General features: G+C 71.5%; 59 protein-coding genes (2 of these 59 cut by a window edge). 37 read left to right on the top strand and 22 right to left on the bottom strand.

From position 1 onward, the window contains the following. The 8 genes from pdhA to J2W20_RS10675 form a co-directional block, all read left to right on the top strand. On the top strand, window positions 1-889 hold the 3' portion of the coding sequence (gene pdhA / locus J2W20_RS10710; protein WP_373457999.1) for a pyruvate dehydrogenase (acetyl-transferring) E1 component subunit alpha. It extends 338 nt beyond the left edge of the window; only the last 889 of its 1,227 coding nucleotides appear in the window; the start codon falls outside the window, past its left edge; its stop codon occupies window positions 887-889. Further along, complete coding sequence (locus J2W20_RS10705) at window positions 889-1,869, top strand: alpha-ketoacid dehydrogenase subunit beta (RefSeq protein WP_307006563.1); 981 nt, start codon at window positions 889-891, stop codon at window positions 1,867-1,869. Before pdhA ends, J2W20_RS10705 begins: the two co-directional genes overlap by 1 nt. Before the next feature lie 10 nt (window positions 1,870-1,879). After that, complete coding sequence (locus J2W20_RS10700; protein WP_307006562.1) at window positions 1,880-3,292, top strand: dihydrolipoamide acetyltransferase family protein; 1,413 nt, start codon at window positions 1,880-1,882, stop codon at window positions 3,290-3,292. Window positions 3,293-3,302: 10 nt separating this feature from the next. Then, complete coding sequence (locus J2W20_RS10695) at window positions 3,303-3,653, top strand: hypothetical protein (protein ID WP_307006561.1); 351 nt, start codon at window positions 3,303-3,305, stop codon at window positions 3,651-3,653. 170 nt (window positions 3,654-3,823) lie between these two features. Then, window positions 3,824-5,266, top strand: a complete 1,443-nt coding sequence (locus J2W20_RS10690; RefSeq protein ID WP_307006560.1) for an MFS transporter — start codon at window positions 3,824-3,826, stop codon at window positions 5,264-5,266. Between the two features lie 57 nt (window positions 5,267-5,323). After that, window positions 5,324-5,956 (top strand): phosphatase PAP2 family protein, encoded by a 633-nt coding sequence (locus J2W20_RS10685; protein ID WP_307006559.1) that lies wholly within the window; start codon window positions 5,324-5,326, stop codon window positions 5,954-5,956. 227 nt (window positions 5,957-6,183) lie between these two features. Further along, window positions 6,184-6,681 carry a LacI family DNA-binding transcriptional regulator gene (locus tag J2W20_RS10680; RefSeq protein WP_307006558.1) on the top strand — a complete coding sequence of 166 codons (498 nt, stop codon included), beginning with the start codon at window positions 6,184-6,186 and terminating at the stop codon, window positions 6,679-6,681. Window positions 6,682-6,764: 83 nt separating this feature from the next. Next, entirely contained in the window at window positions 6,765-8,195 is a 1,431-nt protein-coding gene (locus J2W20_RS10675; protein WP_307006557.1) for a GntP family permease, read from the top strand. 106 nt (window positions 8,196-8,301) lie between these two features. Here J2W20_RS10675 and J2W20_RS10670 read toward each other — a convergent pair whose 3' ends face one another. Next, the gene (locus J2W20_RS10670; RefSeq protein WP_307006556.1) at window positions 8,302-8,736 is read right to left on the bottom strand and encodes a hypothetical protein; all 435 of its coding nucleotides are present in this window, start codon (window positions 8,734-8,736) and stop codon (window positions 8,302-8,304) included. Between the two features lie 107 nt (window positions 8,737-8,843). Beyond that, a complete protein-coding gene (locus J2W20_RS10665) occupies window positions 8,844-9,980 on the bottom strand; it encodes an AI-2E family transporter (RefSeq protein ID WP_307006555.1) in 1,137 nt (378 codons plus the stop codon). Window positions 9,981-10,188: 208 nt separating this feature from the next. Between J2W20_RS10665 and J2W20_RS10660 the strand changes: the two genes are divergently transcribed. The 3 genes from J2W20_RS10660 (at window position 10,189) to J2W20_RS10650 (ending at window position 13,583) form a co-directional block, all read left to right on the top strand. Then, window positions 10,189-11,244, top strand: coding sequence for a helix-turn-helix transcriptional regulator (locus J2W20_RS10660; RefSeq protein ID WP_307006554.1), 1,056 nt, complete (start codon window positions 10,189-10,191; stop codon window positions 11,242-11,244). Between the two features lie 103 nt (window positions 11,245-11,347). Then, window positions 11,348-11,908: a flavin reductase family protein gene (locus tag J2W20_RS10655; RefSeq protein ID WP_307006553.1), complete on the top strand. Its 561-nt coding sequence runs from the start codon at window positions 11,348-11,350 to the stop codon at window positions 11,906-11,908. Between the two features lie 82 nt (window positions 11,909-11,990). Beyond that, window positions 11,991-13,583, top strand: coding sequence for a 4-hydroxyphenylacetate 3-hydroxylase family protein (locus J2W20_RS10650; RefSeq protein ID WP_307006551.1), 1,593 nt, complete (start codon window positions 11,991-11,993; stop codon window positions 13,581-13,583). A gap of 256 nt (window positions 13,584-13,839) precedes the next feature. Here the strand turns inward: J2W20_RS10650 and J2W20_RS10645 are convergent, their stop codons facing one another. Next, window positions 13,840-14,457 (bottom strand): TetR/AcrR family transcriptional regulator C-terminal domain-containing protein, encoded by a 618-nt coding sequence (locus J2W20_RS10645; protein WP_307006550.1) that lies wholly within the window; start codon window positions 14,455-14,457, stop codon window positions 13,840-13,842. Between the two features lie 85 nt (window positions 14,458-14,542). Here J2W20_RS10645 and J2W20_RS10640 point away from each other — a divergent pair, with 85 nt between their 5' ends. Beyond that, complete coding sequence (locus tag J2W20_RS10640; protein WP_307006549.1) at window positions 14,543-15,757, top strand: beta-ketoacyl-[acyl-carrier-protein] synthase family protein; 1,215 nt, start codon at window positions 14,543-14,545, stop codon at window positions 15,755-15,757. Between the two features lie 27 nt (window positions 15,758-15,784). Here J2W20_RS10640 and J2W20_RS10635 read toward each other — a convergent pair whose 3' ends face one another. Further along, window positions 15,785-16,033 carry a hypothetical protein gene (locus J2W20_RS10635; RefSeq protein ID WP_307006547.1) on the bottom strand — a complete coding sequence of 83 codons (249 nt, stop codon included), beginning with the start codon at window positions 16,031-16,033 and terminating at the stop codon, window positions 15,785-15,787. Window positions 16,034-16,199: 166 nt separating this feature from the next. On the opposite strand from J2W20_RS10635, the gene J2W20_RS10630 reads away from it, so the two are divergent. Further along, complete coding sequence (locus tag J2W20_RS10630) at window positions 16,200-17,144, top strand: helix-turn-helix transcriptional regulator (protein WP_307006546.1); 945 nt, start codon at window positions 16,200-16,202, stop codon at window positions 17,142-17,144. Between the two features lie 45 nt (window positions 17,145-17,189). Here J2W20_RS10630 and J2W20_RS10625 read toward each other — a convergent pair whose 3' ends face one another. Both J2W20_RS10625 and J2W20_RS10620 read right to left on the bottom strand, forming a co-directional pair. Beyond that, window positions 17,190-18,374 carry a type II toxin-antitoxin system HipA family toxin gene (locus tag J2W20_RS10625; RefSeq protein WP_307006545.1) on the bottom strand — a complete coding sequence of 395 codons (1,185 nt, stop codon included), beginning with the start codon at window positions 18,372-18,374 and terminating at the stop codon, window positions 17,190-17,192. Further along, entirely contained in the window at window positions 18,374-18,586 is a 213-nt protein-coding gene (locus tag J2W20_RS10620) for a helix-turn-helix domain-containing protein (protein ID WP_307006544.1), read from the bottom strand. The genes J2W20_RS10625 and J2W20_RS10620 overlap by 1 nt, the downstream gene beginning before the upstream one ends. Window positions 18,587-18,863: 277 nt before the next feature. Here J2W20_RS10620 and J2W20_RS10615 point away from each other — a divergent pair, with 277 nt between their 5' ends. After that, on the top strand, window positions 18,864-20,477 hold the full coding sequence (locus J2W20_RS10615) for an AMP-binding protein (protein ID WP_307006543.1): 1,614 nt from the start codon (window positions 18,864-18,866) through the stop codon (window positions 20,475-20,477). A 21-nt stretch (window positions 20,478-20,498) separates the two neighbouring features. Here the strand turns inward: J2W20_RS10615 and J2W20_RS10610 are convergent, their stop codons facing one another. Then, window positions 20,499-21,053 (bottom strand): TetR/AcrR family transcriptional regulator, encoded by a 555-nt coding sequence (locus J2W20_RS10610; RefSeq protein ID WP_307006541.1) that lies wholly within the window; start codon window positions 21,051-21,053, stop codon window positions 20,499-20,501. Between the two features lie 145 nt (window positions 21,054-21,198). Here J2W20_RS10610 and J2W20_RS10605 point away from each other — a divergent pair, with 145 nt between their 5' ends. Next, window positions 21,199-21,534 carry a cupin domain-containing protein gene (locus tag J2W20_RS10605; RefSeq protein ID WP_307006540.1) on the top strand — a complete coding sequence of 112 codons (336 nt, stop codon included), beginning with the start codon at window positions 21,199-21,201 and terminating at the stop codon, window positions 21,532-21,534. A 14-nt stretch (window positions 21,535-21,548) separates the two neighbouring features. Beyond that, window positions 21,549-22,886 (top strand): flavin monoamine oxidase family protein, encoded by a 1,338-nt coding sequence (locus tag J2W20_RS10600; RefSeq protein WP_307006539.1) that lies wholly within the window; start codon window positions 21,549-21,551, stop codon window positions 22,884-22,886. Here J2W20_RS10600 and J2W20_RS10595 read toward each other — a convergent pair. Beyond that, the gene (locus tag J2W20_RS10595; RefSeq protein WP_307006538.1) at window positions 22,883-23,461 is read right to left on the bottom strand and encodes a TetR/AcrR family transcriptional regulator; all 579 of its coding nucleotides are present in this window, start codon (window positions 23,459-23,461) and stop codon (window positions 22,883-22,885) included. The two genes, J2W20_RS10600 and J2W20_RS10595, sit on opposite strands and share 4 nt — an antisense overlap. Window positions 23,462-23,679: 218 nt before the next feature. Between J2W20_RS10595 and J2W20_RS10590 the strand changes: the two genes are divergently transcribed. From J2W20_RS10590 to J2W20_RS10565, 6 genes are all read left to right on the top strand, one after another. After that, window positions 23,680-25,125: an APC family permease gene (locus J2W20_RS10590; protein ID WP_307006537.1), complete on the top strand. Its 1,446-nt coding sequence runs from the start codon at window positions 23,680-23,682 to the stop codon at window positions 25,123-25,125. Window positions 25,126-25,184: 59 nt separating this feature from the next. Further along, window positions 25,185-26,000: a MoaF C-terminal domain-containing protein gene (locus tag J2W20_RS10585; protein ID WP_307006536.1), complete on the top strand. Its 816-nt coding sequence runs from the start codon at window positions 25,185-25,187 to the stop codon at window positions 25,998-26,000. A gap of 41 nt (window positions 26,001-26,041) precedes the next feature. Then, on the top strand, window positions 26,042-27,454 hold the full coding sequence (locus J2W20_RS10580) for an aldehyde dehydrogenase family protein (protein WP_307006535.1): 1,413 nt from the start codon (window positions 26,042-26,044) through the stop codon (window positions 27,452-27,454). 106 nt (window positions 27,455-27,560) lie between these two features. Beyond that, window positions 27,561-28,373: an SDR family NAD(P)-dependent oxidoreductase gene (locus tag J2W20_RS10575; protein ID WP_307006534.1), complete on the top strand. Its 813-nt coding sequence runs from the start codon at window positions 27,561-27,563 to the stop codon at window positions 28,371-28,373. 18 nt (window positions 28,374-28,391) lie between these two features. Further along, window positions 28,392-29,168, top strand: a complete 777-nt coding sequence (locus tag J2W20_RS10570) for an SDR family NAD(P)-dependent oxidoreductase (protein WP_307006533.1) — start codon at window positions 28,392-28,394, stop codon at window positions 29,166-29,168. 119 nt (window positions 29,169-29,287) lie between these two features. Beyond that, window positions 29,288-30,418, top strand: a complete 1,131-nt coding sequence (locus J2W20_RS10565) for an FAD-dependent oxidoreductase (protein WP_307006532.1) — start codon at window positions 29,288-29,290, stop codon at window positions 30,416-30,418. 7 nt (window positions 30,419-30,425) lie between these two features. Here the strand turns inward: J2W20_RS10565 and J2W20_RS10560 are convergent, their stop codons facing one another. Further along, entirely contained in the window at window positions 30,426-31,205 is a 780-nt protein-coding gene (locus tag J2W20_RS10560; RefSeq protein WP_307006531.1) for an AraC family transcriptional regulator, read from the bottom strand. A gap of 68 nt (window positions 31,206-31,273) precedes the next feature. Here J2W20_RS10560 and J2W20_RS10555 point away from each other — a divergent pair, with 68 nt between their 5' ends. Then, entirely contained in the window at window positions 31,274-31,816 is a 543-nt protein-coding gene (locus tag J2W20_RS10555; RefSeq protein WP_307006530.1) for a VOC family protein, read from the top strand. Between the two features lie 24 nt (window positions 31,817-31,840). Here the strand turns inward: J2W20_RS10555 and J2W20_RS10550 are convergent, their stop codons facing one another. Continuing rightward, window positions 31,841-32,647, bottom strand: a complete 807-nt coding sequence (locus J2W20_RS10550; RefSeq protein ID WP_307006528.1) for a hypothetical protein — start codon at window positions 32,645-32,647, stop codon at window positions 31,841-31,843. A gap of 113 nt (window positions 32,648-32,760) precedes the next feature. Between J2W20_RS10550 and J2W20_RS10545 the strand changes: the two genes are divergently transcribed. Beyond that, window positions 32,761-33,801 carry an NAD(P)-dependent alcohol dehydrogenase gene (locus J2W20_RS10545; protein WP_307006527.1) on the top strand — a complete coding sequence of 347 codons (1,041 nt, stop codon included), beginning with the start codon at window positions 32,761-32,763 and terminating at the stop codon, window positions 33,799-33,801. Window positions 33,802-33,863: 62 nt separating this feature from the next. Here the strand turns inward: J2W20_RS10545 and J2W20_RS10540 are convergent, their stop codons facing one another. Then, window positions 33,864-34,142, bottom strand: coding sequence for a YciI family protein (locus J2W20_RS10540; protein WP_307006526.1), 279 nt, complete (start codon window positions 34,140-34,142; stop codon window positions 33,864-33,866). A 338-nt stretch (window positions 34,143-34,480) separates the two neighbouring features. Here J2W20_RS10540 and J2W20_RS10535 point away from each other — a divergent pair, with 338 nt between their 5' ends. Genes J2W20_RS10535 through J2W20_RS10525 form a run of 3 tightly spaced genes read left to right on the top strand, consistent with a single transcriptional unit; the run spans window position 34,481 to window position 35,971 of the window. Then, on the top strand, window positions 34,481-35,143 hold the full coding sequence (locus J2W20_RS10535; protein WP_307006525.1) for an NADPH-dependent F420 reductase: 663 nt from the start codon (window positions 34,481-34,483) through the stop codon (window positions 35,141-35,143). 57 nt (window positions 35,144-35,200) lie between these two features. After that, window positions 35,201-35,686 (top strand): hypothetical protein, encoded by a 486-nt coding sequence (locus tag J2W20_RS10530; RefSeq protein WP_307006524.1) that lies wholly within the window; start codon window positions 35,201-35,203, stop codon window positions 35,684-35,686. Between the two features lie 51 nt (window positions 35,687-35,737). Then, a complete protein-coding gene (locus J2W20_RS10525; protein ID WP_307006523.1) occupies window positions 35,738-35,971 on the top strand; it encodes a hypothetical protein in 234 nt (77 codons plus the stop codon). 30 nt (window positions 35,972-36,001) lie between these two features. On the opposite strand, the gene J2W20_RS10520 is transcribed toward J2W20_RS10525, so the two are convergent. From J2W20_RS10520 to J2W20_RS10510, 3 genes are all read right to left on the bottom strand, one after another. Next, window positions 36,002-36,124 (bottom strand): hypothetical protein, encoded by a 123-nt coding sequence (locus tag J2W20_RS10520; protein ID WP_307006522.1) that lies wholly within the window; start codon window positions 36,122-36,124, stop codon window positions 36,002-36,004. A gap of 107 nt (window positions 36,125-36,231) precedes the next feature. Further along, window positions 36,232-37,542: a C4-dicarboxylate transporter DctA gene (gene dctA / locus J2W20_RS10515; protein ID WP_307006521.1), complete on the bottom strand. Its 1,311-nt coding sequence runs from the start codon at window positions 37,540-37,542 to the stop codon at window positions 36,232-36,234. A gap of 55 nt (window positions 37,543-37,597) precedes the next feature. Further along, window positions 37,598-38,725: a PrpF domain-containing protein gene (locus tag J2W20_RS10510; protein WP_307006520.1), complete on the bottom strand. Its 1,128-nt coding sequence runs from the start codon at window positions 38,723-38,725 to the stop codon at window positions 37,598-37,600. A 123-nt stretch (window positions 38,726-38,848) separates the two neighbouring features. Between J2W20_RS10510 and J2W20_RS10505 the strand changes: the two genes are divergently transcribed. Next, complete coding sequence (locus tag J2W20_RS10505; RefSeq protein ID WP_307006519.1) at window positions 38,849-39,772, top strand: LysR family transcriptional regulator; 924 nt, start codon at window positions 38,849-38,851, stop codon at window positions 39,770-39,772. A gap of 16 nt (window positions 39,773-39,788) precedes the next feature. Here J2W20_RS10505 and J2W20_RS10500 read toward each other — a convergent pair whose 3' ends face one another. Continuing rightward, complete coding sequence (locus J2W20_RS10500) at window positions 39,789-40,280, bottom strand: 2'-5' RNA ligase family protein (protein WP_307006518.1); 492 nt, start codon at window positions 40,278-40,280, stop codon at window positions 39,789-39,791. Window positions 40,281-40,312: 32 nt separating this feature from the next. Between J2W20_RS10500 and J2W20_RS10495 the strand changes: the two genes are divergently transcribed. After that, on the top strand, window positions 40,313-41,251 hold the full coding sequence (locus J2W20_RS10495) for an NAD(P)-dependent oxidoreductase (protein WP_307006517.1): 939 nt from the start codon (window positions 40,313-40,315) through the stop codon (window positions 41,249-41,251). Window positions 41,252-41,349: 98 nt separating this feature from the next. Further along, window positions 41,350-41,841: a DUF3817 domain-containing protein gene (locus tag J2W20_RS10490; RefSeq protein WP_307006620.1), complete on the top strand. Its 492-nt coding sequence runs from the start codon at window positions 41,350-41,352 to the stop codon at window positions 41,839-41,841. 57 nt (window positions 41,842-41,898) lie between these two features. Here J2W20_RS10490 and J2W20_RS10485 read toward each other — a convergent pair whose 3' ends face one another. After that, the gene (locus J2W20_RS10485; protein ID WP_307006516.1) at window positions 41,899-42,867 is read right to left on the bottom strand and encodes an NAD-dependent epimerase/dehydratase family protein; all 969 of its coding nucleotides are present in this window, start codon (window positions 42,865-42,867) and stop codon (window positions 41,899-41,901) included. 163 nt (window positions 42,868-43,030) lie between these two features. Here J2W20_RS10485 and J2W20_RS10480 point away from each other — a divergent pair, with 163 nt between their 5' ends. Beyond that, entirely contained in the window at window positions 43,031-44,755 is a 1,725-nt protein-coding gene (locus J2W20_RS10480; RefSeq protein ID WP_307006515.1) for an APC family permease, read from the top strand. A gap of 17 nt (window positions 44,756-44,772) precedes the next feature. Here J2W20_RS10480 and J2W20_RS10475 read toward each other — a convergent pair whose 3' ends face one another. Continuing rightward, the gene (locus tag J2W20_RS10475; protein WP_307006514.1) at window positions 44,773-46,233 is read right to left on the bottom strand and encodes a multicopper oxidase family protein; all 1,461 of its coding nucleotides are present in this window, start codon (window positions 46,231-46,233) and stop codon (window positions 44,773-44,775) included. Window positions 46,234-46,262: 29 nt separating this feature from the next. On the opposite strand from J2W20_RS10475, the gene J2W20_RS10470 reads away from it, so the two are divergent. Then, entirely contained in the window at window positions 46,263-46,964 is a 702-nt protein-coding gene (locus tag J2W20_RS10470; RefSeq protein ID WP_307006513.1) for an NUDIX hydrolase, read from the top strand. Between the two features lie 139 nt (window positions 46,965-47,103). Beyond that, entirely contained in the window at window positions 47,104-48,669 is a 1,566-nt protein-coding gene (locus tag J2W20_RS10465; protein ID WP_307006512.1) for a S8 family serine peptidase, read from the top strand. A gap of 39 nt (window positions 48,670-48,708) precedes the next feature. Here the strand turns inward: J2W20_RS10465 and J2W20_RS10460 are convergent, their stop codons facing one another. From J2W20_RS10460 to J2W20_RS10450, 3 genes are all read right to left on the bottom strand, one after another. After that, window positions 48,709-49,989 carry an aminotransferase-like domain-containing protein gene (locus tag J2W20_RS10460; RefSeq protein ID WP_307006511.1) on the bottom strand — a complete coding sequence of 427 codons (1,281 nt, stop codon included), beginning with the start codon at window positions 49,987-49,989 and terminating at the stop codon, window positions 48,709-48,711. A gap of 136 nt (window positions 49,990-50,125) precedes the next feature. After that, window positions 50,126-50,386 (bottom strand): GlsB/YeaQ/YmgE family stress response membrane protein, encoded by a 261-nt coding sequence (locus J2W20_RS10455; RefSeq protein ID WP_307006510.1) that lies wholly within the window; start codon window positions 50,384-50,386, stop codon window positions 50,126-50,128. Between the two features lie 91 nt (window positions 50,387-50,477). Then, window positions 50,478-50,663 carry a CsbD family protein gene (locus J2W20_RS10450; protein ID WP_307006508.1) on the bottom strand — a complete coding sequence of 62 codons (186 nt, stop codon included), beginning with the start codon at window positions 50,661-50,663 and terminating at the stop codon, window positions 50,478-50,480. Between the two features lie 193 nt (window positions 50,664-50,856). Between J2W20_RS10450 and J2W20_RS10445 the strand changes: the two genes are divergently transcribed. Continuing rightward, window positions 50,857-51,171, top strand: coding sequence for a hypothetical protein (locus tag J2W20_RS10445; protein WP_307006507.1), 315 nt, complete (start codon window positions 50,857-50,859; stop codon window positions 51,169-51,171). Window positions 51,172-51,175: 4 nt separating this feature from the next. On the opposite strand, the gene J2W20_RS10440 is transcribed toward J2W20_RS10445, so the two are convergent. Beyond that, the gene (locus J2W20_RS10440; RefSeq protein ID WP_307006505.1) at window positions 51,176-51,910 is read right to left on the bottom strand and encodes a TetR/AcrR family transcriptional regulator; all 735 of its coding nucleotides are present in this window, start codon (window positions 51,908-51,910) and stop codon (window positions 51,176-51,178) included. A gap of 223 nt (window positions 51,911-52,133) precedes the next feature. Between J2W20_RS10440 and J2W20_RS10435 the strand changes: the two genes are divergently transcribed. From J2W20_RS10435 to J2W20_RS10425, 3 genes are all read left to right on the top strand, one after another. Further along, complete coding sequence (locus J2W20_RS10435) at window positions 52,134-52,886, top strand: sigma-70 family RNA polymerase sigma factor (protein WP_307006503.1); 753 nt, start codon at window positions 52,134-52,136, stop codon at window positions 52,884-52,886. Window positions 52,887-53,100: 214 nt separating this feature from the next. Next, window positions 53,101-53,262: a hypothetical protein gene (locus tag J2W20_RS10430; RefSeq protein WP_169803085.1), complete on the top strand. Its 162-nt coding sequence runs from the start codon at window positions 53,101-53,103 to the stop codon at window positions 53,260-53,262. Window positions 53,263-53,386: 124 nt separating this feature from the next. Next, window positions 53,387-53,851, top strand: coding sequence for an SRPBCC family protein (locus J2W20_RS10425; RefSeq protein WP_307006501.1), 465 nt, complete (start codon window positions 53,387-53,389; stop codon window positions 53,849-53,851). 6 nt (window positions 53,852-53,857) lie between these two features. Here J2W20_RS10425 and J2W20_RS10420 read toward each other — a convergent pair whose 3' ends face one another. Then, window positions 53,858-54,208, bottom strand: the 3' portion of a protein-coding gene (locus J2W20_RS10420) for an MOSC domain-containing protein (RefSeq protein ID WP_307006500.1). It continues 216 nt past the right edge of the window; only the last 351 of its 567 coding nucleotides appear in the window; the start codon falls outside the window, past its right edge — the gene reads right to left on this strand; it ends in the stop codon at window positions 53,858-53,860.

The raw sequence follows: 54,208 nt of genomic DNA, 5'->3' as shown, positions 1-54,208 counted from the left end.
CTACGTCTTCCCGACCTACCGCGAGCACGGGGTCGCCCTCACCCGCGGCGTGGACCTCGCCGAACTCCTGCGCCTCTTCCGTGGCCTCTCGAACGGCGGCTGGGACCCCCGCGCCACCGGCTTCCACCTGTACACGCTCGTCCTCGCCGCCCAGACGCCCCACGCAGTGGGCTACGCCATGGGCATGCAGCGCGACCAGGCCCGGGCCGCGGCCCGCGGCGAGCAGGGGGGCGACCCCGGGGCCGTCGTGGCCTACTTCGGCGACGGTGCGAGCTCCGAGGGGGACGTGCACGAGTCGATGGTCTTCGCCGCGAGCTTCAAGGCGCCCGTGGTCTTCTTCTGCCAGAACAACCAGTGGGCCATCTCCGTCCCCGCCGAGGTGCAGTCCCGGATCCCGCTCTTCAATCGAGCCAAGGGCTACGGCTTCCCGGGCGTGCGCGTGGACGGCAACGACGTGCTCGCCGTGTACGCGGTGACCCAATGGGCCCTCGAGCGGGCCCGCTCCGGCAAGGGGCCGGTGCTCATCGAGGCGTACACCTACCGCCAGGGCGCCCACACCACCGCGGACGACCCCACGAAGTACCGGCTCAGCGACGAGGAGCAGGCCTGGCTCGCCAAGGACCCGCTCGTCCGGTTCGAGAAGCACCTGCGCTCCGAGGGGATCGCCGACGAGGCGTTCTTCGAGCAGGTCGCCGCGGACGGCGACGCCCTCGCCACCAAGGCCCGGGCCGACATCCTCGGCTTCACCGCGCCCAACCTGGCGGACGCGTTCGCGAACGTCTATGCCGAGCCCCACCCGCTCGTGGAGCAGGAACTCGCGTGGCACCGCCAGTACGAGGCAGGCTTCGCGGACGCAGACGCCGAGGCGACGAGAGAAGGCGGCCGCTGATGCCCACCATGACCATCGCCAAGGCGATCAACGCGGGCCTGCGCGCCGCGCTCGAGCAGGACGAGAGCGTCCTGCTCATGGGCGAGGACATCGGCACCCTCGGCGGGGTGTACCGCGTGACCGAGGGCCTCAAGGCCGACTTCGGCCCCGACCGCGTGGTGGACAGCCCGCTGGCGGAGTCCGGCATCATCGGCACGAGCATCGGGCTGTCCCTGCGCGGCTACCGCCCCGTCGCCGAGATCCAGTTCGACGGGTTCGTGTTCCCCGGCTTCAACCAGATCACGACCCAGCTGGCCAAGATGCACGCCCGCAGCAACGGACAGCTCACGGTCCCGGTGACCATCCGCATCCCCTACGGCGGCGGCATCGGCTCGGTCGAGCACCACTCCGAGTCCCCCGAGGCGCTCTTCGCCCACACCGCCGGCCTGCGGATCGTCACCCCCTCCAACGCCCACGACGCCTACTGGATGACCCAGCAGGCCATCGCGTGCGAGGACCCGGTGATCGTGTTCGAGCCCAAGCGCCGCTACTGGCTCAAGGGCGAGGTGGACACCGAGGACCCCGGCGCGAGCGCGGACCCGTTCCGGGCCCACGTGGTCCGCGAGGGCACCGATGCGACCGTCGTCGCGTGGGGCCCGCTCGTCCCGGTGGCGCTCGCGGCGGCCGAGGCCTCCGCCGAGGACGGGCACAGCATCGAGGTCATCGACCTGCGCTCGATCTCGCCGATCGACTTCGATGCCATCCTCGCGTCCGTGACCAAGACCGGGCGGCTCATCGTCGCGCACGAGGCGCCGACGTTCGGCGGGATGGGCGGGGAGATCGCCTCGCGCGTGGCCGAGCTCGCCTTCCTCTCGCTCGAGGCCCCGGTCATCCGGGTCGGCGGCTTCCACATGCCCTACCCCGTGGCGAAGGTCGAGGAGCACTACCTCCCGGACATCGACCGCATCCTCGAAGCCCTCGACCGCGCCTTCGCGTACTAGGAGCAGCCCCGTGACGCAGCAGATCTTCTCCCTCCCCGACGTGGGCGAGGGCCTCACCGAGGCCGAGATCGTGTCCTGGAAGGTCCAGCCGGGCCAGACGGTCGCCATCAACGACGTCATCTGCGAGATCGAGACGGCGAAGAGCCTCGTCGAGCTCCCCAGCCCGTACGCCGGGACTGTGGTCCAGCTCCTCGCCCGCGAGCACGAGACCATCGAGGTGGGCACGCCGATCATCGCGATCGGCGACTCGGCCGCGCACGACGGCGGGACTGCACCGTCCGCGCCCGCGTCGCCGTCCGCTACGGTCCAGCCGGTCGAGTCCCCGGTACCGACCCTGCAGGAGCCCGGGGTGGAGAGCGGCCCGCTGGTCGGTTCCGGCCCGAAGGCGGACGCCGCCAAGCGCCGCCCCCGCCGCCAGACCCCTGCCGCCCAGCATGAGCCCACCACCCCCACGGTGGCGGCCCCCCGTTCCGCCGGAGCCGCAGAGGCGCCGTCGGCAGCGCAGGCGCCGAACGCCGTCGTCGGCCTCCTTTCCCGCGTCCTCGCCAAGCCGCCGGTCCGGCGGATCGCGAAGGAGCTCGGCATCAACCTCTCGGACGTGCCGGCCACCGGCGCGCGCGGCGAGGTGACCCGGGCCGACCTCGAGTCCTACCAGGCCCAGCGCGAGCGCGAGCAGGCCGCGGCGCCCACGTTCTGGGACCACACGAAGAGGCCGAGCGAGCGTCGGGTCGAGGTCGTCCCCGTCCGCGGCGTGCGCAAGGCGACGGCGAAGGCGATGGTCGACTCGGCCTTCAGCGCCCCGCACGTGAGCATCTTCGTCGACGTCGACGCGTCGCGGACCATGGAGTTCGTCCAGCGGCTCAAGAAGTCCCGTGACTTCGAGGGCGTCCGGGTCTCCCCGCTGCTCATCCTGGCCAAGGCGGTCATCTGGGCCGCGGCCCGCAACCCGAGCGTCAACTCGGAGTGGGTCACCGGCCCGGGCGGGGACGAGATCCACATCAAGCACTACATGAACCTCGGGATCGCGGCCGCGACGCCGCGGGGGCTGCTCGTGCCGAACATCAAGGACGCGCAGGACCTCTCGCTCCGCGAACTCGCGATCGCGCTCAATGAGCTCGCGACCACGGCCCGCGGCGGGAAGACCAAGCCCGCGGACATGCAGGGCGGCACGATGACCATCACGAACATCGGCGCCCTGGGGATCGACATCGGCACGCCGATCATCAATCCTGGCGAGGTGGCCATCGTGGCGTTCGGCACGATCCGGCAGAAGCCGTGGGTGGTCTCGGGCGAGGTCATCCCGCGCTGGATCACCACGCTCGGCGGCTCGTTCGACCACCGCGTGGTGGACGGCGACCTCTCGGCCCGGTTCATGGCCGACGTCGCGGCGATCATGGAGGAGCCGGCGCTCCTGCTCGACTGAGGGAGGCATCATGGCGCCAGCTGACCGCCCCGGGACCGGGCGCACGCTGAGGGTCGAGCTCGAGGACCCTCTGTCGGTGCCCTGGTGGGCGCGCGTCCTCTACACGCTCACGAGCCAGTACGGCCGTTCGCCGATGCGGTTCGTGGCGCGGGCCGACGACGGGCGGATCCTCTACCGCGGGGCGACCTTCGCCGGACCGGCGCTCGGCCGGACCGCGCCCCAGGAGGCCTGGACGCCGGGGCTGGAGGCGAGCCTGGCCGAGCTGCGGGCCGAGATCGTCCGGGACGGATGGGCCGAGTCCTCCCGCGGGCGGCGGCCGTGGGACCTCACCTACCGGCGGTCCGGCTCCGCGGAGGGCTGACAGCGGACCGCTGGCAGCGGGCGGCTCGCAGGGTGGCGCCCCCAGCCGGTCGATCGAGTGCTTGTGGCAACAGGCCGCCCGGCGCACCATGGAGGCGGCAGCCAGGGCAGTCTCTGGCGCAGCGAGCACCACCCCTGGGCTGCGGGAGGTTGATCCATGTGGCTGCATCCATGGACGCCGGATCCGTGAGCGCCGCCCCGACCGGACAGCAGATCATCGCCCGGCTCGAGCGGCTCGAGGTGTGGAGCCTCTCCTACCTCTTCATCGGGATCATCGGCCTCGGATTCCTGTTCACGTTCTACGACATCTTCGACATCAACGTCTCGTTCATCCAGACGTGCATCGAGCTCAACAAGGGCTGCACCCCGGAGACGGCGCTCGAGGCGCTGCCGCTGCCGGTGCTGCTCAACCTGGCCGGCTATGTGGTCGGCACGCTCGTGCTGAGCCCCATCGCCGACCGCATCGGCCGGCGGAACATGCTCATGATCACGATGCTCATCACGGGCCTGGGCTCGCTGTACAACGCGTTCGTGGGCGACTACGCCAACTTCAACATCGCCCGCACCGTCACCGGCATCGGGATCGGCGCGGACCTCGCGATCGTGAACACGTACATCAACGAGATGGCCCCGCGGCATGCGCGCGCCCGGTTCACCACGATCATCTTCATCATGTCCGCGCTCGGCGCCTTCGTGGGCATCTGGCTCGGCCTCATCCTTACGACGCCGGCCACCCCCTGGCCGCTCGGCCTCCCCTTCGCGGCGGCCGGCCCCGGGTTCGAGACCGGGTGGCGGTGGATGTACGGGGTCGGCGCGATCCTCGCCGCGGTCGCGGTGCTGCTGCGGTTCGAGCTCCCCGAATCGCCGCGCTGGCTCATCGGCCAGGGCCGCTTCGCCGAGGCCGATGCCGTGGTGAAGGACATGGAGGCGCGCGCCGCGAAGCACGGGCCCCTCGCCGAGCCCGTGGTGACGGACGTGCACGGGGCGACCAGGCCGCCGTCGCCCGTCCCGTACCGGGACCTCTTCACGAACCCGCTGTACGTGAAGCGGATGGTGCTGCTGTTCTTCGTCTGGTTCATCGGGTACATCACGGTCTACGCGTTCGCGGCCGGCTTCACCGTGGTCCTGGCTGCCCTGCACTACCCGCCGCCCGAGGCCGGGGTCATCGCCGCGGTCGGGACCCTCGGCTTCGTGGCCGAGGCTGCAGTCATGAGCGTGATCGTCGAGCGGCTCGAGCGTCGCTACTGGCTGCCCGTGGGCGCCGCGGTGACGGTCATCGGCTCGCTCGTCGTGGCCGCCGCGGGCACCAACGTGGGGATCGCGATGATCGGCGCCATCCTCATCTTCGCGGGCTTCAACCTGTGGGTCTCGCCGACCTACGCCCTCACCGCCGAGTCCTTCCCCACCCGGGCGCGGACCACGGGCTTCGCGGTGGTGGACGGCGCGGGGCACATCGGCGGCGGCATCGGCGTCATGGTCATCACCCCGATGCTGCCGATGCTGCCCGTGATCGGGGCGCTCGGGCTGATCTCGGTGTTCCTGGTGATCGCCGCCGTCCTGGTGCAGTTCGCCCCGCACACCCGCAACAGGCACCTCGACCACATCTCGCCCTGATCCGCGCGGCTGCCCGGGAGCAGCCGGGAGCGGAGCCGGGCATGGAAGACTGGAATCGTGCTAGCCAGCCATCGCCCGACGCCGCCGGCGCGGTCCCCGCGGGGGCCCGCAGCCGCCGTCGCGCGGGCGCTCAGCGAGGTCTTCCAGCCGCCGTTCACCGTCGCGGTCCAGCTCCTGCTGAGCCCGGCGGCGAGCCCCGGCTGGCCGGGGACGTGGTGGTACGGCGCGGTCGCGCTGGTGTTCACATCGGTGCTGCCCTTCGCGGTGCTCCTCGCGCTCGTGCGCGCGGGCAAGGTGGTCGACCACCACGTGAGCGAGAGGTCCCAGCGCGCGCCCGTGCTCGCCATGGCGATCGTCTGCGTGCTGCTCGGGCTCGGCGTCCTCATCTGGGCGGGCGCACCGGACTCCGTGGTCGCGATGGTCCTGGCGCTCATTGCTGGGATCGCCGTCCTCGCGATCGTGAGCATCTGGTGGAAGGTGAGCGGCCACGCCGCTGCTGTGTCCTCGGCCGCCGTCTCGGTGATCGTCCTGTTCGGGCCCGCATGGTGGCCGCTCCTCCTCGTGGTCCTCGCAGTCGGCTGGGCCCGCGTGGTGCTCCGCGCCCACACGCTCGCCCAGGTCGTCACCGGGACCCTGTTCGGGCCGGTCGTGATCGTGGGGCTGTGGCGGGCGTTCCTGGGGCTCGGCTGAGCGGGGGCGGCATCCACTGGGTCCTCCGCCTAGTCATCGGCGGTCCGGGCCCAACCCAAGGTCTGGGGTAGCCGTTCCAAGGACCGCCCGTTGCGAGATGAAGGAGCTCTCACCCACTCTTGATCGGCTCCCCTGCCAGCGCGGTCGCAGTGGCACGGGAATCCTGTGGAAGGATGGCGCTCAGATGCCCGACAGGAACGGTGGCGGGCGCGTCTCGAGGAGCTGGGATGGTCAAGCGGCGGACGTCGCTCACTGACGTCGCGCGAGCAGCAGGGGTCGGGCTGGCGACCGCGTCGCGGGCACTCACGGGCAGCGCCGAGGTCGGGGCCGCGACGCGTGCACGGATCCTGGAGACAGCCGCCGAACTCGGCTACAGGCCCAGCTCGACAGCCCAAGCCCTGCGGACGGGCCGCACGCGCCTGATCGAGCTCGTGGTCACCGGCCAACTCAGTCAGCCCGTGGTGACGGGCCTCTTCGAAGCCTGCGAGGACCGCGGATACCATCTGCTCCTCACTAGGCCGTCCGCGCCGGGGGAGGGCATGGTGGCACGGCCTGTCGTGGACGGGCGCATCCTGCTCGACCCCGGGGCCGGACAGGAGGAGCACCCATCGGAGGAGCCCTGTGCAGTGCTCCGCACCGGGGGACTGGACGAGGATGGCCTCGCGGCAACGGCTCGATCGATGGCCGACGCCCTCATCGACCGTGTGGAAGGCGTGCGCGTTTGACGTGACGGGAGTCTCGTGGGAAGCTTCCGGAAACGTTTCCGGAACGCTAAGGCAGCGTTCCGTCAGATACCCGGAGATGACCAATGACCGCTCACGCCTGGTTTCTCGTCGCTGTCCTCATAGCGGCCGTGGCCCTGCTGATCACCCTGATCAACAGCAGGCTCAAGCTCCACCCCTTCATCGCGCTCCTCGTCGTCTCGGTGCTCACCGGACTCGTGGCGGGTGAGAAGCTGACCGACATCCCCACCTCGATCATCAGCGGCGCCGGCGGCGTCCTGGGCAACGTCGGCATCACACTCGCCCTGGGCGCCATGCTCGGCCGTCTGCTCTCGGACGCGGGGGCGACGGACCGCCTCGCCGAGTTGATCGTCTCCCGGGGAACGGCCAGGTCCTTCCCCTGGATGATGACGCTGGCCGCCTTCGTGATCGGGATCCCGATGTTCTTCGAGGTCGGGCTCATCATCCTGCTCCCCTTCATCTTCGGAGTCGCCGAACGGATCAAGCGGACTCGTCCTGACAGCAAGCCCTACGTTCTCGTGGTGACCCCGGCCATCGCGGCCCTGGCCACCCTGCACGGCATGGTGCCCCCTCACCCCGGGCCCCTGACCTCGGTCAGCGGTCTGCACGCCGACCTGGGCAAGACGATCATCGTGGGCTTCGTCTGTGCCATCCCCACGGTGATCCTCTCGGGCCCGGTGTTCGCCCGCTGGCTCTCCCGCCGCATGACCGTCGAGCCGGATATGGCCCTCGTGGCCCAGTTCACCCATCCGGCCTCCGTCGAGGACTCCGCTGCGCCTGGGGCCGGCGTTGCCGTCTCCGGCTTCCATCGGGGCCCCGGCGCCACCGAACGCACCTCACCCATCGCCTGGGCCGTGGCCTGCATCCTCCTGCCGATCGTGCTGATGCTGGCCCAGTCCATCGGGCAGGTCTTCCTCGCGGCCAAGAGCCCGGCCCTGCAGGTGCTCGAGTTGCTGGGCAACCCCGTGGTGGCGATGATGTGCGGGGTGCTGCTCGCGCTCCTCACTCTGGCCCGCTTCAAGCCGGGCGAGCAGGTGCGCAGCGCGGTGGGCGAGAGCCTCAAGCCTGTGGTGGGCATCCTGCTGATCATCGGCGCCGGAGGAGCCTTCAACAAGATCCTCGTCGACTCCCACATCGGCGATGCGCTCTCCCAGGCTGCCCAGCACTGGCAGCTGAACGTGCTCATCCTCGGGTGGGTGCTTTCCCTCATCCTGTCCACCGCGACGGGGTCGGCGACCGTCGGCATCGTCTCCGCCACCGGCATGGTGGCCCAGATGCCCGCCGCAGGCGGGGACCCATGGCAGGTCGCGCTCCTGGTCATCGCCATCGGCGCCGGGTCGATCGGCCTGAATTACGTCAACCACGCGGGATTCTGGCTCGTGAAGGAGTCCTTCGGCATGACCCTCGGCCAAGCCACACGCCTCCACACCACCGTTCAGACGCTCGTCAGCGTCATCGCCCTCGGGATGGTGCTCCTGCTCTCCCTACTCGTCTAGGGGCCCTCGCCCCCGACAGGTGTCCCGGTGAAGAGGATTCACCGGGACACCCCTCTGAGCTGTAGAGGGCGAAGAACTTCGGCTGCCCGAGATTCCTCACGCTGTCCTAGAACGTCGCGTCCCTTCCGTACAGGTGATCTGCGACTACGCCGTCATGTACCAGCACATGGTCGACCAGCGCCCAGAACTCCGCGAGCATGGGGTGGGCGAGCGCTTCGTCGCGTGAGAGCTTGTGGCCGAACACTCGGGAGTTGCCCCAACCGCCCGCGGCTGGGACGAGCGAGGCCGCGGGTTCATCCTGGCCATCGACGCGGCCGACGCGGCAGCCGAACGTCAAGTGGTCGTCCGTGCCCTCGTCCCATGTCGGGGAGAAGACTGCGTCTATCCAGACCTCGTGTCCGGCGTGGTGATAGCAGGAGGCGTAGTAGACGGCGTAGGCGCACCCATCTCGATGCACGAAGCCGGTCACACGAGTCATGGGCTGCCCGCAGTGGTCGCAGGTTCCCTCGACGACTTTCGCCCCCGGCTCGATCTCCAGCATGCCCGAACCCTACGTCCTCGCGGCCAACCAGACCGTCAAGGTGGGCCCTGGATGCCAGTGCTGCTCCGGGTGCGGTGGCCGCTCGGCCTAGCGGTGCCGCTGGAGCCCTAGCCCTCGGGCTCGGGGCGGAGGTCTGCCCCGACCGGTCCGGTCGGCTCGGCCGGCTCGCTCGGCGCGCCGCGGCCGGTGAACGTCTTGATGATCGACCACGCCACGGCCGTGACCGGCACTGCGAGCAGGGCGCCGATGATGCCGGCCAGGATCGTCCCGGACGCGAGGGCGAGGATGATGGCCAGTCCGTGGATCGAGAGGACTCGGCCCATCAGGAGCGGCTGGAGGAGGTGGTGCTCGATCTGGTTGGCGGCCAGGACCACGATCAGGACGATGAGCGCGACGACGGGGCCGTTGGAGATGAGCGCGATCCCGACGGCCAGGAACCCCGCAAGGGTCGCGCCGAGGATCGGGATGAATCCGCCGATGAACACGAAGACGGCCAGGGGCAGGGCGAGCGGGACATGGAGGACCGCCAGCCCGGTGCCGACGATGACGGCGTCCGCGGCGGCGACCAGCACTGTGCCGCGCACGTAGCCCCCGAGGACGTGGGCACTGCGGTCGGCGGCGAGCCGGGCCTTGTCGCGGTGGGCCGGGGGCATGAACCACAGCACGAACTCGAGGATCTGGCGGCCGTCCTTGAGGAAGAAGAACAGGATGACGGCCATGAGGATGAGTGCCGTGAGGATTTCGCCCGCCGTGCGGGCGCCGGTGAGGGCCTCGGCGCCGATGCTGCCGGAGGTGAAGAACCGCTGGATCGAGTCGCGGGCCTGGGTGATCTGCTCGTCGCTGATCCGGGCAGGGCCGTTGTTGAGGAAGGCGTGGAGCTGCTCGAGGCCCGAGGTGAACCGGTCGGCGAGCTCGTGGGCCTGGGCCCGGATGAGGAAGACGATGCCTGTGATGATCCCGCCGAAGACGACGAGGATGGCCACGAACGAGGCGAGCACGGCCAGCGCACGGGGCCACCCGTGGGCGTAGAGCCAGCGGACGAGGGGCACGATCGCGCACGCGAGGATCGTCGCGATGATCACGGGGATGACCACGAGGGGGATCCTGAGCAGGATCCACACCACCGCCCAGAGGAGGGCGCCGACAGTGAGGGCCTGGACGGAGCGGATGCTGGCCCGGCCGAGCGTGTCGGACCAGAGGGCGGTGAGCTTCTTCCGGGCTGGGGGAGCGGGGGTCTCGGACATGCAGTCCTCATTCCGGTCGTTGGCGGGCCAGCTCAGGGTACCGCCGTCGGTCAGCGGCTCCCGGGAGCGCCGGGCGGTCGATTCAGCTCAGTGGAAGCCGATGGTTCACCTTCCCTGATGCCCAGTCCTAGCGTGGGGCAATCCGGACGTGATGCAGACCACAGACTCGGCCGCGCGGGCAACGGAGCCTCCGGCAGGAAGGCGCACGATGCCCCCTGATCAGCTGCTGCCCCCGGACGGCCGCAGCCGTCCCAGATCGCTGGCCTTCTCGACCCGCGGGATCCCTGCTGCGCAGCGCATGGAGCTCTGGTCCGTCCACAACGCGAGGGCCCTCATCGACCTGGACATCCGCACCATGGACGAGGCCCCGCTGGACGCGACGGAGGTCAACCTGCACTTCGGCTCGGTCAAGCTGGCGCAGGTGCGGGGGAGCGCCCAAGTGATCGAGCGGTCCGAGGCGTACATCCGCAAGCACCCCATGGAGGTCATCGGCGTGTTCTTCGCCCTGCGCGGGGAGGCCTTCTTCTACTACCCCGGGGGCTTCGAGGCCCTCCGGCCCGGGCAGGCGGTCATCTACGACGCCGACCGGCCCTTCATGCGGGGCTTCCACCGCGGAGTGGAGGAGATGGTCCTCACGATCCCGCGGGAGACCTACCTCGAGCTGTCCGGCGGCCGGCCGCTCCGCAGGCCCCTCGTGGTCGACTTCCAGGAGCCGGGTCCCGCGAACGGGCACATGCGCGCCCTTGCCCGGCTCGTCCGGGCCGCGCTCGCAGCCTGTCCGGGGGCCAGCGGTCCTCGCCAGGCTCCCGACCCGGGCCCCGCCCCGGACCCGGGCCCAGACCTGGGCGCGGTCGAGGGCTCGGCCCTGGAGCTCCTCCGCCTCCTCGTGGTGCGCACGGGCGAGGGCACCGCAGAGGGGTACCTCGCGGCTGCCCGCTGCTTCATCGACGAGCACCTCGGGGACCCTTGCCTCGGTCCCGCCCGGATTGCCGACGCCGTCGGCCTCAGCGAGCGCCACCTCACCCGCGTGTTCACCGAGGCAGGCGAGCCGCCGGGCGCCTATGTCCTCAGGCGCCGCCTCGAGCGCGCCGCCGGCCTCCTTGCCGACCCGCGCGAGGGCATGACGCCGATCTCCGCCATCGCCGCCCGCTGCGGCTTCTCCGCGCAGGCCTACTTCGCCCGGGCCTTCAAGGCGCGCTTCGGCCTCACGCCGCGCGAGGCCCGCCGGGACCGGCGGCCGGGGCGGCCCGACCCCCGAAGCTGACCGCGGCCCCGCCTTTTGCACTGCGGGGACGCGTTCTTGCACCTCACAGACAGGCGGGACGCGAAGGGCGCCGCCGCGGAGTGTGACTTGGAACACTCGGGCTATGACCACTGACTCAGTCCTCGACCCACGGGACCTGCGCCACGCCTTCGGGCGCTTCGGTACCGGCGTCACGGTCGTCACGACCCGCAATGATGCCGGCGAGGCCCACGGGGCCACGGTGAGCGCCTTCACCGCGGTCTCCCTCGATCCGCCGCTCGCCCAGGTCACGCTCATGCGCGACTCGAAGCTCGCGGCGTATGCCGCGGCCCGGCCGTTCGCGATCAACGTGCTCAGCCTCTCCCAGCAGGACACCTGCCTGCACTTCGCGGGCCGGCCCATGCGGGACGGACCAGCCTGGGGAACGAGCGCCACCGGAGTCCCGGTGCTCGCCGGCAACGCCGCCACCCTCGAGTGCCGCCCGTGGAACGTGTACGACGGCGGTGACCACCTGATCGTCATCGGTGAGGTCCTCGCGCTCGACATCACGCCCGTCCCGCCGCTGCTGTTCTTCGGCGGGAAGTTCCACCACCTCGGCGGCCTCGTCGGCGGGGCGCCGTGGGACTACTGCGGCGACGGCCACGCCGCCCAGCTCGCGTCCTTCCCGGCCCTCGCCCCCGCCTGAACCCGTTCGCCCCTCTCCCAGACCCGCCCACCGCAGTCCGCGGCAGCGCCGCCGTCGGCCGCCATGAAAGGAAACCCACGCCATGACCGAGATCCTCGACCAGCCCGCCACCCAGCTGCCGGACATGAGCACCCGCACCACCCCCGCCAACCCGCTCAAGCCGCAGACCGGCGACGAGTACATCGAGTCGCTGCGCGACGGGCGGGAGGTGTGGATCTACGGCGAACGCGTCAAGGACGTCACCACCCACCCGGCGTTCCGCAACTCGGTCCGGATGGTCGCCCGGCTCTACGACGGCTTCCACCGCGAGGAGACGGCCTCCAAGCTCCTGGTCCCCACTGACACCGGCTCCGGGGGACTCACCCACCCGTTCTTCAAGGCTGCCCGCGGAGTCGAGGACCTGAAGGCCTCGCGGACCGCGATTGAGACGTGGGCCCGGATGTCCTACGGCTGGCTCGGCCGCTCGCCGGACTACAAGGGCTCCTTCCTCGGCACGCTCGGCGGCATGCCCGAGTACTACGAGCCGTACCAGGACAACGCCGACCGCTGGTACAAGGAGTCGCAGGAGAAGGTCCTCTACTGGAACCACGCCATCGTGAACCCGCCGGTGGACCGCCACCTCCCGCCGGACCAGGCCGGGGATGTGTTCATGAAGGTCCAGAAGGAGACCGACGCCGGCCTCATCGTCTCGGGCGCCAAGGTGGTCGCGACCGGGTCCGCCATCACGCAGTACAACTTCATTGCGCACTACGGCCTGCCGATCAAGCGCAAGGAGTTCGCACTCATCTGCACGGTGCCCATGGATTCTCCGGGCGTGAAGCTCATCTCCCGGGCCTCGTACGCGCACCAGGCCGCCGTGATGGGCACGCCGTTCGACTACCCGCTCTCCTCCCGGCTGGACGAGAACGACGCCGTGTTCGTCTTCGACAACGTGCTCGTCCCCTGGGAGAACGTCTTCTCCTACGGCGACGTCGAGAAGATGAACAACTTCACCCCGGCCACCGGCTTCCTCAACCGCTTCTCCTTCCAGGGGGTGATCCGCCTGGCCGTGAAGCTCGACTTCATTGCCGGACTGCTGCTCAAGGCTCTCGAGATCACCGGCACCAAGGACTTCCGCGGGGTGCAGGCCCGCGCCGGCGAGGTGATCGCGTGGCGCAACATGTTCTACGGGCTGGCGGACGCCATGGCGCTCAACCCGGACGCTGGCCCCAACGGGACGGTGCTGCCGAAGGCGGACTACGCGATGTCCTACCGCGTGTTCATGTCGGTCGGCTACCCGCGGATCAAGGAGATCATCGAGCAGGACGTTGCCTCGGGCCTCATCTACCTCAACTCGAGCGCGCTCGACTTCAAGACGCCCGAGATCCGGCCCTACCTCGACAAGTACATCCGTGGCTCCGAGGGCGTGACGGCCGTGGAGCGGGTCAAGCTCATGAAGCTGCTCTGGGATGCGATCGGCACCGAGTTCGGCGGCCGGCACGAGCTCTACGAGCGCAACTACGCCGGCAACCACGAGGGCGTCCGGCTCGAGACGCTCATGGCGGCGCAGGCCAACGGCACCACCGCGGCGATGAAGGGCTTCGCGGACCAGTGCCTCGCCGAGTACGACCTCGACGGCTGGACGGCGCCGGACCTGATCGGCAACGAGGATGTCAGCGTCTTCCTCAACCGCTGACCCTCAGGACCTGACTCCCAGAAGGTGACCCTCAGGACCTGACTCCCAGAAGGTGACCCTTAGGACCTGACTCCCAGAAGGTGACTCTCAGACGGACGGGGACGGCTCCCCCTCCGTTTGGGGGTCACCTTCTGTCCGTCACGTTCTGGGGGTCACCTTCTGTCCGTCACGTTCTGGGGGTCACCTTCTGTCCGTCACGTTCTGGGGGTCACCTTCTGCGGGTGCGGCGGACGACGGCGGCCCGGCCCCTTTCCGCTCAGGGCTCCCGGATGGTCAGGGTGCCGGCCAGGTCGAGGTCGGCCTGGGTTCCCGGGTAGCCGGACTCGGCGATGAGGATCGCCCCGAACGCGGCGGACCAGAAGGTCTTGACCTCCTGCCGGGGGCTGCGGTCGATCACCCAGCCGCGCAGCGCCAGCATGGTCTCGAGGTACTGCTCGGAGATGCGGAACAGGAGGCTCAGGTGGCCCTTGACCACGGGGCTCAGCTTCGGCTTGGCCCGGGCGAGGGCGAGCGCGCTGATCACCACGGGCAGCGACGGGGTCACGAGGGCGGTCCGCGCCATGGCGCGCCGGAACGCCTCGGCCGACGAGAGCCGCGCGCCCACGCCCTCGAGCCGCCCGGCGTCCCGCAGCAGGAGCACGAAGGCGGCGTGGATGAAGAGGGAGTCCTTCGAGCCGAAGTGGTACGTGATCTGGTTCGGGAAGACCCGCGCCGCTGCGGCGATCTGGCTGACCGTCACGGAGTCCGCGGGGCGGGCGGCGAACAGCGCCGCCGCGGCGTCGACGATGCGCTGCCGCGTCTCCGCGCCCCGGCCCTTGCGCGGGGCGAGGAGGCGCCGTGCGGCGGCGGCAGCGCGTGTCTCGACGGGACCCATAGGTGAATTGTATGCTGTACAAACAACCTTCCCTCTTGTACGGCATACAACGCCTGTGCGGGGGCTCTTCCACACAGAGGACATCATGGGGACCGAGATCGTCATCACCGGAATGGGTGCCACGACGCCGCTGGGCGGCACCGTGCCCGAGCTCTGGGGGGGCGTCCTCTCCCTCCGGTCCGGCGTGCGCGCCCTCTCGGGGTTCGACCCCTCGCTGCCCGTCCACATCGCCGGCCGGCTCGCGGTCGAGCCGGAGCAGGCCATGCAGCCCGTCCAGGCGCGCCGCCTCGACCGCAGCCAGCAGGCCGCCGTCATCGCCGCGCGCGAGGCGTGGGCCGACGCCGGCGCCCCGGAGGTCGACGGCGACCGGCTCGCCGTTGTGATCGGCACCGGCATCGGCGGAGTCGAGACCCTCCTGGCCCAGGACGACGTCCTCGAGGCCGCCGGCTCCCGCAGGGTGTCCCCGCGCACGGTCCCCATGCTCATGGCCAACGCCGCCGCCGCGCAGCTGAGCATCGAGTACGGCGCCCGCGCCGCCGCCATGGCCCCGGCCTCCGCGTGCGCCTCGGGCGCCGAGGCGATCGTCCACGCGGCCCGGCTCATCGAGTGCGACGAGGCGGACATCGTCATCGCGGGCGGCGCCGAGGCCGCGATCACGCCGCTGACCATCGCCGGGTTCGCCCAGATCGGAGCCCTCTCGAAGGCCCAGGGCGACCCCGAGGCCGTCTCCCGCCCGTTCGACGCCGACCGCACCGGGTTCGTGCTCGGCGAGGGGGCCGGCGTCGTGGTCCTCGAGCGAGCTGAGCACGCCCGGGCGCGCCAAGCCCGCGTCCGCGCCGCACTCTCCGGCTACGGGGTCACGGCGGACGCGTTCCACATCACCGGCACCGACCCGGAGGGCGTCGGCCAGATCAAGGCGATCCGCAAGGCTCTGCGCCGTGCGGGCATCGACGGCGGCGACATCCAGCACGTCAACGCGCACGCCACCGGCACCCACGTCGGCGACATCAGCGAGGCCATCGCCGTGCGAAAGGCCCTCGGCGAGCAGGTGGCTGTGACCGCGCCGAAGGGGGCGCTCGGGCACCTCGTCGGCGCGGCCGGTGCGGTCGAGGCGATCCTCACGGCGCTCACCCTGGAATCCGGCATCATCCCGCCCACGCGCAACCTCGACCGCCTCGACCCGGCGATCGACCTCGACGTCGTCGCCGGCGCCCCGAGGGCGGCCCGCGTCGAGGCCGCCGTCTCGAACTCGTTCGGGTTCGGCGGCCACAACGTGAGTCTGCTGCTCACCCGCGCCTGAGCCCCGCCGTCCGGGAGGGCGGGGAGTTCACCACGGGCGCGGGCCGAGCATCGCCACGTCCCGGCGCACCTGCTCTCGCCGCTCGTCGAGCCCCTGCGTCCGCCGGTCCGCGCCCCGCCAAGCGCGGACCGCGCCTTCCCACCCGCGCGCCCACCCGCGGACGACGGCGCGCGCCACCTCGGGCACCCGGCCCGCCTCCCGCGCAGCCTCCTGCGCGTTCCCCCGCCCGGTCCACGCCGTACCGTGGAGCTGCTCGACGGTCCCCTGTGCAGCCATGACCACTCCTCTTCCCTGCCCGTTCCGGGGGCTTCCTGATGCCCCGGGACCAGTGTCGCGAGGGTGCAGGACAGGGTCGGTCCGCTGTCTGGCCCGCCAGCGAATCCGGCCGCGCCACCCCAGCTGAGGACAGCTCCTGTCCTCAGCAGGAGTCCATGATGGAGGCATGAACGACACGACGCAGCGCGTCCTGAGCCTGCTGAATCTGCTCCAGTCCCGCCCCGTGTGGACCGGCGCGGAGCTCGCCGAGCGGCTCGGGGTCACCACACGCAGCATCCGCCGCGACGTGGACCGCCTGCGCGAGCTCGGCTACCCCGTGCGCGCCGAGCACGGGACAGGGGGCGGCTACCAGCTCGGCGCAGGGAAGGCGCTGCCGCCGCTGCTGCTTGACGACGAGGAGGCCGTGGCGGTGGCCGTGAGCCTCCGGCTCGCCGCGGGTGGGACGGTCGCGGGGCTCGGCGAGGCCGCCGTCCGCTCCCTCGCCAAGCTCGACCAGGTGCTCCCGGCCAGGCTGCGCGCCGAGGTCAAGGGCGTCATCGAGGCGACCGTGAGCCTGGACAGCCCGGTGACGGCCGTGGACGCAGACATCCTCGTGGCCCTCGCGAGGGCCATCCGCACCCCGGAGCGGGCCACGTTCGACTACACGAAGTCCGGCGGCGAGCGGTCCGAGCGCCGGGTCGAGCCCTACCGCCTCGTGGCCGCCGCGCGCCGCTGGTACCTCATGGCGTGGGATCTGGACCGCGAGGACTGGAGGACCTTCCGGCTGGACCGGATGACGGCAGCGCGCGGCACCGGCTGGCGCTTCAGGCCCCGGGAGGCGCCGGACGCGGTCGAGTACGTCCAGTCCTCCATCACGCAGGCGCCGTACCAGTTCGTCGCCAAGGTCCGCATCCACGCCCCGGCCCACGAGGTCGCCGAGCGCGTCCCGTCCACCATGGCCGTGGTGGAGCCGGACGGCGAGGCCAGCATCCTCACCGCGGGCGCGGACGACCTCGACTACGTGGCCTACCATGTGGTCCGGCTCGGCTGGCCGGTCACCGTGATCGATCCGCCGGAGCTGCGCGACGCGATGCGGGAGCTCGCGGAGCGGCTCACCGCGGCCGGGTCCTGATCGGCGCCCTCCGGCCGCGGGAACCAGGGCAGGCCGGAGCGAGGGCTAGCTGAACTCGGCCCTGCGGTGCCGCAGCTCCCGGAGGGCCCGGTTGAGCGGCGAGCCCTCGAAGGGGAGCGCCGCGAGGTCCGCGCCGGCCGCGGCCCTGAGCGCGAGCGCGGTGGCGGACGCGGCGGCCCGCTCGGGCAGGCCGATCGCCGCTGCGAACTCGGCCCAGTGCCGGGCCCGCAGGCCCTTGGTCCTCCCGGCGATGGGCAGCGCCATGGTCATGTCGCCGTAGAGCACGGTGCTGGGAAGGTCGAAGGCCGGCGCGGGGGCCCGGTGCCCGGCCGGGCCGGTCAGGACCGCCACGTTCTTGGCGTGGAGGTCGCCGTTGCCGGTGAGCCAGGCGAACAGGAACTGCAGGTACAGGTTGCGGACGGCGACCGCCGGTGCCCGGCAGGCCGCTGCGACGGCGGCGACGAGGTCCTCGGCCGCCACCGAGTACTTCGCCGCGGGCAGCATGCCCAGGATCTGGGCTCCGTCCTCGAGCTCGAGCCGGCGCCAGCGGCCGTCGTCGTGCAGCCTGTCGAACCGGGAGACGAGGAGTCCCGGCACTCCTCCGGCGTCGCGCACCACGTGGGCGGAGGCAACGGGGATCCGCAGCGCGCGGGCGGCCGCGAGGTGCAGCGCCTCGTTGAGCACGAGGTGCGGGGTGCCGGGCGGGTCGAGCTTGAGGATCCACCGGTGGTGCGGGGAGGCCACGGGCGCGGAGAGCATCGAGGCGCTGACCTTGTCCTGGACGCCGGGCAGCCCGTGCAGGTCGAGGGCATCGGCGAGCCGCGAGAAGTCCGCGGGCGCCGCGTCGAGGTCGGCGAGCGGTTCCGGCTCGCCCGGCGCCGCGCCCGCGGGCACCACCTGCACATCGCCGGGAACGTCCGCCCCGACGGCGAGGAGCAGCGTGAGCTCGTCGTCGAGGCTCGTCTTCGCCGCGGACCGGAGCACGCTGAGCCGGTGGCCCTCGGGCAGGAGGCCGGCGAAGAACGCGGGGAGGCCATGCAGGGGGCCCACGGCCTCGGGCCCCAGCGGCAGGGTGCGGGCCACCGGCCGGCCCTGCGCCGCGATGTAGTCCTCCCGGTAGGCGAAGCTGATGCGCGCACGCTCGTCTCGCCAGAGCCTGCCGGCGAGGACGCCGGCCTTGTAGACGTCGGCCTCGTCGACGAACCTGAGCGCGGAGAGGTCCCGGGACATCAGCTCGCGCCGATCGTGAGGCCCACCGCCCGCGCGGCGGCGACGACGGCGCCGATGCTCGGGCTCGGCGAGCCGCGCTCGATGTCCCGCACCGTCCGCTCCGACGTCCCGGCGAGCTCGGCCAGGGTGGCCTGCGTGATGCCGGCGTCCTTGCGCGCGGCCCTGATGCTCGCGCCGAGCGCCGCCAGCGCCTCCCGCCCCGCCTCGTCCACCCCGCCTCCTCTCGGCAGGATCCTGCCGATTTCCTGAGCTCCAGTCCACAGTGTCTCCCGCGAGACGCAATCCGGCAAGATCCTGCCGCTCCTCTCGCCGAGGAGGCCCGTGGGCAGCCGCGCCGGCCCAGTCCGGCAGCATCCTGCCGTCCGCCGGGCACCCTTCCGGCCCCGAGCGCCGCTTCAGCCCTTGCTCCGGCCCCGGCGGCACCGCACGATGTCCACAGCGGCGAGTGCCGCCGTCGTGCGCCGATCCGTTGGATCCGAAGGAGAACCCATGTTCGCGAGCCCGTACCCGGACGTCGAGATCCCCGAGGTCCCCCTCCACGAGTACCTGTTCGGGGGCCTGACGGGGGAGGACCTGGAGCGGGTCGCGATGGTGGACGGCACGAGCGGGGCCGAGACCACCTATGGCGAGCTCGTGGCCCGCATCGACGCCCTCGCCGGCTGGCTTGCCGCCCACGGGGTGGGCCCGGGGACCACGCTCGGGATCATGTGCCCCAACATCCCCGCCTTCGCCGTGGTCTTCCACGGGATCCTGCGGACCGGGGCGGCGGTCACCACGGTCAACTCGCTCTACACCGCCGAGGAGACGGGGCGCCAGCTCGCCGACGCCGGCGCCGCATGGCTCTTCACAGTCTCCCCGTTCCTGGACCGCGCCGAGCCCGCCGCCGGGCAGGCCGGCATCCCGCCCGAGCGGATCGTGGTGCTCGACGGCGGCCCCTCGCCCTCCGGTGCGGCGCACCCCACGCTCGGGGAGGCGCTGTCTGGCGGGCTGCACGCGCCGGAGGTGGACGTGGACCCGCACGCGGTCGCGGTCCTGCCCTACTCCTCGGGCACCTCCGGCACGCCCAAGGGTGTGATGCTCAGCCACTACAACCTTGTGGCGAACGTGGCACAGGGCCGGCCGCTGCTGGGGGTGACGGCGGAGGACACGCTCCTGGCCGTCCTGCCGTTCTTCCACATCTACGGCCTCACGATGCTCGTCAACGCGGCCTTCCTGCAGCGGGCGCGGCTCGTGACGATGCCCAAGTTCGACCTCGCCGAGTTCCTGCGCATCACCCAGGACCACCGCTGCACGTACCTCTTCATCGCCCCGCCCATCGCCGTGGCGCTCGCCAAGCACCCGCTGGTGGGTCAGTACGACCTGACGAGCGTGCGGGTGGCGTTCTCCGGGGCCGCGCCGCTGGACGCCGGGCTCGGCGCCGCCGTCGCCGCGCGGCTCGGCTGCGCGATGCTGCAGGGCTACGGCATGACCGAGCTGAGCCCGGCTTCGCACATCATGCCGCTCTCGGAGGCCGGGCGGATGCCTCTGGACTCGGTCGGCGTGACGGTGCCCAACACGCAGTGCAGGCTGCTCGACCCCGCCACGGGCGAGGAGATCCCGCTGCCGCCCGCGGGCGAGGACCCGGAGGCGGTGAGCGCGCCCGGTCAGCTGCTGGTCCGCGGCCCGCAGGTGATGCTCGGCTACCTCAACCGCCCCGACGCGACCGCAGCGACCATCGACCCGGACGGGTTCCTGCGCACCGGGGACATCGCCACGGTCCGCGCGGACGGCGTAGTGACGATCGTGGACCGGCTCAAGGAGCTCATCAAGTACAAGGGCTACCAGATCGCCCCGGCGGAGCTCGAGGCGGTGCTGCTCACCCATCCGGAGATCGCGGACGCCGCGGTCATCGGCGTGCGGGCGGACGACGGCGAGGAGGTCCCCAAGGCGTTCGTCGTCCGCCAGCCAGGGGCCCAGCTGGGGGACGAAGATGTGATCGCCTTCGTCGCCGAGCACGTCGCCCCGTTCAAGAAGGTCCGCGTCGTCGAGTTCCTCGACGCGATCCCGAAATCGTCCTCCGGCAAGATTCTCCGGCGCGAGCTGCGGGCGGCCGAGCGGGCCTAGTGGCAGCCCTGCCTCCGAGGGCTACTTCCTCTCGATGAGCGAGCCGAGCCGCGTGATCGCCGCGACGATCTCCTCGCGCTCCGCCACGGTGACCTGCTGGAGGACGAGCCCGTCCAGCGCGGCGAACACGGCGCGGGCCGCGGCGCGCTCGGGCTCGTATCCGTACCGGACCAGAACGTCCTGGACCATGCTGATGTAGCTCTCGTAGAGGTTCCCTGCGATCCGGCGCAGCTCCGGGCTGCGCCGGGAGGCCAGGATCATGGAGTACTGGAAGACCTGCAGGTTCGGCTCCTCGCCGACAATGCGGGTGAGGGTCTCGGCGAAGTCGCGGTCGATGGCCGATGCCAGCGTGAGGTCCGCCCGCTGCTGGGTGCGCTGCACCGCCCAGACCGTCGCCGCCTCGAGCATGGCTTCCTTCGACCCGAAGTGGTGTGAGATCAGGGTGTTGTTCACATGCGCCCGCTGCGCCACCTTGCGGTAGCTCAGTCCGTCCAGGCCCTCTTCCGCCACGACATCGACCACCGCGCGGATGAGGGCCTCGCGCCCTGTGCCGTACCTGACCTCACTGACCGTCATAGATCGATGCTACCGGCGCACCCGCAAAAACTCTGCAGATGCAGAGCTTGACACTGAAAACTAAGCAAGTGCAGAGTAGTGGGCGTAGTGATACGGGCCACGTCCACCGATGGCCGGCCCTTCCCCTTCGCAAAGGAGCGATCCCATGAGTGCACCCATCTTCCACGCCGACACCGACCGGGAGCTGGCCGAGCCCTTCGCCGTCGGCACGGTCCAGTGGCTCCGCAAGCCGGGTGACGGCGATCGGCCCGCCCTCTCCGGCGGGATCTGGGCCGTGACGCCCGAGGACGCCCCGGAGACGTTCGACCTCGCCTTCGAGGAGGATGAGACCCTCTACATCGTTGAGGGCCACCTGCGCATCGAGGTGATCGGCGGCGAGACCTTCGACCTCACCGACGGGAGCATGGCCTCGTTCAACAAGGGGGCCAAGACACGCTGGACCGTGGTCAAGCCGACCACCGAGTTCTTCGTCTACAGCTGACGGGACCGGGCGACATGCAGAACACTTCAGACGTCATCGTCATCGGAGCCGGCTTCGCCGGCCTCGTCGCCGCCCGCGAGCTGAGCAGGAAGGGCCTGAGCGTCCAGATCCTCGAGGCCCGCAACCGCATCGCCGGCCGGACTTGGCTCGAGCCCCGGATGGGCCGCAACCTCGAACTCGGCGGGACCTGGATCCACTGGAGCCAGCCCCACGTCTGGGCCGAGCTCACCCGCTACGGCATCGGCGTGGTCACGGCCCCGGAGTTCGAGAAGGCCTACTGGCATGCCGACGGCAGGCTCCACGAGGGCGCGCCGGAGGAGCTCATGGCGATCCTCGATGGACCGAACCGCAGCTTCCTCGCCCCGTCCCGACGGCTCATCCCCCTGCCGTACGAGCCGCTCACCAACCCGGCGGTGAAGGAGGCGGACCAGCTGACCGTCGCCGAGAAGATCGACGAACTCGGCCTGGACACCGTCGCGGACGAGCTCATGCGCAGCTTCTGGGCCCTGAACTTCAATGGCCGCATCCAGGATGCCGCCTACACCCAGGCCCTCCGCTGGGCCGCCGCCGCGTTCCACGAGTGGCCGATCATGTTCGAGACCTGCGCGACCTACAAGGTCCAGGGCGGCACCCAAGCCCTCGCCCGGGCCATCCTCGCCGACTGCGGCGCGACGCTGACGCTCAACACCCCCGTCGCACACGTGCGCCACGACGAGAAGGGGGTCGTCGCCGTCGGACGCGACGCCACCGAGTACACCGCGCAGGCCATGGTCGTCACTGTGCCCCTGCACACCCTGGACGGCATCCGCTTCGAGCCGGAGCTGTCCGCGGGCAAGCGGGAGGCCGCCGAGCGCGGACAGCTCGGACTCGGGACCAAGCTCTGGATCAAGGTCAAGGGCCGCCACGAGCGCTTCGTGGCCATGGGCCCCCAGGAGTGGCCGCTGAACTTCGTCCAGGCCGAGTACCTCGATGCCGAGAGCACCACGCTCGTGGCCTTCGGCCCGGACGGACCCTCCGTCGACGTCGACGACGCCGCGGCCGCCCAGGAGATCCTGAGGCGGTGGATCCCCGAGATCGAGGTCCTCGAGGTCTCCGGCCACAGCTGGGTCGAGGACGAATTCGCCCGCGAGACCTGGCCCATGCACCGTGCAGGCTACCTCTCCGAGAGCCTGCCCGAGCTCCAGCGTCCCGAAGGCAGGATCCACCTCGCCGGGTCCGACTACGCCAACGGCTGGGGCGGATTCATCGACGGCGCCATCGAGAGCGGGTTCACCGCAGCCTGCAACATCACCGAGCAGCTCCACACCCGGCAATGGCCGCCGGCCGCCAACCCGGTCCGGCAGGCAGGCTAGCCGCGGGAACGGGACGGTGTGCCGACCGCGACCCCCAGCGCCTCGACCGCGTCGGAGAGCTGTTCGGCGGTGATCGCCCTGCAGAAGTACTGCAGGGTGAGGCCATCGAGCGCGGCGAACATGGCCAAGTTCAGGCCGGGGTTGTCCTCGGCTCCGAGGGCGGTGCGGCCGGCGGCCAGGGCGGCCACGTAGCGGCCGTAGAGCTCGCGGACGGCGTCCTGGAGCTCGGGCCGCCGCGTCGCCTCGATGACCATCTCGAACTGGAAGATCTCGATGTCGGGCTCTGACAGGACATTCCGGATGAGGGCCTCGCGGAAGGCGGTGGAGTCGGTCGCGTACTCGCTGAGGTCGGCACCCCCGATGGCGCGGTCCACGGTCCACTCCAGGGCCGCGGCGAGCAGCCGGTCCCGGGTGCCGAAGTGATGGGCGATGAGGCTGTTGTTCAGGCCTGCCTCCTCAGCCACGGCTCGGAAGGTCAGCCCGCGCAGGCCCTTGCGCGCGCCGACGCGGACGGCTGCTTCGAGGAGCGCCTCCCTGCCCTCGCCATGACTGGGCTGTCGTTTCTCGCGGCTCACAGGTTCAGCTTAGGCGCTCCCCAGAACCCGCCAGACGCCCTTGACACCCCGCCGCGAACGCTCGTAATCTCTATCACTAAGCAGATGCTCAATATGGGGCCAGGGATCCCATACTGCATCGGACGTCCAGCTCGCAGCCTCGGCACTCGCGCCCCACGAGGCGTCCCAAACTCTCCCCGCCCGCACAGGGCCATCGCAGTAGGTCCAAAGGAGGACCCGTGAGCAATACCCAGCACGAGGTCGTGGTGCCGCCGTCCGTCGGCGAGACACGACTGAAGTCCAACAGCCTCGGATTCATCGGAATCGCCTTCTTCGTGGTCTCCGCCGCAGCGCCAATGGCGGCGTTCGTGGGCGCGAGCCCGGTGATCTTCTCCGTCATGGGCCCGGGCGTCCCGCTCGTCTACGTCCTGGTCGCCCTCGTGATCGCAATCTTCGCGGTCGGCTACCTGAAGATGAGCCGCCACATCGTCAGTGCGGGAGGCTTCGTCGCCTACATCTCGCGCGGCCTTGGGCGGCACGCGGCCACGGGCGCGGCCGGGATCGTGATCGTCACCTACGTCTCGCTCCAGGTGGGCCTGTGGGCCCAATTCGCGGTGTTCGCACAGCAGCTCGCCTCGCGCCTGTTCGGCCTCGACCTCCCGGTCTGGGGGTGGGTGCTGGCATTCCTCATCATCACTACGGCGCTCACCATGCGCGGGGTGGACCTGAACCTGCGCATCCTCGGGGTGCTGCTGGTCCTGGAGATCATCGCCATCGCGGCCCTGGTCATCGGGATCATGGCGGGATCGGGGGGCAAGGACATGTCGCTGGTGAGCTTCGCCCCGTCACAGCTGGTCCAGCCCGGCCTCGGCGTGGCCGTGCTGTTCGTCTTCGCCTGCTTCACGACCTTCGAGGCCACAACCGTCTTCGCCGAGGAAGCCCGCGAGCCCCGCCGCACCATTCCCCGCGCGCTGTTCGCCGTGATCATCTTCGTCGGCGTCTTCTACACGGTGGCCACCTGGGCCATCAGCGTGGCGGTCGGCCCGGACAAGGTCCAGGACGCAGCGACGAACGACCTGGCCGGCATCATCTTCTCGGTCGCCGGCAAGTACGTCGGGCCGTGGCTGGACATCACGATGCAGGTCCTGGTCGTCTCGAGCTTCATCGCGATGCTCATCGGGGTGCAGAACATGTTCTCCCGCTACGTCTTCGCCCTCGCACGGGGAGGGGCACTGCCCAAGCCGCTCTCACGGGTCTCGAAGAAAGCCCAGGTCCCCGCCACTGCGGCACTGGTGAACGGCATCGTGATCGCCGTGATCCTCATGGCCTTCCTCTGGTCCGGTGCCGACCCGATCGTGATCGTCTTCTCCTGGTTCGTCGCCTTGGGCACTGTGGGCTTCATCGTCATGATGGGCTTCGCCTCCGTCTCCATCCTCGTCTTCTTCATCCGCGAGAAGCTCGAGCGCGGATTCTGGAGCACCCGGGTCGCCCCCGCCGCCGCGATCGTGCTCATGGTCACCGTCCTGACGATCGCCATCGCGAACTACGACGCGATGCTCTCGGGCGACGGCTCCATCGCCAGGCAGCTGCTGTGGTTCATCCCCGTCGCGTTCGCCGGCGGCGCAGTCCTTCCCCTGGTCAAGAAGGACATCGACTTCGACCGCATCACCACAGCCGGCGGCTGACCGGGCCTCGCGCCCTCATCCCACGCTCCTCTGCAGAACCACCAACGTAAGGAACCTCCATGTCGACCACCCCCCAGCAGCTCGCCCCGACCGAACAGGACTATGTCCCCACGGACCAGTGGCCCGATGTGACCGTGATGCTCGACGGCTTCGGCATGCCCACCCTGCCGGCCAGCGACAGCCTCGAGGGAGCACCCATCGAGGTCCGCTTCGAGAACGGCTGGACGATCGAGCACACCTTCGCCGACGGACAGATCACCTGGACGATCACCGACGGGGAGGGCGCCGGGCAGTCGGGAACCCACCCCTACCGCGCCGTCGAGGTCCGCCCGGGCATCTTCTTCGTCGACTTCGTCAAGGGCGAGGGCGCCCACTCCAACGATGTCTCCATGGTCATCGACCAGTCGGACGGACGGGTGACCGTCGCGGACTCCTCCTTCGTCGACCGCGACGGCAAGGTCCGCATGCACACCGAGATCCGCTCCGGCCGCGTCGCCGGCACCGGCGAGATCGAGCCCCGCCGGCGGACCAGCGAACTCGTCGGCAAGCGGATCTACTACCGCTACAGCCCCACCGAGCACTACGAGCACATCTACCTCAACTCCGGCACCTTCGCCTGGCACTGCGTCAAGGGCGGCGAAGTGGGCCTCGCCGACGCAGACCCGATCCAGGTCTTCGAGCTCGCCGACGGCATCGTCATCCTCCACTGGAGCGAAACCGTCATGCCCGTCGAGTCGATCGTCGTCATCGACCTGGCCAACAAGCGCTCCATCGGGCGGATGTTCTGCTGGGACGGCCCGACCCTGGACACCGTCCACCTGCCCTTCGACAGCCAGTTCACCATCCTCGAGGACACCGCCTACCCGGCCGAATGACCCGTAGACGGACCCCCACGAGAGCACCACAGGAGACCACCATGACCACTACGACGACGTCGATCCTCGACGCCATCACCGTCCCCGAAGGCCAGGGCCGGCCCATCCCCGATGCAGCGACCCGCGAGATCATCGGCCACGCCCCCGTCCACGGGCTCGACGACCTCGAGGCAGCGATCGCCGCCGCGCGGCAAGCCCAGCCGGCCTGGAACGCCCTCGGCCACGCCGAACGGTCCCGCATCCTCAACGCCATCGCGGACGACCTCGAGGCCAACCTCGAAGAGCTCGCCCACATCCTCTCCCGCGGGCAGGGCAAGCCCCTCGACGGGCCGAACGCCCGCTTCGAGGTCGGCGCGTGCGCAGTGTGGACCCGCAACGCGGCGAACACCGTCCTCGAACCCGAGGTCGTCTTCGAGGCAGGCGCCGCCCGCTCCGAGGTGCACTACGACGCCCTCGGCGTCGTCGGGGCCATCGGACCGTGGAACTGGCCGATGATGATCACGGTCTGGCAGATCGCCCCCTCCCTGCGCATGGGCAACACCGTGGTGGCCAAGCCGAGCAGCTTCACCCCCCTGTCCGTCCTGGCCCTCGCCGAGATCTTCAACCGCCACCTGCCCCAGGGCGTCCTCACCGTCGTCTCCGGCAACCGTGAGGTCGGCGCCGCGATCGCCGCCCACCGCGGCCTGGACAAGATCATGTTCACCGGCTCGACCGAGGCCGGCCGCAAGATCGTCGCCTCCTCCGCCCAGAACCTGGCCCGGCTCACCCTCGAACTCGGCGGCAACGACCCGGGCATCGTCCTTGCCGGCACCGACGCCACGGCGATCGCGGAGAACCTCTTCTGGGGCTGCTTCATCAACACCGGCCAGACGTGCGCCGCGCTCAAGCGCCTCTACGTCCACGACTCCGTCTACGACGACGTGGTCGAGGCCCTTGCCGAGCTCGCCCGCGCACTGCCCATGGGCCCGGGCCTGCAGGACGGCAACGTCCTCGGCCCGCTGCAGAACCAGAGCCAGTTCGACATCGTCAAGGACCTCGTCGACGACGCCCGCGCGCGCGGCGCCCGCATCGTCGCCGGCGGCGAGCCCGCCCCCGAACTCGGGCCACTCTTCTACAAGGCCACCGTCGTCGCCGACATCGAGGACGGCGCGCGCCTCGTGGACGAGGAGCAGTTCGGGCCGGCCATCCCCGTCATCAGGTACACCGACGTCGACGACGCCATCCGCCGCGCCAACGCCTCAGAGCAGGGACTCGGCGCCTCGGTCTGGTCCGACGACGTCGATGCCGCGGTCGCGGTCGCCAAGCTGATCCAGGCCGGAACCGTGTGGATCAACCAGCACGGCACCCTCAACCCGGACGTGCCCTTCGGCGGGACCAAGCAGTCCGGCTACGGCCAGGAGTTCGGCGTCGCCGGCCTCAAGGCCGTCGCAGCCCCCAAGGTCATCAGCCGCTGACTCGGGGGAGAGGCCTCCGCGCCGGGCCGCGCGCCGTCCTCGGACCGCGCCGGCCCGGTGTCCGAGGGCAGGATCCACCACCACCTGAATTCGGAGGAACCACACCATGGCCTACACCGGCTCCCACGTCGACGGGCACGTCGTCGTCGTCACCGGCGGCGGCACCGGGATCGGCGCTGCCATCGCCGAACGCTATGCGGCAGAGGGCGCCCACGTCGTCATCCTCGGCCGCAGACCCGGGCCGCTCGAGGCCGTGGCCGAGGAGATCGGCGCCCTGCCGCTCGTGGCCGACGCCGGCGACCCGGCAGCCGTGGAAGCGGCTCTCGCCGCCGTCCTCGAGCGATACGGCCGCGTCGACACCCTCGTCTGCAACGCAGGCGGCCCCGGCTTCACCTCAGTGGGCGAGACCAGCGACGCCGGCTGGGCCGAGGCGCTCCACTCCAACCTCACCACCTCGTTCGCCATCGTCCGCGGATTCCTCCCCGCGCTGATCGAAACGGCCGGCCGGATCGTGATCGTCTCCTCGCTCTCCGGACTCTTCGCTGGCCCCTCGATGGCCGGCTACGTCACGGCCAAGCACGCCCTGATCGGGCTCACCAAGTCCCTTGCCCGGGACTACGGCAGGCACGGCGTGCGAGTCAACGCCGTCTGCCCGGGGTGGGTCCGCACGCCCATGGCCGACGAGGAAATGGACGAGCTCGTCGAGGGCGCCGGCCTGCCCTCCCGCCAGGGCGCCTACGACGCCGTGACGGCCGATCTCCCACTCCGCCGCCCGGCCGCCCCAGCTGAGATCGCGGCCGCCGTCCGCTTCCTCGGCTCCGACGAGTCCTCCTACATCACCGGGGCCACCCTCGTCGTCGACGGCGGCGCCCACATCGTCGACCTGCCCACCCTCGCCTTCGAGAAGGCACGGGGCTAGCGGAGAGGAAGCCAGCACATGGATCTGAATCTGGACGGGCGCGTCGCCCTGGTCACAGGAGGCGCGTCGGGCATCGGCCGGGCCTGCGTCGACGCCTTCGTGTCCGAGGGAGCCCGCGTCGCCATCCTCGACCGCTCACCCGGAGGCCACCGCCTCGCTGAGGCCTACCGCGACCAGTGCGCGGACGTCGTCTTCGAGCAGGCCGACCTCACCGACGAGCACGACGTAGAACACGCCGTGCGCAGGATCGTCTCCATCCACGGGGGGATCGACACGGTGATTGGCTGTGCAGGCATTTCAGGCCCCGTGGGCGCCCGGGTGGATGAGATCGACGCCGGTGACTGGGAGAAGGTCATGGCCGTCAACGTCCGAGGCAGCTTCCTGATCACCAAGCACACCCTCGGACACCTGCAAGCCAGCGACGTCGGCACCATCGTCTATCTCGCCTCCGACTCGGCCTTCGTCGCCTACGAGGGCATGGCCCCCTACAGCGCCTCGAAGGGCGCCCTCGTCATGCTGACCAAGGCCGTCACCGCCGACTGCCCCCGGATCCGCGCCAACGCGCTGTGTCCGGGAATCGTCGACACCCCCATGTCCCGGTCCGACATGGGCCATCCCGACGGCTTCGAAGGCACCCGGCTCCCCGTCATCCCAGCCCGCCAAATCGCCCACCACGCCCTGTTCCTCGCCTCGCCCGCCAGCGCGCCGATCAACGGGACAACCCTTGTCTCCGACTTCGGCTACCTCGCCCGGCCTGCCCTCGGCTCCCTCGACTTCGCAGCCCAAGGGCAGTGACACCGCGCGGTGCCGTCCGTCAGCCCACAGAAGCCCTGCGGCAGCGGTCCCTGTTGGCGAAGACCCCGCTCCTGATGGATTACTAGAAGCACAGCGACCGAGAGACTCAGGAGCAGGCCATGGAATCGACCGACTACGCCGTCATCGGAGCCGGGCTGGCCGGTGCCTCGACAGCGTGGCACCTGGCGGCGCGGGGCCATCAGGTGACCCTCCTCGAGCGCACCACCCCGGCCAATGAGCTGGGGAGCTCCCACGGGTCCGCGCGCATCTTCCGCTACGCCTACGAGGACGAGTTCTACACGCGCCTCCTCCAGCGCTCCGAGGACGGCTGGGCGGAGCTGGCCCGGCTCAGCGGCCGCGAGCTCATCACCGCTACCGGGTCCGTCGACTACGGCGCCGAGCGCGACCCCGCGGCGCTCGCCGGGGTGCTCGCGGCCTGCGGGGTCGAGCACGAGCTGCTCGGCGCCGAGGAGGCCCGCGGGAGGTGGCCCCAGATCGCCTTCGACACCGACGTGCTGTGGCACCCCGGCGCGGGCGTCATCGACGCGCAGGAGACGGTGATGGCCCTGGTCCGCGCCGGCGCCGGCCATGGCGCCCGGGTCGAGACCGGCTGGGCGGCCCGATCCGTGGCCCGGGACGGGTCCGCGTTCGTCATCACGGCGGAGGACGGGCGGACTCTGCGCGCCGGCCGGGTCGTCGTCGCCGCGGGCGGTTGGCTGCCGCGGCTGCTCGCGGCGCTTCCCCTGCCGGAGGGGTTCCTTGGCGCCATGCCGCACCTCGAGGTCCGGCAGGAGCAGGCCTACCACTTCCCCTACGCCGAGTCGCCGGCCGAGGCGCCCGCGATGTGGCCCACGTTCATCCACATGCGCCGGGGCTGGACGGCGTACGGACTTCCGGGCGGGCGCGACGCAGGGTTCCGCGGGCAGAAGATCGCCGAGTTCAACGGCGGCAAGGTCCTTCCCTCGGCGGCGGACCAGGACGGAGTGATCGACCCGGAGAACCGGCGCCGCGTCGTCGAGTACGTGCGCGAGTACCTCCCGGGCCTGGTCCCCGAGCCCTACGCGGAGACCACATGCCTGTTCACGAACACGCCGACCGAGGACTTCGTTATCGACTCCGCCGGCGGCATCACGGTCGTGTCCCCCTGCTCCGTGCACGGGGCCAAGTTCGCGCCCGTGATCGGCGAACTCGCCGCGGATGTGGCCTCAGGCGCCGGAGGCGTCCCCGGGCGCTTCCGCGTGGCCCGATAGACCGCCCTCAGCGGCCCGCGTACTCGCGCGGCGTCATCCCGAGCACGGCGCGGAAGTCCCGGGTGAGGTGGGGTTGGTCGGCGTAGCCGAGGCTGTGGGCGAGCTCGGCGAGCGGCGTGCGGGGTTCGGCGCGCAGGCGCTCGGCCGCGAGCTGGATCCGCCGCCGGCGCATGAGCGCAGCAGGGCTCGGGCCCAGGAAGTCGGCGGCGAGCCGGTCGAGCGTGCGCTCGGAGGCCCCCATCGCGGCCGCGAGGTCTGCCACCTTCAGCAGCCCCGGCCGCGCGTCGGCGAGCTCGGCCATGCGGTTCGCCTCGAGCCCGCGCGGGTCCGCGGCCGGCAGCAGCCCCACGATCCAGCGCAGCACCGCCTCCGCCGCCTCCGCGTAGCGGTCCGCCGCAGGCCGCTCCGAGCCCATGGCGCGCACGACGGCGCGGTGCACCTCGGGCGCGTCGAGGTCGCGTTCGGCGTCGGCGAACTCCGCGGGCCGGCGGGCGAACAGCGGCGTGGCCGCGGGGCGCAGCAGCAGCCCCACACCCCATCCGCAGCCCGCGAGCGTGCGGGTGGAGGCCGACGTCGTGGGCCCGTAGACGGCGAACCTCTCCGGCTCGGCGACGATGTTCAGCGCGGGATAGCCGAGGACCAGCTGGCGGACGGCCTCGCCCGCGGGGAGGTCCCACTCGACGATCCAGAGGTGCCGCACGGCATGGCCGGCCCAGTCCGGCGGGGCGATCCTCGTGATCGGCGCGCGCGGGTCGGGGGTCAGCTCCCCGCGGGATGTGGGCTGCACAGGGCACAGCCTAGGCGGTGGCGGGATTCTTCAAGAGCGCCGATGCGGCCGGCGGCTAGCGTGGCCGCATGAGCGAAGAGACAGAAGAGACCCCCGCCGCCTCGCGCAGCCGCGCCGCCAACGGCGAGCACACCGTCAACGGGATGCCGCGCGGCTCGACCTCGCTGACGCCGTTCATCGTGGTCGACGGCGCCGAGGCGGCGATCGGCTTCTACGAGGCCGTGTTCGGTGCCCGGCTCCTCTCCCGGACGGACATGCCCGGCCCCGACGGCAGGCCCCTCGTGGCGCACGCCGTCCTCGACTTCCCCAGCGGCCGGCTTGAGCTCGGCGACGCGAACCCGCAGTACCACCTCGTGCTCCCGCCGGCGGGGGACGACGACTGCTACTCGCTGGCCGTCTACGTCCCGGATGTCGATGAGGCCCTGGAGCGTGCCGTGGCCGGCGGGGCGACGGTGCGGGAGCCCGCCACGGACTTCGTCTCGGGGGACCGTTTCGCGAGCATCCGCGACCCGTTCGGGATCCGCTGGTCCGTCATGACCCGGGTCGAGGACCTCTCCGACGACGAGGTGAAGGCCCGCATCGACGCGTGGGCCGCGTCCCTGGGCGGCTGACGCGGCTGACGCGGCCGACGCGCCTCAGGGCGCGCCGCTTGCAGGGATGCCGGCGAGGTAGGCGGGGAACTGCCAGCCGCCGAAGAAGCCCAGCGCCTCGATCCAGCTCGCCTCCGTCCGCGCATCGGCGGCCGCACCCGCAGCGGTCATCGAGCGCGCGAGCGCGGCGAGGCGCTGGGCGATCGACGCGAGCCGCTCCCTGGCATCGGCCAGCCGCGCTGCGGTCGCGGCCTCGTCCTCCGCCCCGGCACGCACCGCCTCGGCGAGGTGGAAGCGGCACAGGGGCACGCCGCCGTCGTCCGCGCCGGAGACCGGACCGCCGAGGCAGTCCGGGCAGGCGGAGGGGAGCCACTCCTCGGCCGTCGCCGCGCACCAGCGGCGGGTGTGGCGCAGGAGGTTCGCCTCCGCCGCGAGCGCTGCGCTGTTCGAATTCGCGTACCCCAGGGCGAACCCCTCCCGCGGAGTCCCCGCGAGCTGGGAGCAGAGGTAGCAGCGGCGCGAGGGCACGAGGGCGGCCTCGGCGCGGCGCCCCCAGCCACGGGGCCTGCCCAGCCGGTCGGACAGGGTGCGGGAGAGGTCCTCGTACAGCACGCACACGTCGAAGGGCTGGTGGCCGCCGCGGCCGCCGACCCCCGCCTCCCACAGCTCGATCTCCACCACCGCGTACGCCCAGGTGTGCCGGGGGCAGAAGCCCAGCGAGGCGCGCAGCCAGGACCGCACCGCGGCGTCCATGATGTCGCCGTGCACGAACGCCCACAGGAGGCGCGTCTCCTCCGTGGTGAGCAGCAGCGGCTCCGCAGGCAGCAGCCCGAAGCGGTCCGGAACAGCCATGCCGGCCTCCTCGCAGCGCGCTGGATGATGCGACTGTACTCCTCGGTAGCGTAGGATGCTGGGCGATGTTTGCCGCATCAAGCAGACTCAACACCCAACGGATTGGAGTCACCATGCCCACCGTCAACGCCTACGCAGCACCGGGCCCCGCAGAGCCGCTCGTCAAGACCACCATCGAGCGCCGCGAGCTTGGCCCGCAGGACGTCCTCATCGAGATCAAGTACGCGGGCATCTGCCACTCCGACATCCACACCGTCCGCGGGGACTGGGGCCCCCAGCAGTACCCGCTCACGCCCGGCCACGAGATCGCCGGCATCGTCACCGAGGTCGGCAGCGAGGTGACCAAGCACTCCGTCGGCGACCGCGTCGGCGTGGGCTGCATGGTCAACTCGTGCGGCCACTGCGTGAACTGCCAGAAGGGCAACGAGCAGTACTGCCTCGAGGGCAACGTCGGCACCTACGGTGCCGTGGACCGCGACGGCACCATCACCCAGGGCGGCTACTCGACCCACGTGGTGGTGACCGAGGACTTCGTCCTGCGGATCCCCGACGGCCTCGACCTCGACGTCGCGACCCCGCTCCTGTGCGCGGGCATCACCACCTACTCGCCGCTGAACCGCTGGGGCGCTGGCCCCGGCAAGAAGGTGGCCGTGGTGGGCCTGGGCGGCCTCGGCCACATGGGCGTCAAGATCGCCCACGCCATGGGCGCCGAGGTCACCGTGCTCTCGCAGTCGCTCAAGAAGAAGGAGGACGGGCTCCGGCTCGGTGCGGACCACTACTACGCCACGTCCGATCCCGAGACGTTCGAGAAGCTCGCGGGCACGTTCGACGTCATCCTCAACACCGTCAGCGCCCCGATCGACCTCAACGCCTACCTCGGCCTCCTCGCCGCGGGCGGCACCATGGTCAGCGTCGGCGCCCCGCCGGAGTCCCTCGCGGTCAACGCCTTCAGCCTGATCGGCGGCGGCAAGACCCTCGCCGGGTCGATGATCGGCGGCATCCGCGAGACCCAGGAGATGCTGGACTTCTGCGCCGAGCACGGCTTCGGCGCGGACATCGAGCTCATCCCCGCGGAGCAGATCAACGAGGCCTACGAGCGGGTCCTCGCCTCCGACGTCCGCTACCGCTTCGTCATCGACGCCGCGACGTTCTGACGCACCTCCCCGGAGCGGCCCGGGCCTGCTCCGGCGCACGACGGCGCGCCGCTGCACGGGGGCTAGTCGAACCGGACGGCGTTCCACTCGAGCACGCGCGGCTCGGCCAGGCCCTCGAGCACGAACGGGTCGCCGGCGATGAACCGTTCGGCGTCCTGGCGTGAGCTGAAGATCCCCATCGAGCCGGCCGCCGGGTCCGGCGTCAGGAAGGGGCCGAGCGCGAGGAGGCCGCCGCCGTCGGCCCTGAAGGCCTCGTAGTAGGCCTTGTGCCGCGGGTAGGCCCCGAGGACCCGCTCCCGGTCGGCACCGCCGCGGAGGGTGTAGAGCACCACGAATTCCATGCCGGGATCCTACGGCGCGGGAAAGGCTAGGCTGCGCGTCGGTCGCGCCCGGAGTCCGTGTCCTCTTGGTCCTGGCGGGACGGGCCACGCCGCGAGGGCTGGCTGCCCTGGGCGGATTCCCTCTCATCCCTCTGCCTGCGGATCCATTCCTGCCGGTGCTCATGGACGGTCACTCGCCGCTTCACTGTCCTGTCCTTCCTTCGGCTCTGCGTCCCCGTATCCATCACCACTACCCGCTCGTGCTGCCGCAAACCGCGCGAGGGAATGCGGCGGGGGCCGACGGCGTTGACTCAGCAAGGTAGTTGACGAGTCCACAAAATCGACGGGAGCACATCACCATGGGGCAGGGCGGCAGGAGCATCGGCATCCTCGGGGCGGGCCGCGTCGGAACCGCCGTGGCCCGGGAGGCCCTCAAGGCCGGGTACGAGGTGCGGATCGCCACCGCGAAGCCGGTCGAGGACATCGCCCTGATCGTGGAGATCATCACCCCCGGGGCGATGGCGGTGACGGCCGCGGAGGCGGCCCAGGCCGACCTCGTGGTCCTCGCCCTCCCGCTGCACAAGTACCGCACGCTCGACCGGGCCGCGCTCGCCGGCCGCGTGGTCATCGATGCCATGAACTACTGGGAGCCGACCGACGGCGCCATGCCCGAGCTGGGCGGCCGCGGCTCCTCCGAGGTGGTCCAGGACTTCCTCGCCGCATCGCACGTGGTCAAGACGCTCAACCACATCGGCTACCACGAGCTCGAGGCGGACGGCCGACCCGCTGGTGCCGCCGGGCGCCGCGCGCTCGCGGTCGCCGGGGACGACGCCTCCGCCCGCGAGCGCGTGCTCGCCTTCGTCGACGCGCTCGGCTACGACGCGGTCGACGCCGGCCCGCTCGCCGCCGGCCGCGCCCTCGAGCCGGGCACCGAGGCCTTCGCCGGGGCGCACGACGCCGCGGGGCTGGCCGAGGCGCTCGGGCGCCACGCCGCGTCAGCCGCCGAGAGCGCCGCGGCGTAGGCCCGGGACGCGGCCCGCGTCTTCACCGCAGCCGCTGCGCCTGCGCACAATGGCGGGATGACAGCTGCCGGTGCGGACGACAGGGCTCATGGCGCCCTCGGGGCGGGTGCGGTCGACACGGGCGCCCTGACCACGGCCATCGTGGCGGCGGGCGCGGCCTTCTTCGCCCAGCCCGGCGACTGGACCTTCCTCTCGGTGGTCCTGGGAATCGCCTTCCTGCTGGTCCTCCTGGCGTACCACCGCCCCCGCGAAGGGGCCCCGACCCTGCAGGCCGTCTTCGTGCGGGCCGCCTTCGCCGGGACCGTCGGCCTGTCGCTCTGCATCGCGGCGGGAGCCCCGCTGCAGCTCGCGGCCGAGGGCGCTGGAATGCCCAACGCCCATCACGAGGCGGCGGACGCGGTCACCGAGTGGGTCAGCTGGGCGTGGGTCCCGGTGACGCTGCTGGTATTCTGGCTGGAGCCGAGGATCACCCGGGCCCTGGTGCGGAGCGGACCGGCGCCGCGGGCAGACCCGTCGCATAATCCGGACCCCGACGGGGTATAGGCACCGCGGAGGCGTCGACGAGCGGAGGCCACGATGACAGCGGAGGCAGTGATGGCTACGGCACACGGTGTGGGAGCGGGACGCGTCAGGACGTGCAGGGAGCTCAGCCCCGGCATGGACATCGAGGCCCGAGTTGGCGGCGTGTGGCACTTCGCCGGACGTGTGCTGGAGATCCATCCGAGCATGGGCCTCTTCTGGGCTGAATCGGCGGCGGGCGAGCGCCGCATCATCGAGTTCGAGGAGTACGAGGTCCACCGGCGCGCCTCGGACCCCGCCGCTGCGTAGCGGCGGGGTCCGAGGGATCGGGCCACGTGATCAGTCGGTTTCCGGTCCGGAGCAGTAGATGCAGGCCCCGGCCTGGGGGCCGCCGGTGCAGAGGTCTTCCTCGAAGGTCTCGAGCTCGAGGCTCCCGATGTCATCGAGCGCTGTGGGCGCCATGGTTCTGTCCTTCGTGCTCGGATGGGTGGTGTCCCGGCGGCGGCTCCCCCGACCTTCGGGGTGCGTGTTGCGAGCTGCGCGAGCCGGCGCCGGGAGGCTTTCCCGGGTCAGTGGGCGGGGACGGCGGCGGCGAGGGCCTGCTTCTCGGTCTCGGTGGCGACGAAGCCGGAGGTCAGCTCGGCCCGGAGGACGTCCGTGTCCAGGGCCTTCTCCCAGCGGGCGACGGCGATGCAGGAGACGATGTTGCAGGCGGTGCTGGTGAGCGCGCGTGCCTCGCTCATGAAGCGGTCGATCCCGACGATCAGGGCGACGCCCGCGACCGGGAGGGTGGGCATGACGGTCAGGGTGGCGACGAGGGCGACGAAGCCGCTGCCGCTGACTCCGGCTGCGCCCTTGGAGGTCAGCAGCATCATGCCGAGCATGAGGAGGATCTGGCCCCAGCTGAGGTGGATGTCGCAGGCCTGCGCAATGAACATCGAGGCGAGCGTGAGGTACACGGCGGTGCCGGTGAGGTTGAAGGAGTAGCCGGTAGGGACGACAAGCCCGACGACGCCGCGCTCGCAGCCGATCCGCTCGAGCTTGGCGAGCAGGCGCGGCAGCACGGGCTCGCTCGAGGAGGTCGCGAGGACAATCAGGAACTCGTCCTTGAAGTAGCGCAGGAGCCGCCAGAGGCTGAATCCGGTGACCTTGGCGAGGAAGCCCAGGCCGATGATGACGAAGGCGATGCAGGCTGCGTAGAAGGCCAGGATCAGCATCCCGAGGTTGCCGATGGAGTGCGCGCCGTACTTGCCGACGGTGAAGGCCATGGCGCCGAAGGCGCCGATGGGGGCGACCTTCATGACGTAGCCGAAGACGACGAACAGGAGCTTGTTGAAGCTGTTGACGACGTCGAGGGCGAGCTTGCCCGGTGCGCCGAGCTTGGTGAACGCGAAGCCGCACAGGAGGGCGACCAGGAGCACGGGCAGGACCTCGCCGTTGGCGAACGCCCCCACGAGGGTGGCGGGGATGATGTTCAGCAGGAAGTCAGCCGGGTTGCTGCTGGGCAGCTGGCTCGTGTACTTCGACGCGACGGACGCGTTCAGGTGGGCCGGGTCGATGTGCATCCCGGCCCCGGGCTGGAAGAGGAGGACCGCGCCGAGGCCGAGGGCGAGCGCCAGGGCCGTGAGCGTGTAGAAGAGGCCGAGCGAGCGCAGCAGGGTCGGGCCGACCTTCTTGGTGTCCGTCAGGGAGGTGATGCCGCTGACGATCGTGCAGAAGACGATCGGGGCGATGAGGAACTTCACGAGCTTGACGAAGCCGTCGCCGAGGGGCTGGAGCGAGGACCCGAGGTCCGGCCAGAGGGCGCCGACCAGGATGCCGAGTGCTACGCCGACGAGGACTTGGACATAGAGGTGTCCGAGGATGGACTTGATCTTCATTGAACGTCTTCCTGGGTGGGGCCTGCAGCTGACGGCAGGGCCGGGGGGATGGTGGTCAGGCCGTCTGGGCCATGGGGCGCGCGACGTCGATGTCGGCGACGGCGAGCTGGCGGGCCGCCCGGTGGAGGGCGACTTCGCTGACCGCGCCCGAGCGGTCGGTGACGACCTCGGCGGTGATGACGCCGGCGGGTGTGCCGAGGCGCAGCAGCCGCCCGGTGTGGGCCGGGGGCAGCGCGCCGGCCACCACCGAGCCGGGCACCGCGGCAGCGAGGGAGACCGCGACCGCGGAGGTCAGGCCGATGGCGGGGTGCGGTGCGAGCATCGAGAGCATGCGCACGCGCAGGTCGTGGCTCTCGGCCGCGACGAGGGTGCCGTCGGCCGCGGTGTAGTCCGCCGCGGGCGCCACGACCCCGATCTTGGGGATGGCGTTCTGCGGCGGTTCCTCGGGCTTCCTCAGGCCCATCGCCAGGCCGGCGGCGGCCCGGACGGAGATGAGCTGGGGGAGGTGCGCGCCGAGGCCGGCGTCCATGGAGGACAGGTCGATCCCCAGCTCGTCGGCGCGGAGGAGGGCCGCGGGCGCGCCGGCGTCCACCATCGTCACGTTCAGCATGGCCCGTCCCACGGCGAGCGCGTCGGCCGGCCTCCCGGTCGGCAGCACGCTGCCGGTGGTCCCGCCCCACGGCGAGTGGAAGGACAGGCTCACGGGGACTCCGAGGGCGCTGCTGCCGGGCACCGTGGCCCGCCCCGAGGTCGGGACGTGGCGGCCGGGCGTCGCGATCGTCCCCGTGAGCACGGCTCCGGTGTTGAGGTTCCGCATCCTCACGCGGGTGGTGCCCTCCTGCGCGGCGACGATGCCGGACTGGACGGCGTAGAGGGCGATGGCGGTCGCGCAGTTGCCGCAGTTGGACCCCAGCTCGACGGTGGAGTCGCCGATCCCGACCTGCGCGAAGAGGTAGTCGAGGTCCGCTGGGCCGTCCGGGGTCGCGGTGATAACGGCGGCCTTCGAGGTGGTCGAGGTGCCCCCGCCGACGCCGTCGAGCTGCCGGGCGTCCGCCGCACCGAACGCGTCGGCCAGCAGGTGGAGCACCTCTTCCGGGGTGCCGGCGTGCCGGGCCACGTCCTGGGCGTCGAAGAGCCAGCACTTGCTCGTGCCGCCTCGATACCAATGGCCGCGGAGTTGCACGGTCCTCTCCTTCACGCTTGGTGGTGCGCCTCACAGCGCCTGCTCCTTCTACGATCGAGGCAGCGAAGGTTCAGCACAATCGCAGAAAAGTAGACATCCCTCTACTCTTGCTAAACTCGGGGCATGGCTGATCTCGACCTGCGGCGGCTCCATCTCCTGCGGGAAGTGGGGCGCCTGGGCTCCTTGACCTCGGCCGCGGCGGCCCTGTCCTTCACGACGTCCGCGGTCTCCCAGCAGATCTCCAAGCTCGAGCGTGAGATGGGGGTGGCGCTCGTGGAGCGGCACCCCCGGGGCGTCGTCCTGACCGAGGCGGGCACGGCGCTGCTGCGCTACGCGGACGAGATCGACAGGACGATCGAGGCGGCCCACGCCGAGATGGGCGAGTTCGCCGGCCTGCGACGGGGACAGCTGCGGCTGGGCACCTTCCCCACAGTCGGGGCCTCGCTGATGCCCGACGTCGTGCTCGCCTTCCGTGCGCGCCATCCAGGGGTCGCCGTCACGGTGGCGAGCGCCCGGCGCGACGGGCTCATCGAGCGGCTCAAACGCCGGGACATCGAGCTGGCGCTCCTGTGGGACTACCCGTGGGAGCGCATCAAGGACGAGGACCTGGCGATCACGCCGCTCATGGATGATCCCACCGTGCTCCTGGTGCCCCGCGAGCATGCCCTCGCCAGCGGCGGCCCCGTGCGCGTGGGCCGCCTGCGCGACCAGGAGTGGGTGGTCCGCGACGAGCACCCCGTGGCGGACGTGCTCAGCCGCCTCTGCCGCGGGGCGGGCTTCGAACCCCGCATCGCGCTGGCCGCCAACGACTACAACGAGACGCAGGGCATGGTCGCGGCGGGGATCGGGATCGCCCTGGCCCCCCGGCTCGCGCTCAGCGCTCTGCGGCCCGACATCTCGATCGTGCCGATCGAGAACTCGCCCACCCGGAGGATCCTGCTGGCCCAGCTCGCCGGCCGCCGCCTCAGCCCGGCCGCGCAGCAGGCCACCGAGGTCTTCCGCGCTATGGCCGAGCGGGCGCAGGGCTCCCTCCACGCGGCACGCTAGCCTCGGGGAACGCCCCTCAGGCGCGCGTCCCCCGCGGGGCGAGCCCCGCGACCGCCACCACGAGCGGCCGCCCCTGGCCCGGCTCGGGCTCCATGTCCACGAGCGCGAGCTGGCCCAGGTGCAGCGGCTGCCCCTCGTCCGCGGAGCCGCGCCGGGTCGCGGTGATGTGGGCGCGGTAGCCGTCGCCGGCGAAGTCGGGGCGGCGGAACGTCGGCACGTGGAGCTCCAGCGCCTCCACGAGGTCTCGGTGGAGGGCCCGGACCTCGGGCGAGTCGACGAGGGCCACCGGCGTGTCGTGCCGCGGGCCGAACAGTTCCCCCGGGCCGGCCACGGCCGTGATCGGGGCCGTCCGCCCGGCCACCGCGCCCATGTCCGCCGCGAGCTGCGCCGCACTCGCCCAGGTCGTGAAGACGGGCATCACCGTGATGTGCAGGGGCCAGTCCCGCACCGCGTACCGCTCGCCGACGGCCATGGGCGCCAGGGGCAGGACGATCGCGAAGCGGTGCACTCCACGATCGTAGGCGCCGCTAGTCTGGCCCTATGACCACACAGACCCCGTCCGCGCCCCTCCGCGTCGCCGTCCACGGCGAGCTGCTGCCGTTCATGACCGAGGCGATCGAGGCGGGAGGGGGCACCCTCGTCGGGCTCGACGGGGAGCCGGAGGTCCTCGCCCTCGACCACGGCAACCCGAAGCACGACCTCCTCGCCGTGCTCGACGGCACGCCCTCGATCCGCTGGGTCCAGCTGCCCTCGGCCGGGATCGAGGCCTACGCGGACGCCCTCGCCGCGCACCCCGGGAAGGTGTGGACCAGCGCCAAGGGCGCCTACGCCAAGCCCGTCGCCGAGCATGCCCTCGCCCTCTCCCTCGCGCTGCTGCGCCACCTGCCCGAACGGGCCCGCGCCCGCTCGTGGGGCCCGGCCACCGGCACCTCCCTGCACGGGATGCGCGCCCTCGTGATCGGCGCCGGCGGCGTGGGCCTGGAGATCCTGCGCCTCTTCCGGGTGTTCGACATGGAGGTCGACGTGGTACGCCGCACCCGCGCCTCGGTCCCGGGGGCCAGGAGCACGACGACGCCCGCCCACCTTGCCGAGCTGCTGCTGGAGGCCGACGTCGTGGTCGTCGCCGCAGCCCTCACCGCGGACACCTCCAAGCTCATCGGTGCCCCGGAGCTCGCCCTCATGAAGCCCACAGCGGTCCTCGTGAACATCGCCCGCGGCGGCCTGGTCGACACCGATGCGGTGGTGGCGGCGCTCCGGTCCGGGACGATCGCCGGCGCGGCGCTCGACGTCACGGATCCCGAGCCCCTTCCCGACGGCCATCCGCTCTGGGACGAGCCGCACGCGCTCATCACCCCCCACGCCGCGGACACCCTCGAGATGATCCGTCCGCTGCTCGGGGAGCGCCTCGCCGAGAACCTGCGCCGGTACTCGGCCGGTGCTGAGCTCGAGGGCCTCGTGGACGCCGCCGCCGGCTACTGAGAGGCGCCCCGCGCGGGAGGGCGCGCCCGGGGCGAGGATCAACCGAAAGGTGGAGGCGCGCCGTCGTGCGCGTGGGCGAGGATGGTCGGGTGACCACGATGAAGACCCTGGACCGGCCGCGCGCCTCCACCCCCCGCTCCCTCTACCGGGCGCTCGCCCTGGCCGAGATGGCCACCTGGACCCTGCTGATCCTCGGGATGGTGCTCAAGTATGCCGTCGCCCTCGGCGACTGGCCCGTGCAGGTGGCGGGCATGGTGCACGGCATCGTGTTCGTCTCCTACGCAGTGACGGCCGCGCTCGTGGGCGTCAACCAGCGCTGGCCGCTGGCCCGCATCGCGACCGCGGTCGCCACAGCCGTGGTGCCGTACGCGACCTACCCGTTCGACCGCCGGCTCGAGCGCCGCGGCCACCTCGAGGGCGCGTGGCGCCGCGAGCCCACCGAGGATCCCCGCGACCACACGCTCTCGAGCCGGGCCCTGCGGATGCTCCTCGCCCACCCCGTCGCGCTCGGTGCCGGCATGGTCGTGGCCGTCGCCGCGATCGTCTCCGCGCTGCTCGTCGTCGGGCCGCCCACGCAGTGGGGCCGCTGACGGCGCACGGCCCGACGGCGCAGGCCTGCCGGCGCAGGCCTCAGAACGACTGGCCGGTCAGAACGACTGGCCGCCCACATCGACCTGGCCGTGGTCCACGAGCCACCGCAGCGACTCCTTGAGCGCCTCGAGCGACGAATAGCGGGGCGCGTAGCCGAGCACCTCGCGGGCGCGGGCGGTGCTCGCGGCGATGCTCCGCTCGGTGTGCTCGTACGTGGCCCGGGCATGCTCGGCCCCGTACCGCCGCTCGAACTCAGCGGGGTCCACGAACTCGAGCACGGGCTCGCGCCCGAACCAGGCCGCAACCCCGGCGGCGAGCCCGTGCAGCGTCATCGCCTGCGCGGAGACCACGTGGAAGCTCGAGCCGACCGCGCCGGGCCGGCGCAGCGCGAGCTCGAAGGCCTGCGCCACGTCGTCGGCGTGGACGTGGTGCAGGATGCCGAGGCCCCGGTCCGGCAGCGCCTGCGGCTCGCCGGTGGCCAGACGCCGCCACACCTCGGGGTCGAGGTTGCCGGCGGGCGTGATGACCGGCCACCCGGGCCCGGAGATGTGACCGGGATGGAGCACGACCGCGGGCACCCCGCCGATGCGCGTCTCGCGGTGCAGCAGCTCCTCGATGTTGGCCTTGCCCGTCCCGTAGGGGCCGAACGGCGTGCGGGGCTCGTCCTCGGTGACCGGGACGCGAAGCGCGCGCCCGTGGACCCAGATGCTCCCGCAGTGGAGCAGGAGGGGCCGGGCGGGACGGAGGGCGTCGACGAGGTGCTGCGCCGAGTCGGGGGTGAAGCAGAGGAGGTCCACCACCGCATCTGCCCCCAGCTCGGCGATCCGGCGGCCGAACGTGCCGGCGGCCTCCTCGGCGTCCCGGTCCGCGGCGACCCGTTCCACCAGCGCCCACTCCGCGGTGGCGACGTAGGGCTCCCGGCTTCCGCGGCTCACCGCCACGACGTCGTGCCCCGCGCGCACCAGGCGCGGCACGAGGTAGGACCCGATGTGCCCGGTGGCACCGATGACGACGACGCGGCTCATGCAGCGAACCTACCCCACGCGCTCGCGGCGGGTCCCGGGGCACATCGCCGATTGCGCGCGGATCAGCCCTTCCGCGCGGATCACGGCCGGGCTTATCTTCTAGGAGTCATTGGGGGCGGGTCCGAAGGGCCCGGCAGGCTTCAACCCGGAAAGGGCGGCCACCATGGCTCAGGACGTCGTCACCCCTACCCACGGCGGGCATCCCCTCAAGCGCGTGGTCGGCTTCTGGGGACTCATGTTCGTCTCGCTCGGCTCCATCATCGGTTCGGGCTGGCTGCTCGGGGCCCTGGGCGCCGCGAAGTCGGCGGGCCCGGCCTCGATCATCTCGTGGCTCATCGCCGCAATCATGCTGATCGTGCTCGCCCTGATCCACGCGGACCTCGGGGCCGCCTACCCGGTGGCCGGCGGGACGGCGCGGTACCCCCTCTACGCCTTCGGTGCGCTCGCCGGGTTCTCCGCAGGCTGGGTGGGCTACCTGCAGGCCGTGACCATCGCGCCGATCGAGGTCGAGGGCGCGATCACCTACCTCGAGAGCGCACCGTGGGCGAAGGGCATCGATCTGGTCAACGCCGACTCGACGCTCACCCCGGTCGGCCTCCTCATCGCGGTGCTGGCGCTGGCCGTGTTCACGGTGGTGAACCTGCTCGGGGCCAAGTGGCTCTCCGACAGCAACATCGCCGTGGTCATCTGGAAGGCCGCCGTGCCCGTGCTGACGATCGTCGTGATCATCGCCCTGACCTTCCACCCGCAGAACTTCAGCCAGGGCGCGGGCGGCTTCGCGCCCCATGGGGTCCACGGGATCTTCGCCGCGCTCCCGCTCGGTGTCGTCTTCGCCCTGCAGGGCTTCGAGCAGGCCGCGCAGATGGCGGGCGAGGCGAGGAACCCGAAGAAGGACGTCGCCCGGGCCATCATCACGGCCATGCTGATCGGGGCTGCGGTCTACATCCTGCTCGAGGTAGCGTTCATCGGCGCGATCAACCCGGCCAACGTCGCCGCGAACTGGGACAACCCGCTGGGCGCCGGCGCCTTCGGCCCGTACTACGACCTCGCGCTCGCCGCGGGCGCGGGCTGGCTCGCCACCGTGCTCCTGATCGACGCGGTCATCTCCCCGTTCGGGACCGGGCTCGTGTACATCGGCACCTCGGCCCGCATCTCCTACGCGCTGGGGGAGGACGACGCCCTGCCGCCCTGGCTCACATCCGTCAGCAAGCGCGGGGTGCCGTTCGGATCGATCCTGCTCGCGTTCGTCATCGGCCTCATCGCCCTCCTGCCGTTCCCGAGCTGGCAGTCCCTCGTGGGCCTCGTCACGGACGCCACGGCCATCATGTATGCCTTCGCCCCGGTCTCCCTCGAGGCGCTCATCCGCCAGCACGCCGGCCGCGAGCACCCCTACCGGGTGCCGTGGCCGCAGGTCCTGACCCCGTTTGGGTTCGTCTCGGCCAATCTCATCATCTACTGGTCCGGGTTCGAGGCGATCTGGAAGATCCTCACGGCGATCCTGATCGGCCGCGTGATCTTCGAGATCGCGCTGCACCGCTCCAAGTCGCTGCGCTTCCGCCGGGACCTCGACTGGCGAGCGGCCTCGTGGATCTGGCCCTGGCTGATCGGCCTCGTCGTCCTGGGACTGCTGGGACGCTACGGGACCGGGTCGCTGAGCGTCCTCCCAGAGTGGGTCGACATCCTCTTCGTGGTCGGCTTCAGCCTCGTGATCTTCTACTACGCGGTGAGCCTCGCCATGAAGCCCGAGGACATCGCCGCCGCGGTCGGCGAGGACGAGTTCGAGTTCGCCACGATCGACTCTTCTGAGGCCGCCGAGGCCGCCGAGGCCGCCGAGGCCGGACCCGGCCCGGAGGGTACCCGGCCCGTCGAGGGCGGCGCCGCAGGCTAGGACGCGGGGGCCGCGCGCTAGGACGCGACCGTGAACTGCCCCATCATGCCCTGGTCCTCGTGGGTGAGCAGGTGGCAGTGGTACATGTACGGGTGCTCGGCGTCCGCGTAGCGGGGCATGCGGAACGCGATCCGGTTCCGCTCCCGGGGCAGCAGCGGGATGGTGTCCTTCCACCCCGCCCGCTCGGGCGGCGGCGGCGCGCCGTTGATGTCCAGGAGCCGGAACTGGACCCCGTGGACATGGACGTTGTGCTGGTAGGGATTGACGTTGTCCACGAACCACACCTCCGGCGCGCCCGGCGCAGCGGTGAAGTCGATCCGCTCCATGTCCATGGTCCGGCCGTTGATCTGCCGCCCGCTGAACGTGAACGAGCGCGACGTCGCGGTGCGGGCGTCCACGGGCTCCGGCAGCGCGCCGAACGCGGCTGGCAGGGGGGACGACGGCGCGAGGCTGGCCGCGGCGTCGAGCCTCACCACATCGAAGTCCCTGCCGCCGCCGAACGCGTCCGGCGGGCTCACCCGGCCCAGGTCCGGGGCGAACGAGCGCAGCATCACTGACTCGCCGGGCCTGAGCTCCACCACGATCTCGGCCCGTTCGGCGGGGGAGAGCTGCACGGCGTCGAGCTCGAGCGGCGCGGCGAGCAGCCCGCCGTCGGACGCCACCATGTGGAAGCGGCGGTGGTCCGCGAAGCCGAACTTGAACCACCGGCCGGCGCTCGCGTTGAGGATCCGCAGCCGCACGCGCTGGGTGGTCGCGGGCAGCACCGCCCCCAGGGTGCCGTTCGCGGCGATCGAGTTGCCGAGCGTGCCGAGCGAGTTGCCCGAGGGGTCGAACGCGACCTTGCCGCTGCCGTCCAGGCGTCGGTCCTGGACGATGAGCGGAATGTCGTCCACGCCGTACTCGTGCGGCAGCGAGGCGCCCGGGCCGTCCTGCGCCTCGTCGAGGAGGAACAGGCCCGCCAGCCCGAGCCCCACCTGCTTCTCGGTGCTCCCGTGCGGGTGAGGGTGGTACCAGAGGGTGGCGGCGGGCTGGTCGATGGTCCACTCCGGCGCCGCGGAACCGCCCGGATCGATCATGGCGTGCGGGCCCCCGTCCGCCGCCGCGGGCAGCATCATCCCGTGGAAGTGCACGGTGGTCGCCTCCGCGAGCCGGTTCTCGATGCTGACCCGGACCTTCTCGCCGCGGGCCGCGCGCAGGGTCGGGCCGAGGAGGGCGCCGTTGTAGCCCATCGACTCGGCGGCCTTGCCGGGGACGTACTCGTGCGTGCCCGCCTGCGGGGCGAGCCGGAAGGTGCGCACGGGGATGCCGCCCGAGGTCTCCACGGTGCCCCGGTCGAGCGGAGGGATGGGCAGCCTCGCACCGAACGGGACCGCGGGCACGTCCTCGGTCCCTGCGCAGCCTGCCAGCGCGGGGGCGGCGGGGGCGAGCACGGCAGCGGCGGAGAAGGCGCGGAGGAAGGCACGGCGGGTGAGGGGCACGTCTTCCAGCGTAGGCCTACAGTGGCGGTATGGATTCACCGATCGTGGGGCGCGCGGCCACCGTCGTCGTGGTGCGGGATGCGGACGCGGGGCTGGAGGTGCTGCTCCTCGAGAGGCCGGTGGCCGGATCCTTCGGCGGCGCCTGGGCGTTCCCCGGCGGCCGCGTCGACCCGGAGGATTCCCGCCCGGACGATCCCGAGGAGCCCTCCGCGCACGACGACGACCCCTCCACGGCCGCGCCGGCCGCCGTACGTCGGGCCGCGGTACGGGAGACCCGGGAGGAGACCGGGCTGGTCCTGGCGGAGTCGCACCTCGTGGAGCTCTCCCGGTGGGTGCCGCCGGCCCGCGCGCCCAAGAGGCTCACCACATGGTTCTTCCTCGCCCGCGACCCGGGCGGGGAGATGCTGCTGAGTGCCGACGAGCACGTGGACTCCGCGTGGCTCCGGCCGGCCGTGGCCCTCGAGCGGCACGCGGCGGGGGAGATGGTGCTGTTCCCGCCGACGTGGCTCACGCTGCACGGCCTGGCCCGGGCCGGCTCGGTCGAGGATGCCCTGGGGGGTGTGCCGCGGCCAGCGGCACGGTTCGCGAGCTACCAGCTCGTGGACGGCGAGGGGAGGATCGAGGCGGTCCTCTGGGCCGGTGACGCGCAGTACGGGGACCCCCGGGCGGCCGGAAGCGGGCGCCACCGGCTCACGATCTCACGCCTGCCGTGGGTCTATGAACGGACATGACGGGGGCATGACTGCATAACGTGCGCTAGTGGCAGCGGACTCTTCCCTTGCGGAAGCTCCCGTCGCTAGTCTTCGTCGCGGAGGTTCAGGCTGAAGCGTCGCCCGCACCCAGGCGTTCCAGCGGGACGAAAGGCACACGATGCGATCACGTACCTTCGCACGGTCTCTGGCCTGTGCGGGCCTCGCTGTAGGGCTCTCGGTCGCGGCGGCAGTCCCCGCAGCCCTCGCCGCGGGCACCTCCCCTGCCTCAGCGGCCGCCCAGTCGGCGACCACGGCTCCCGCCACCCAGCAGGCGCAGAGGGGCCAGAACTACCTCGTGCTCTACGCCGCCGGAGGGAAGGCCGCCGGCACCTCCCTCAGCGCGATTGCATCGGCCGGCGGCACGCTCGTCAAGGACTACCGCGCCATCGGCGTCGCCGTGGTGAGCTCGGCGGCGCCGGACTTCCCTGCGAGGCTCCGGGCGGTGGACCCGAGTGTCGACGCGGCCGCCGGCACGTCGGCGTTCGGCGTGGCGCTCCAGGCCGAGGCCGCCGGGGATGCGGCCGGCCCTGTTGCTCCTCCGGTCCCTGCACCGGGGTCGGACAGCCTCTCCGCCCTGCAATGGGACATGGACCAGATCCATGCTCCCGAGGCGCGGGCGGTCAACGGCGGCAGCCCATCGGTCGTGGTCGGCGACATCGACACCGGACTCGACTGGTCGCATCCGGACCTCGCGCCGAACGTCGACTTCTCGCGCTCAACCTCGTGCGTGGGCGGCGTCGAGAACACGGCGCCGAGCGCATGGTTGGACGACAACGGCCACGGGACCCATACGGCCGGCACGCTCGCGGCAGCCAGGAACGGCATCGGCATTGTGGGCATGGCCCCGAACGTGAAGCTCGCGGGCATCAAGGCCGGCAACGCGGCGGGCCTCTTCTATCCGGAGGCGATCGTCTGCGCGTTCATGTGGGCGGCTGACCATGGCATCCAGGTCACGAACAACAGCTACTTCGCTGACCCGTGGCTCTTCAACTGCAAGAACGATCCGGGCGAGAGGGCCATTTGGGAGGCCGAGCGGCGCGCCATCCGCTACGCCGAGCAGCAGGGAGTCACGGTGGTCGCGGCCGCGGACAACCAGTCCGACGACCTCGCCCATCCGACCCAGGACGCCACGAGCCCGGATGACACCACGCCCGTGACGCGCGACATCACCAACGCCTGCGCCGTCGTGCCGGCCGAGGTCCCTGGCGTCGTGACGGTCTCGGCCACGGGCAGCCTCGGCCTCAAGTCGTTCTTCTCGAACTACGGCGTCGGAGTTGTCGACGTCGCGGCCCCCGGCGGGGACTCCATCCTGCAGCGCACGGCCGCGGCCCCGAACGGGCGGGTGCTGTCGACGTGGCCGAAGGCCCTCATGGGCGGATGCCTGCGCCCGGTCGTCGACCCTTCGGGGGCGACGTACTGCTACCTGCAGGGGACCTCGATGGCCTCGCCGCATGTGGCTGGGCTCGCCGCGCTCATCGTGAGCTCGGGCGTGACGAGCCCCGGAGCGGTTGCGGCGAGGATCGCCAACACTGCGGACTCCACACCGTGTCCGGCGGACATGTCGGTCTACGCCGCGTTCCCCGCGTTCGACGGCGGCGCTCCCCAGGTGTGCCAGGGGGGCGCGGGAGCCACCTCGTTCTACGGGAAGGGCCAGGTGAACGCCCTCCGCGCGATCGGCGGGTAGTCCTCTCCCCGCGGCGGTCTGAGCCCCGGCGAGGGCAGGCTACGGGGCGCTCGCCTCGACGGCGGCCCGCACCACCGGGGCCAGGCGCCGCACGCCCTCGCGGATCTGCTCCGGTGCCACGCCGGAGAACGCGAGCCGGAGCCTGCTGCTCGGCGCGTCCGACGGTGTGAACGCGGCGCCGGGGATGAATACCACGCCCGCGTCGATCGCCTCGTGGAGGAGGGGGTAGGTGTCGACCCCCTCGGGGAGGGTCACCCAGACGAAGAAGCCGCCGCTCGGCGTCGTCCACGTCGCCTCGGACGGGAAGTGCTCGCCGAGCGCATGCAGCATGGCCGCGCACCGCTCGGCGTAGACGGCGCGGGATTCGGCGAGGTAGGCGCGCCAGTCGAAGCTGCGGAAGAACTCGGTGACGAGCATCTGGTTGAGCATGGACGGGCACAGCACCACCGCCTCGGCGGCGAGGTAGAAGCGCCGGTAGAGGTGCTTGGGGACGAGCGCCCAGCCGAGCCGCACCCCGGGGGAGAAGATCTTGGAGAACGAGCCGCAGTAGATGACGTCGTCGGGGTTGTCGGCCCGCAGGGGGGCGAGCGGCCGCCCGTCGAAGCGGAGCATGCCGTAGGGGTTGTCCTCGAGGACCAGGATGTTGTGCTCGCGGCAGATGTCCACGATCCGCTGGCGCCGCTCGGCGGCCAGGGTGATGCCCGAGGGGTTGTTGAAGCTCGGGATCGTGTAGAGGAGCTTGATGGTGTCCCCGGCGGCCTCGAGCTCGGCGATGCGCGCCTCGAGGAGCTCGGGCACGAGCCCGTCCTCGTCCATCCCGACCGGCTCGACGCGCACCTGGTAGGCCTCGAAGGTGTTCAGCGCCCCCACGTAGGTGGGGTCCTCGGCGAGCACCACGTCTCCCGGGTTGCAGAACACCTTCGCCGCGATGTCCTGCGCGGACTGCGACCCCGTGGTCACGACGACGTCCTCGGGCGAGGCGCCGAGGATGCCCTCCTCGGCCATGATCTCGCAGATGAGCTCGCGCAGCGCGAGGGTGCCCTTGCCGCCGCCGTAGTGCAGCGCCTCCATGCCGTGGTCCATGATGACCCGCTGGGCGGTCTCGGCGACGAGGCCGAGCGGGAGGCGCGTCAGGCTCGGGGATCCGCCCGCGAGGGAGACGAGGCCCGGGCGGATCGAGATGTCGAAGACGTCCCGCACCGCCGACTGCCGGATGTTGTGCGCCCGTTCGGAGAAGAGCGCCTCGTGCCGGTGCGCGGCGTCCGCGCGCTCGAGGGCGGTCTGGGTCTCTGCGGTCAGCTCAGTCTCGTGGGGTGTCACGCCCACATCCTAGCCCGAAAGTTGCCCAATATGCACCCAATGTTGTTTTCATCGCGTCCTGTGGCCCCAGCACGCACGACGGCGGCGGCCCGCCCGGATGGGCGAGCCGCCGCCGTCGAGGGTCGGCTACTGGACCTCAAGCCCTGCGGCGCGTGATGGCGCCGTAGATGCCCAGGACGACCAGCGAGCCGATGATCGCGACGATCCACGTCTGCAGGCTCCAGAAGTTGGCGAGCCCGACGCCGAAGATCGCGCTTCCAATCCATCCTCCGAGGAGGGCACCCACGACTCCCAAGAGCATGGTGATGAGGATGCCCCCGCCCTGACGGCCGGGGAGGATGGCCTTCGCGATCGCCCCGGCGATCAGGCCGAGGATGAGGAACGCGATGATGCCCATGGATTAGCTCCTTCTGAGGGGGACTCGATGTTCTCTGGACCGATCATCGGATCGGTCGGGCGAGGTGAACCGTTCGGCGGTGGGGCGGGCCTCAGTGGCCGGTGATGTCCTTGGCGGCATCCTTGATGTGCTCGCCGGCCTGCTTGACGCCGGCCTTCGCCTGGTCGCCCTTGCCCTCGGCCTGGAGGTCCGGGTTGTCCGTGGCCTCGCCGGCGCCTTCCTTGGCCTTGCCCTTGAGCTCTTCGGCCTTGTTCTCGAACTTGTCTCCGATACCCATGGCTTTCTCCTTCTGGGAAGCGAGAGGGGGCTGGAGTGCCCCTTCCCTCCGGTCCTTGCCGCGGGCTGCGGGGAGTGCCCCCGAGCCGCATGCCCTCCCGTTTCCCCTGGGCCCCGCTGGTCAAACATCGGCTCATGGAGAAGTCTCCCGACCCGGACTGTGTGAGGGCGGCTGCACGGGGAAGGAGGGAGGGATGAAGACCATCGAGGCCACCATCGATTCCACCGTCTGTGCCGTCGAGGTCAGCGCGGTCGCCGACAGCTCTGTGCTCTCCTCGTGCGCCCCCGCACTCGAGACGATGCCGCCCGAGCCGGCCCCGCCACACCGGCCGCCGGAGCCGGGCGTCCCTCCCGGACCGAGCATCCCGCCGGACCCCGGGCCGGACACGTTCCCGCCCTTCGACCCGGATGGCGCGCCGGAACCCGGCCTTCCGTCCCCGGGGCGGCCTGCCCCGGGGGAGCCCTTCCCTCCCGGCGGCCCCGTGCCCCCTGACTCGCGTCAGCCGTAGAGGATCAGCCTCGGGCGTTGTCGAGTCTCCGCACCGAGGCGGACTCCCCGAGCTCCCGGACGGGTGCCGGTTCCCTGCTTCCGGCCTTGTGCTGGGCCGATGCGCTGCCCGTCGTCTTCACCACGGGGCGGGCGGCCGGGCGGCGGTCCGGCCTGTGGAGGTCGATCAGCACCCGGGCCAGGTTGCGGGCGCGGAGGGCCGCGCGCTGGTCCCCTTCGATGGAGGCGACCATCGCGCCCTTGGTGAGGATGTGGAAGGACCAGGCGAACCCTTCGGGGTCATTGAGCCCCGCGGCCTCGGCGAGGGCGGCGAGGCGCTCGCGGATTGCCGCCAGATGTGCCATGGCGGCCTGACCGAGGGGGTGCTCGGCGCCGAATTCAATCATCACGTGGAGGAAGGTGTTGACCTCGGCCGCGCCGCGGCTGAACCACTCGTCCAGCACGGTGAATGCGGCGAGCAGGGCGTCGTCGGGGTTGTGCGCGTGGGCGATGGCCTCCTCGATCGCATCGTGGCGCGCTTGGTACCAGCGCTCCATGTACGCGAGGACGAGCGCTTCCTTCGAGGGGAAGTGCCGGTAGAACGTCGCCTTGGCGACCCCCGACCGGGCAATGATCTCGTCGATCCCCACGTCCCTCACGCCGCGCTTGGCGAAGAGCCCGTAGGCGGTCTCCAGGATCCGCTCGCGGGCAGGTTTGCGTGCCGCGGCCTCGGGGGCCCGGCCGTTGTCTCGACCGTTCATGCCGTCCATGGTAGCACTCTGGACAGACAGGTCTGTCTACCTATATAAACGTTGTAGACGGAACAGACAGGTCTGTCTCGTTGAAGACTTCGAGGTAGCCGGCATCAACACCGGGCACCGCCTGGCGGTGCAGGGAGGGTAGGTCGCTGTGGGCGAGTCAGCTGTGATGGAGCGGGAGAGCCGGTTGGCGGTCGTGGCCGGGGGCCGGGCCGGGGAGCCGGGCGTGGAGGCCGACGGCGGTGCTGCCGCCGGCGCTTCTGCTGGCGCTGCCGGTTCTGCTGGGGGTGCTGTGGATGCTGGGGCGGGGGCTCTGGTGGTGGAGCATCTGGGGCTGGCGGATGCGCTGGCGCGTCGGCACCGGGTGCCGGGGCATGATTTCGAGGATCTGCGGCAGGTGGCGCGGCTGGGGCTGGTGATGGCGGCGCAGCGGTACCGGGAGGGTGCCGGGCACGGGTTCGTGCAGTTCGCGGTGCCGACGATCTCGGGGACGATCAAGCGGTACCTGCGGGACCAGTCGTGGGTGGTGCGTCCGCCGCGGTCGCTGCAGGAGCTGCGGCTGGGGGTGAAGGAGGCCCGGGGGCGGCTGGTGCAGGAGCTGGGCCGGGAGCCGTCGCTGGCGGAGCTGGCCGAGGCGACCGGCGCCACGGCCGAGCAGGTCGCGGAGGCTCGGTCGGTGGAGTCGGCGATGACGGCGGCGGCGATCGAGCCGCTGGATGCTTCCTCGGATGCGGAGGGGGAGCGGACGGCGCATCTGGTGCCGGTGGTCGATGCGGGGTTCGAGCAGGTGGAGCTGCGGCAGATGGTCGCGTGCGCGCTGGAGGGGGCGAGCGAGCAGGAGCGGCGGCTGGTGCGGCTGCGGTTCGTGGAGGAGATGAGCCAGTCGGAGATCGCCGCGGAGCTGGGGGTGTCCCAGATGCAGGTCTCGCGCCTGCTGCGCCGGCTCCTGGACCGCATGCGCCGCAAGATGGCCGCCTGACACCCGACCAACCCGAGAACGGCCTGACAACAACCGACGCTTGCCCCACGGTCGCACCCGGGACTTGCCGGAGGCTCCACACCGGGCGCTGGACCCCACACAGCGGGGCAGCTCACCGGACCACAGCACCCGGCACGGCCCGTGGCCGCGCAGCCGCGCGTTACCGACGCGGTGCCGCGTGTTTCATCCTGCGCGAACCGGGAAACTGAGCGGCATGAACACTCTCTTGGTGATCGTGGGCATCATCGCCATCATCCTGCTGTTCGTCGGCGGCTTCGTGAAGGCGGTCAACTTCCTGCTCTGGGTGGGCATCATCCTGCTCATCCTGGCGCTCATCGGGTACATCCTCGGCCGTTCGCGGAGCGGCAGGCGCTAGCTAGCCGGCCCCGTCAGCCTCCGCGCTCGTCGGGCGTGTGCGCGCCCTCTCCTCGGGCGGGGGCGCGCCCGAACACCGCGCCCGCCTCTGCCGCGAGGGCGGCCGTGCCGCCTAGCATGGCCCCATGGCCGCCTACACGATCTCCCGCAGCGCCTTCATCCCCGCCCCGCCCGAGGCTGTCTACCCGCATGTGGTGGACTTCCACAAGTGGGCGGACTGGTCGCCGTGGGAGGCGCTCGATCCGGCGATGGAACGGACCTTCAGCGGTCCGGCCGCCGGGACCGGCGCCCAGTACTCCTGGCGCGGAAACCGCCGGGCGGGGGCTGGCTCGATGCAGATCCTCGAGGCCGAGGAGCCCAGGAGCATCCGGCTGCGCCTCGTGTTCGTCAAGCCGTTCAAGGCCGTCAATCCCACCGGCTTCACGTTCGAGCCGGATCGCGGGGGGACCCGCGTGACCTGGGTGATGAAGGGCGAGAACAAGGGCATCGCTGGCGTGTTCGCGAAGCTCATGAACCTCGACAGCATGGTGGGCAAGGACTTCGAGAAGGGTCTGGCGAACCTCGCCCACGTGGTCGCGGCGAGCCGGTGAGCCGGGCTACGGCAGCCTCCACGGACGCAGGACCCGCGCCGCTCCCGCAGCCGAGGCATCAAGCTCCACCGGGCTGAGCAGTACCGCGGGACCGCGTCGGAGCGTCCCACCGGTGACCGGGCGGCACCGGAGTCCGCCGCGTCCTCGCATCGCGGCATGTGCCCCCGGGGCCAGCACGCGGTCCATCCAGACGCAGGGGTGGGCCTGTCGGCCGGCATGGAGTCGGACGGTGGTATCGCCCTGGCAGAGCGAGAAGGAGCTGCCCACGAGGGGCGGCAGCTCCGCCCCGCTCAGGACCACATTCCGGCGGGTGAGGAGCGGATCGAACGGCGCCACACCCAGCTCGGCGGCCATCGC

Origin of the sequence: Sinomonas atrocyanea (genome assembly GCF_030812675.1) — a bacterium.
Lineage (GTDB): Bacteria > Actinomycetota > Actinomycetes > Actinomycetales > Micrococcaceae > Sinomonas > Sinomonas atrocyanea_B.
Note: the sequence above shows the minus strand (reverse complement) of the source record. Positions and strands in the feature narration are given on the sequence as shown.

Bases quoted from the DNA above. Each gene is read 5' to 3' on its own strand.
- J2W20_RS10705 (WP_307006563.1), top strand. From the start codon at position 889: ATGCCCACCATGACCATCGCCAAGGCGATCAACGCGGGCCTGCGCGCC.
- J2W20_RS10695 (WP_307006561.1), top strand. From the start codon at position 3,303: ATGGCGCCAGCTGACCGCCCCGGGACCGGGCGCACGCTGAGGGTCGAG.
- J2W20_RS10690 (WP_307006560.1), top strand. From the start codon at position 3,824: ATGGACGCCGGATCCGTGAGCGCCGCCCCGACCGGACAGCAGATCATC.
- J2W20_RS10680 (WP_307006558.1), top strand. From the start codon at position 6,184: ATGGTCAAGCGGCGGACGTCGCTCACTGACGTCGCGCGAGCAGCAGGG.
- J2W20_RS10675 (WP_307006557.1), top strand. From the start codon at position 6,765: ATGACCGCTCACGCCTGGTTTCTCGTCGCTGTCCTCATAGCGGCCGTG.
- J2W20_RS10670 (WP_307006556.1), bottom strand. From the start codon at position 8,736: ATGCTGGAGATCGAGCCGGGGGCGAAAGTCGTCGAGGGAACCTGCGAC.
- J2W20_RS10665 (WP_307006555.1), bottom strand. From the start codon at position 9,980: ATGTCCGAGACCCCCGCTCCCCCAGCCCGGAAGAAGCTCACCGCCCTC.
- J2W20_RS10660 (WP_307006554.1), top strand. From the start codon at position 10,189: ATGCCCCCTGATCAGCTGCTGCCCCCGGACGGCCGCAGCCGTCCCAGA.
- J2W20_RS10655 (WP_307006553.1), top strand. From the start codon at position 11,348: ATGACCACTGACTCAGTCCTCGACCCACGGGACCTGCGCCACGCCTTC.
- J2W20_RS10650 (WP_307006551.1), top strand. From the start codon at position 11,991: ATGACCGAGATCCTCGACCAGCCCGCCACCCAGCTGCCGGACATGAGC.
- J2W20_RS10645 (WP_307006550.1), bottom strand. From the start codon at position 14,457: ATGGGTCCCGTCGAGACACGCGCTGCCGCCGCCGCACGGCGCCTCCTC.
- J2W20_RS10640 (WP_307006549.1), top strand. From the start codon at position 14,543: ATGGGGACCGAGATCGTCATCACCGGAATGGGTGCCACGACGCCGCTG.
- J2W20_RS10635 (WP_307006547.1), bottom strand. From the start codon at position 16,033: ATGGCTGCACAGGGGACCGTCGAGCAGCTCCACGGTACGGCGTGGACC.
- J2W20_RS10630 (WP_307006546.1), top strand. From the start codon at position 16,200: ATGAACGACACGACGCAGCGCGTCCTGAGCCTGCTGAATCTGCTCCAG.
- J2W20_RS10625 (WP_307006545.1), bottom strand. From the start codon at position 18,374: ATGTCCCGGGACCTCTCCGCGCTCAGGTTCGTCGACGAGGCCGACGTC.
- J2W20_RS10615 (WP_307006543.1), top strand. From the start codon at position 18,864: ATGTTCGCGAGCCCGTACCCGGACGTCGAGATCCCCGAGGTCCCCCTC.
- J2W20_RS10610 (WP_307006541.1), bottom strand. From the start codon at position 21,053: ATGACGGTCAGTGAGGTCAGGTACGGCACAGGGCGCGAGGCCCTCATC.
- J2W20_RS10605 (WP_307006540.1), top strand. From the start codon at position 21,199: ATGAGTGCACCCATCTTCCACGCCGACACCGACCGGGAGCTGGCCGAG.
- J2W20_RS10600 (WP_307006539.1), top strand. From the start codon at position 21,549: ATGCAGAACACTTCAGACGTCATCGTCATCGGAGCCGGCTTCGCCGGC.
- J2W20_RS10585 (WP_307006536.1), top strand. From the start codon at position 25,185: ATGTCGACCACCCCCCAGCAGCTCGCCCCGACCGAACAGGACTATGTC.
- J2W20_RS10580 (WP_307006535.1), top strand. From the start codon at position 26,042: ATGACCACTACGACGACGTCGATCCTCGACGCCATCACCGTCCCCGAA.
- J2W20_RS10575 (WP_307006534.1), top strand. From the start codon at position 27,561: ATGGCCTACACCGGCTCCCACGTCGACGGGCACGTCGTCGTCGTCACC.
- J2W20_RS10570 (WP_307006533.1), top strand. From the start codon at position 28,392: ATGGATCTGAATCTGGACGGGCGCGTCGCCCTGGTCACAGGAGGCGCG.
- J2W20_RS10565 (WP_307006532.1), top strand. From the start codon at position 29,288: ATGGAATCGACCGACTACGCCGTCATCGGAGCCGGGCTGGCCGGTGCC.
- J2W20_RS10555 (WP_307006530.1), top strand. From the start codon at position 31,274: ATGAGCGAAGAGACAGAAGAGACCCCCGCCGCCTCGCGCAGCCGCGCC.
- J2W20_RS10550 (WP_307006528.1), bottom strand. From the start codon at position 32,647: ATGGCTGTTCCGGACCGCTTCGGGCTGCTGCCTGCGGAGCCGCTGCTG.
- J2W20_RS10545 (WP_307006527.1), top strand. From the start codon at position 32,761: ATGCCCACCGTCAACGCCTACGCAGCACCGGGCCCCGCAGAGCCGCTC.
- J2W20_RS10540 (WP_307006526.1), bottom strand. From the start codon at position 34,142: ATGGAATTCGTGGTGCTCTACACCCTCCGCGGCGGTGCCGACCGGGAG.
- J2W20_RS10535 (WP_307006525.1), top strand. From the start codon at position 34,481: ATGGGGCAGGGCGGCAGGAGCATCGGCATCCTCGGGGCGGGCCGCGTC.
- J2W20_RS10530 (WP_307006524.1), top strand. From the start codon at position 35,201: ATGACAGCTGCCGGTGCGGACGACAGGGCTCATGGCGCCCTCGGGGCG.
- J2W20_RS10525 (WP_307006523.1), top strand. From the start codon at position 35,738: ATGGCTACGGCACACGGTGTGGGAGCGGGACGCGTCAGGACGTGCAGG.
- J2W20_RS10520 (WP_307006522.1), bottom strand. From the start codon at position 36,124: ATGGCGCCCACAGCGCTCGATGACATCGGGAGCCTCGAGCTCGAGACC.
- dctA (WP_307006521.1), bottom strand. From the start codon at position 37,542: ATGAAGATCAAGTCCATCCTCGGACACCTCTATGTCCAAGTCCTCGTC.
- J2W20_RS10505 (WP_307006519.1), top strand. From the start codon at position 38,849: ATGGCTGATCTCGACCTGCGGCGGCTCCATCTCCTGCGGGAAGTGGGG.
- J2W20_RS10495 (WP_307006517.1), top strand. From the start codon at position 40,313: ATGACCACACAGACCCCGTCCGCGCCCCTCCGCGTCGCCGTCCACGGC.
- J2W20_RS10490 (WP_307006620.1), top strand. From the start codon at position 41,350: ATGAAGACCCTGGACCGGCCGCGCGCCTCCACCCCCCGCTCCCTCTAC.
- J2W20_RS10485 (WP_307006516.1), bottom strand. From the start codon at position 42,867: ATGAGCCGCGTCGTCGTCATCGGTGCCACCGGGCACATCGGGTCCTAC.
- J2W20_RS10480 (WP_307006515.1), top strand. From the start codon at position 43,031: ATGGCTCAGGACGTCGTCACCCCTACCCACGGCGGGCATCCCCTCAAG.
- J2W20_RS10470 (WP_307006513.1), top strand. From the start codon at position 46,263: ATGGATTCACCGATCGTGGGGCGCGCGGCCACCGTCGTCGTGGTGCGG.
- J2W20_RS10465 (WP_307006512.1), top strand. From the start codon at position 47,104: ATGCGATCACGTACCTTCGCACGGTCTCTGGCCTGTGCGGGCCTCGCT.
- J2W20_RS10455 (WP_307006510.1), bottom strand. From the start codon at position 50,386: ATGGGCATCATCGCGTTCCTCATCCTCGGCCTGATCGCCGGGGCGATC.
- J2W20_RS10450 (WP_307006508.1), bottom strand. From the start codon at position 50,663: ATGGGTATCGGAGACAAGTTCGAGAACAAGGCCGAAGAGCTCAAGGGC.
- J2W20_RS10445 (WP_307006507.1), top strand. From the start codon at position 50,857: ATGAAGACCATCGAGGCCACCATCGATTCCACCGTCTGTGCCGTCGAG.
- J2W20_RS10440 (WP_307006505.1), bottom strand. From the start codon at position 51,910: ATGAACGGTCGAGACAACGGCCGGGCCCCCGAGGCCGCGGCACGCAAA.
- J2W20_RS10430 (WP_169803085.1), top strand. From the start codon at position 53,101: ATGAACACTCTCTTGGTGATCGTGGGCATCATCGCCATCATCCTGCTG.
- J2W20_RS10425 (WP_307006501.1), top strand. From the start codon at position 53,387: ATGGCCGCCTACACGATCTCCCGCAGCGCCTTCATCCCCGCCCCGCCC.